This is a genomic window from Lentzea californiensis, from assembly GCF_024648825.1.
Lineage (GTDB): Bacteria > Actinomycetota > Actinomycetes > Mycobacteriales > Pseudonocardiaceae > Lentzea > Lentzea californiensis.
On sequence record NZ_JANBBE010000021.1, the window covers coordinates 1 to 54,050 of the forward strand.

General features: G+C 70.8%; 64 protein-coding genes and 1 pseudogene (1 of these 65 running past the window's edge). 35 read left to right on the forward strand and 30 right to left on the reverse strand.

Annotated features, from left to right (window positions below; genetic code table 11):
• From LX88_RS44805 to LX88_RS41480, 4 genes and pseudogenes are all read right to left on the reverse strand, one after another.
• Positions 1 to 260, reverse strand: a pseudogene (locus LX88_RS44805) (IS982 family transposase); the annotation flags it as partial.
• A gap of 61 nt (positions 261 to 321) precedes the next feature.
• Positions 322 to 684, reverse strand: a complete 363-nt coding sequence (locus LX88_RS41470; RefSeq protein ID WP_258953227.1) for a VOC family protein — start codon at positions 682 to 684, stop codon at positions 322 to 324.
• A 40-nt stretch (positions 685 to 724) separates the two neighbouring features.
• The gene (locus tag LX88_RS41475) at positions 725 to 1,438 is read right to left on the reverse strand and encodes a poly-gamma-glutamate hydrolase family protein (protein WP_258953228.1); all 714 of its coding nucleotides are present in this window, start codon (positions 1,436 to 1,438) and stop codon (positions 725 to 727) included.
• Positions 1,439 to 1,492: 54 nt separating this feature from the next.
• A complete protein-coding gene (locus tag LX88_RS41480; protein WP_258953229.1) occupies positions 1,493 to 1,924 on the reverse strand; it encodes an Hsp20/alpha crystallin family protein in 432 nt (143 codons plus the stop codon).
• Between the two features lie 104 nt (positions 1,925 to 2,028).
• Here LX88_RS41480 and LX88_RS41485 point away from each other — a divergent pair, with 104 nt between their 5' ends.
• On the forward strand, positions 2,029 to 2,580 hold the full coding sequence (locus tag LX88_RS41485; RefSeq protein WP_258953230.1) for an HSP18 transcriptional regulator: 552 nt from the start codon (positions 2,029 to 2,031) through the stop codon (positions 2,578 to 2,580).
• A 4-nt stretch (positions 2,581 to 2,584) separates the two neighbouring features.
• Here LX88_RS41485 and LX88_RS41490 read toward each other — a convergent pair whose 3' ends face one another.
• Both LX88_RS41490 and LX88_RS41495 read right to left on the reverse strand, forming a co-directional pair.
• Positions 2,585 to 3,433, reverse strand: a complete 849-nt coding sequence (locus LX88_RS41490; protein WP_258953231.1) for a S66 peptidase family protein — start codon at positions 3,431 to 3,433, stop codon at positions 2,585 to 2,587.
• Entirely contained in the window at positions 3,430 to 5,322 is a 1,893-nt protein-coding gene (locus tag LX88_RS41495) for a dipeptidyl-peptidase 5 (RefSeq protein ID WP_258953232.1), read from the reverse strand. Before LX88_RS41495 ends, LX88_RS41490 begins: the two co-directional genes overlap by 4 nt.
• A 78-nt stretch (positions 5,323 to 5,400) precedes the next feature.
• Between LX88_RS41495 and LX88_RS41500 the strand changes: the two genes are divergently transcribed.
• The 6 genes from LX88_RS41500 to LX88_RS41525 all read left to right on the forward strand — a co-directional run bounded on the left by LX88_RS41500 (position 5,401) and on the right by LX88_RS41525 (position 9,955).
• On the forward strand, positions 5,401 to 5,967 hold the full coding sequence (locus tag LX88_RS41500) for a DUF3090 domain-containing protein (protein ID WP_090062452.1): 567 nt from the start codon (positions 5,401 to 5,403) through the stop codon (positions 5,965 to 5,967).
• Between the two features lies 1 nt (position 5,968).
• On the forward strand, positions 5,969 to 6,754 hold the full coding sequence (locus tag LX88_RS41505) for an SCO1664 family protein (protein WP_090062453.1): 786 nt from the start codon (positions 5,969 to 5,971) through the stop codon (positions 6,752 to 6,754).
• 59 nt (positions 6,755 to 6,813) lie between these two features.
• Positions 6,814 to 7,848, forward strand: a complete 1,035-nt coding sequence (locus LX88_RS41510; RefSeq protein ID WP_258953233.1) for a S66 family peptidase — start codon at positions 6,814 to 6,816, stop codon at positions 7,846 to 7,848.
• 153 nt (positions 7,849 to 8,001) lie between these two features.
• Entirely contained in the window at positions 8,002 to 8,430 is a 429-nt protein-coding gene (locus LX88_RS41515) for a hypothetical protein (RefSeq protein ID WP_258953234.1), read from the forward strand.
• Positions 8,431 to 8,435: 5 nt separating this feature from the next.
• Complete coding sequence (locus tag LX88_RS41520) at positions 8,436 to 9,137, forward strand: aminoglycoside phosphotransferase family protein (protein ID WP_258953235.1); 702 nt, start codon at positions 8,436 to 8,438, stop codon at positions 9,135 to 9,137.
• An 11-nt stretch (positions 9,138 to 9,148) separates the two neighbouring features.
• Entirely contained in the window at positions 9,149 to 9,955 is an 807-nt protein-coding gene (locus LX88_RS41525) for a DUF3097 domain-containing protein (protein WP_258953236.1), read from the forward strand.
• A 7-nt stretch (positions 9,956 to 9,962) separates the two neighbouring features.
• On the opposite strand, the gene LX88_RS41530 is transcribed toward LX88_RS41525, so the two are convergent.
• Positions 9,963 to 10,385 carry a DUF3592 domain-containing protein gene (locus tag LX88_RS41530; protein WP_258953237.1) on the reverse strand — a complete coding sequence of 141 codons (423 nt, stop codon included), beginning with the start codon at positions 10,383 to 10,385 and terminating at the stop codon, positions 9,963 to 9,965.
• Between the two features lie 109 nt (positions 10,386 to 10,494).
• Between LX88_RS41530 and LX88_RS41535 the strand changes: the two genes are divergently transcribed.
• The 5 genes from LX88_RS41535 (at position 10,495) to LX88_RS41555 (ending at position 15,240) form a co-directional block, all read left to right on the forward strand.
• Complete coding sequence (locus tag LX88_RS41535) at positions 10,495 to 10,920, forward strand: NfeD family protein (RefSeq protein WP_258953238.1); 426 nt, start codon at positions 10,495 to 10,497, stop codon at positions 10,918 to 10,920.
• Between the two features lie 35 nt (positions 10,921 to 10,955).
• Positions 10,956 to 12,170, forward strand: a complete 1,215-nt coding sequence (locus LX88_RS41540) for an SPFH domain-containing protein (protein WP_258953327.1) — start codon at positions 10,956 to 10,958, stop codon at positions 12,168 to 12,170.
• Between the two features lie 182 nt (positions 12,171 to 12,352).
• Positions 12,353 to 12,775 carry a YciI family protein gene (locus LX88_RS41545; protein WP_258953239.1) on the forward strand — a complete coding sequence of 141 codons (423 nt, stop codon included), beginning with the start codon at positions 12,353 to 12,355 and terminating at the stop codon, positions 12,773 to 12,775.
• Positions 12,776 to 12,804: 29 nt separating this feature from the next.
• Positions 12,805 to 14,100, forward strand: a complete 1,296-nt coding sequence (locus tag LX88_RS41550) for an RNA polymerase sigma factor (protein WP_258953240.1) — start codon at positions 12,805 to 12,807, stop codon at positions 14,098 to 14,100.
• A 63-nt stretch (positions 14,101 to 14,163) separates the two neighbouring features.
• Entirely contained in the window at positions 14,164 to 15,240 is a 1,077-nt protein-coding gene (locus LX88_RS41555; protein ID WP_258953241.1) for a hypothetical protein, read from the forward strand.
• Positions 15,241 to 15,276: 36 nt separating this feature from the next.
• Here the strand turns inward: LX88_RS41555 and LX88_RS41560 are convergent, their stop codons facing one another.
• Positions 15,277 to 16,701, reverse strand: coding sequence for an amidase (locus LX88_RS41560; protein WP_258953242.1), 1,425 nt, complete (start codon positions 16,699 to 16,701; stop codon positions 15,277 to 15,279).
• A gap of 50 nt (positions 16,702 to 16,751) precedes the next feature.
• Here LX88_RS41560 and LX88_RS41565 point away from each other — a divergent pair, with 50 nt between their 5' ends.
• Positions 16,752 to 17,264: an NlpC/P60 family protein gene (locus LX88_RS41565; protein ID WP_258953243.1), complete on the forward strand. Its 513-nt coding sequence runs from the start codon at positions 16,752 to 16,754 to the stop codon at positions 17,262 to 17,264.
• 40 nt (positions 17,265 to 17,304) lie between these two features.
• Here LX88_RS41565 and LX88_RS41570 read toward each other — a convergent pair whose 3' ends face one another.
• Positions 17,305 to 17,808 carry a CGNR zinc finger domain-containing protein gene (locus LX88_RS41570; protein WP_258953244.1) on the reverse strand — a complete coding sequence of 168 codons (504 nt, stop codon included), beginning with the start codon at positions 17,806 to 17,808 and terminating at the stop codon, positions 17,305 to 17,307.
• 25 nt (positions 17,809 to 17,833) lie between these two features.
• On the opposite strand from LX88_RS41570, the gene LX88_RS41575 reads away from it, so the two are divergent.
• Positions 17,834 to 18,040 (forward strand): hypothetical protein, encoded by a 207-nt coding sequence (locus tag LX88_RS41575; protein WP_258953245.1) that lies wholly within the window; start codon positions 17,834 to 17,836, stop codon positions 18,038 to 18,040.
• Entirely contained in the window at positions 18,027 to 18,641 is a 615-nt protein-coding gene (locus LX88_RS41580; protein ID WP_258953246.1) for a TetR/AcrR family transcriptional regulator, read from the forward strand. The genes LX88_RS41575 and LX88_RS41580 overlap by 14 nt, the downstream gene beginning before the upstream one ends.
• On the opposite strand, the gene LX88_RS41585 is transcribed toward LX88_RS41580, so the two are convergent.
• The 3 genes from LX88_RS41585 to LX88_RS41595 all read right to left on the reverse strand — a co-directional run bounded on the left by LX88_RS41585 (position 18,595) and on the right by LX88_RS41595 (position 20,915).
• Positions 18,595 to 19,248 carry a hypothetical protein gene (locus tag LX88_RS41585; protein WP_258953247.1) on the reverse strand — a complete coding sequence of 218 codons (654 nt, stop codon included), beginning with the start codon at positions 19,246 to 19,248 and terminating at the stop codon, positions 18,595 to 18,597. The genes LX88_RS41580 and LX88_RS41585 overlap by 47 nt on opposite strands.
• A gap of 4 nt (positions 19,249 to 19,252) precedes the next feature.
• The gene (locus LX88_RS41590) at positions 19,253 to 19,780 is read right to left on the reverse strand and encodes a P-loop nucleotide/nucleoside kinase family protein (RefSeq protein WP_258953248.1); all 528 of its coding nucleotides are present in this window, start codon (positions 19,778 to 19,780) and stop codon (positions 19,253 to 19,255) included.
• A gap of 271 nt (positions 19,781 to 20,051) precedes the next feature.
• Positions 20,052 to 20,915 (reverse strand): ferredoxin family protein, encoded by an 864-nt coding sequence (locus LX88_RS41595; protein ID WP_258953249.1) that lies wholly within the window; start codon positions 20,913 to 20,915, stop codon positions 20,052 to 20,054.
• A 109-nt stretch (positions 20,916 to 21,024) separates the two neighbouring features.
• Between LX88_RS41595 and LX88_RS41600 the strand changes: the two genes are divergently transcribed.
• Positions 21,025 to 21,396 (forward strand): DoxX family protein, encoded by a 372-nt coding sequence (locus LX88_RS41600; RefSeq protein WP_258953250.1) that lies wholly within the window; start codon positions 21,025 to 21,027, stop codon positions 21,394 to 21,396.
• On the opposite strand, the gene LX88_RS41605 is transcribed toward LX88_RS41600, so the two are convergent.
• Both LX88_RS41605 and LX88_RS41610 read right to left on the reverse strand, forming a co-directional pair.
• Entirely contained in the window at positions 21,387 to 21,710 is a 324-nt protein-coding gene (locus LX88_RS41605) for a hypothetical protein (protein ID WP_258953251.1), read from the reverse strand. The two genes, LX88_RS41600 and LX88_RS41605, sit on opposite strands and share 10 nt — an antisense overlap.
• Complete coding sequence (locus LX88_RS41610; protein WP_258953252.1) at positions 21,707 to 22,294, reverse strand: PadR family transcriptional regulator; 588 nt, start codon at positions 22,292 to 22,294, stop codon at positions 21,707 to 21,709. The genes LX88_RS41605 and LX88_RS41610 overlap by 4 nt, the downstream gene beginning before the upstream one ends.
• A gap of 42 nt (positions 22,295 to 22,336) precedes the next feature.
• On the opposite strand from LX88_RS41610, the gene LX88_RS41615 reads away from it, so the two are divergent.
• Together LX88_RS41615 and LX88_RS41620 are read left to right on the forward strand one after the other, a co-directional pair.
• Positions 22,337 to 23,035, forward strand: a complete 699-nt coding sequence (locus tag LX88_RS41615; RefSeq protein WP_258953253.1) for an SDR family NAD(P)-dependent oxidoreductase — start codon at positions 22,337 to 22,339, stop codon at positions 23,033 to 23,035.
• Positions 23,036 to 23,092: 57 nt separating this feature from the next.
• Positions 23,093 to 23,722, forward strand: a complete 630-nt coding sequence (locus LX88_RS41620) for a class I SAM-dependent methyltransferase (protein WP_258953254.1) — start codon at positions 23,093 to 23,095, stop codon at positions 23,720 to 23,722.
• Between the two features lie 13 nt (positions 23,723 to 23,735).
• Here LX88_RS41620 and LX88_RS41625 read toward each other — a convergent pair whose 3' ends face one another.
• Genes LX88_RS41625 through LX88_RS41635 form a run of 3 tightly spaced genes read right to left on the reverse strand, consistent with a single transcriptional unit; the run spans position 23,736 to position 25,750 of the window.
• The gene (locus LX88_RS41625) at positions 23,736 to 24,098 is read right to left on the reverse strand and encodes a VOC family protein (protein ID WP_258953255.1); all 363 of its coding nucleotides are present in this window, start codon (positions 24,096 to 24,098) and stop codon (positions 23,736 to 23,738) included.
• Positions 24,099 to 24,107: 9 nt separating this feature from the next.
• Positions 24,108 to 24,857 carry a ZIP family metal transporter gene (locus LX88_RS41630; protein WP_258953256.1) on the reverse strand — a complete coding sequence of 250 codons (750 nt, stop codon included), beginning with the start codon at positions 24,855 to 24,857 and terminating at the stop codon, positions 24,108 to 24,110.
• Positions 24,858 to 24,859: 2 nt separating this feature from the next.
• Positions 24,860 to 25,750 (reverse strand): alpha/beta fold hydrolase, encoded by an 891-nt coding sequence (locus LX88_RS41635; protein ID WP_258953257.1) that lies wholly within the window; start codon positions 25,748 to 25,750, stop codon positions 24,860 to 24,862.
• A gap of 52 nt (positions 25,751 to 25,802) precedes the next feature.
• Here LX88_RS41635 and LX88_RS41640 point away from each other — a divergent pair, with 52 nt between their 5' ends.
• Both LX88_RS41640 and LX88_RS41645 read left to right on the forward strand, forming a co-directional pair.
• Complete coding sequence (locus LX88_RS41640; protein WP_258953258.1) at positions 25,803 to 26,747, forward strand: helix-turn-helix transcriptional regulator; 945 nt, start codon at positions 25,803 to 25,805, stop codon at positions 26,745 to 26,747.
• 2 nt (positions 26,748 to 26,749) lie between these two features.
• On the forward strand, positions 26,750 to 27,016 hold the full coding sequence (locus LX88_RS41645) for a lysophospholipid acyltransferase family protein (protein WP_258953259.1): 267 nt from the start codon (positions 26,750 to 26,752) through the stop codon (positions 27,014 to 27,016).
• Here the strand turns inward: LX88_RS41645 and LX88_RS41650 are convergent, their stop codons facing one another.
• A complete protein-coding gene (locus LX88_RS41650) occupies positions 27,017 to 27,568 on the reverse strand; it encodes a cadmium resistance transporter (protein WP_258953260.1) in 552 nt (183 codons plus the stop codon).
• Positions 27,569 to 27,663: 95 nt separating this feature from the next.
• Here LX88_RS41650 and LX88_RS41655 point away from each other — a divergent pair, with 95 nt between their 5' ends.
• Together LX88_RS41655 and LX88_RS41660 are read left to right on the forward strand one after the other, a co-directional pair.
• Complete coding sequence (locus LX88_RS41655; protein ID WP_258953261.1) at positions 27,664 to 28,530, forward strand: SDR family NAD(P)-dependent oxidoreductase; 867 nt, start codon at positions 27,664 to 27,666, stop codon at positions 28,528 to 28,530.
• A 10-nt stretch (positions 28,531 to 28,540) separates the two neighbouring features.
• The gene (locus tag LX88_RS41660) at positions 28,541 to 29,101 is read left to right on the forward strand and encodes a TetR/AcrR family transcriptional regulator (protein WP_258953262.1); all 561 of its coding nucleotides are present in this window, start codon (positions 28,541 to 28,543) and stop codon (positions 29,099 to 29,101) included.
• Here the strand turns inward: LX88_RS41660 and LX88_RS41665 are convergent.
• Genes LX88_RS41665 through LX88_RS41675 form a run of 3 tightly spaced genes read right to left on the reverse strand, consistent with a single transcriptional unit; the run spans position 29,090 to position 31,231 of the window.
• On the reverse strand, positions 29,090 to 29,884 hold the full coding sequence (locus tag LX88_RS41665) for an LLM class flavin-dependent oxidoreductase (protein WP_258953263.1): 795 nt from the start codon (positions 29,882 to 29,884) through the stop codon (positions 29,090 to 29,092). The genes LX88_RS41660 and LX88_RS41665 overlap by 12 nt on opposite strands.
• A gap of 36 nt (positions 29,885 to 29,920) precedes the next feature.
• Entirely contained in the window at positions 29,921 to 30,721 is an 801-nt protein-coding gene (locus LX88_RS41670) for an LLM class flavin-dependent oxidoreductase (protein ID WP_258953264.1), read from the reverse strand.
• Positions 30,722 to 30,736: 15 nt separating this feature from the next.
• Entirely contained in the window at positions 30,737 to 31,231 is a 495-nt protein-coding gene (locus LX88_RS41675) for a DinB family protein (protein ID WP_258953265.1), read from the reverse strand.
• Between the two features lie 768 nt (positions 31,232 to 31,999).
• Here LX88_RS41675 and LX88_RS41680 point away from each other — a divergent pair.
• From LX88_RS41680 to LX88_RS41700, 6 genes are all read left to right on the forward strand, one after another.
• Positions 32,000 to 32,977, forward strand: a complete 978-nt coding sequence (locus LX88_RS41680; protein WP_258953266.1) for a tyrosine-type recombinase/integrase — start codon at positions 32,000 to 32,002, stop codon at positions 32,975 to 32,977.
• Positions 32,978 to 33,106: 129 nt separating this feature from the next.
• Complete coding sequence (ku, locus tag LX88_RS41685) at positions 33,107 to 33,928, forward strand: non-homologous end joining protein Ku (protein WP_258953267.1); 822 nt, start codon at positions 33,107 to 33,109, stop codon at positions 33,926 to 33,928.
• Positions 33,929 to 35,371 carry a non-homologous end-joining DNA ligase gene (gene ligD, locus LX88_RS41690; protein WP_258953268.1) on the forward strand — a complete coding sequence of 481 codons (1,443 nt, stop codon included), beginning with the start codon at positions 33,929 to 33,931 and terminating at the stop codon, positions 35,369 to 35,371. It abuts the gene before it with no gap.
• Between the two features lie 7 nt (positions 35,372 to 35,378).
• Positions 35,379 to 36,233: a non-homologous end-joining DNA ligase gene (gene ligD, locus LX88_RS41695; RefSeq protein ID WP_258953269.1), complete on the forward strand. Its 855-nt coding sequence runs from the start codon at positions 35,379 to 35,381 to the stop codon at positions 36,231 to 36,233.
• Complete coding sequence (locus LX88_RS44105) at positions 36,233 to 36,616, forward strand: GrpB family protein (RefSeq protein ID WP_307792109.1); 384 nt, start codon at positions 36,233 to 36,235, stop codon at positions 36,614 to 36,616. The genes ligD (LX88_RS41695) and LX88_RS44105 overlap by 1 nt, the downstream gene beginning before the upstream one ends.
• Complete coding sequence (locus tag LX88_RS41700) at positions 36,523 to 36,819, forward strand: GrpB family protein (protein ID WP_258953270.1); 297 nt, start codon at positions 36,523 to 36,525, stop codon at positions 36,817 to 36,819. The genes LX88_RS44105 and LX88_RS41700 overlap by 94 nt, the downstream gene beginning before the upstream one ends.
• On the opposite strand, the gene LX88_RS41705 is transcribed toward LX88_RS41700, so the two are convergent.
• The gene (locus LX88_RS41705; RefSeq protein WP_258953271.1) at positions 36,797 to 37,768 is read right to left on the reverse strand and encodes a GlxA family transcriptional regulator; all 972 of its coding nucleotides are present in this window, start codon (positions 37,766 to 37,768) and stop codon (positions 36,797 to 36,799) included. The two genes, LX88_RS41700 and LX88_RS41705, sit on opposite strands and share 23 nt — an antisense overlap.
• Positions 37,769 to 37,821: 53 nt before the next feature.
• Between LX88_RS41705 and LX88_RS41710 the strand changes: the two genes are divergently transcribed.
• Positions 37,822 to 38,208: a cupin domain-containing protein gene (locus tag LX88_RS41710; protein ID WP_258953272.1), complete on the forward strand. Its 387-nt coding sequence runs from the start codon at positions 37,822 to 37,824 to the stop codon at positions 38,206 to 38,208.
• 27 nt (positions 38,209 to 38,235) lie between these two features.
• Here the strand turns inward: LX88_RS41710 and LX88_RS41715 are convergent, their stop codons facing one another.
• Complete coding sequence (locus LX88_RS41715) at positions 38,236 to 40,353, reverse strand: choice-of-anchor P family protein (protein WP_258953273.1); 2,118 nt, start codon at positions 40,351 to 40,353, stop codon at positions 38,236 to 38,238.
• Between the two features lie 160 nt (positions 40,354 to 40,513).
• Here LX88_RS41715 and LX88_RS41720 point away from each other — a divergent pair, with 160 nt between their 5' ends.
• Genes LX88_RS41720 through LX88_RS41730 form a run of 3 tightly spaced genes read left to right on the forward strand, consistent with a single transcriptional unit; the run spans position 40,514 to position 43,970 of the window.
• Positions 40,514 to 43,246, forward strand: a complete 2,733-nt coding sequence (locus LX88_RS41720; protein WP_258953274.1) for an AfsR/SARP family transcriptional regulator — start codon at positions 40,514 to 40,516, stop codon at positions 43,244 to 43,246.
• 34 nt (positions 43,247 to 43,280) lie between these two features.
• Positions 43,281 to 43,712 carry a hypothetical protein gene (locus LX88_RS41725; RefSeq protein ID WP_258953275.1) on the forward strand — a complete coding sequence of 144 codons (432 nt, stop codon included), beginning with the start codon at positions 43,281 to 43,283 and terminating at the stop codon, positions 43,710 to 43,712.
• A 33-nt stretch (positions 43,713 to 43,745) separates the two neighbouring features.
• Complete coding sequence (locus LX88_RS41730) at positions 43,746 to 43,970, forward strand: DNA-directed RNA polymerase I subunit RPA34 (protein ID WP_258953276.1); 225 nt, start codon at positions 43,746 to 43,748, stop codon at positions 43,968 to 43,970.
• Here LX88_RS41730 and nikE read toward each other — a convergent pair.
• Genes nikE through LX88_RS41750 form a run of 4 tightly spaced genes read right to left on the reverse strand, consistent with a single transcriptional unit; the run spans position 43,931 to position 48,983 of the window.
• A complete protein-coding gene (gene nikE / locus LX88_RS41735; RefSeq protein ID WP_258953277.1) occupies positions 43,931 to 45,463 on the reverse strand; it encodes a nickel ABC transporter ATP-binding protein NikE in 1,533 nt (510 codons plus the stop codon). The genes LX88_RS41730 and nikE overlap by 40 nt on opposite strands.
• On the reverse strand, positions 45,460 to 46,278 hold the full coding sequence (locus LX88_RS41740) for an ABC transporter permease (protein ID WP_258953278.1): 819 nt from the start codon (positions 46,276 to 46,278) through the stop codon (positions 45,460 to 45,462). Before LX88_RS41740 ends, nikE begins: the two co-directional genes overlap by 4 nt.
• Positions 46,275 to 47,225, reverse strand: a complete 951-nt coding sequence (locus LX88_RS41745) for an ABC transporter permease (protein ID WP_258953279.1) — start codon at positions 47,223 to 47,225, stop codon at positions 46,275 to 46,277. The genes LX88_RS41740 and LX88_RS41745 overlap by 4 nt, the downstream gene beginning before the upstream one ends.
• Complete coding sequence (locus tag LX88_RS41750) at positions 47,226 to 48,983, reverse strand: ABC transporter substrate-binding protein (RefSeq protein WP_258953280.1); 1,758 nt, start codon at positions 48,981 to 48,983, stop codon at positions 47,226 to 47,228. It abuts the gene before it with no gap.
• Positions 48,984 to 49,027: 44 nt separating this feature from the next.
• Here LX88_RS41750 and LX88_RS41755 point away from each other — a divergent pair, with 44 nt between their 5' ends.
• Entirely contained in the window at positions 49,028 to 49,855 is an 828-nt protein-coding gene (locus LX88_RS41755) for a M55 family metallopeptidase (protein WP_258953281.1), read from the forward strand.
• 79 nt (positions 49,856 to 49,934) lie between these two features.
• Positions 49,935 to 51,221, forward strand: coding sequence for a M20/M25/M40 family metallo-hydrolase (locus LX88_RS41760; protein WP_258953282.1), 1,287 nt, complete (start codon positions 49,935 to 49,937; stop codon positions 51,219 to 51,221).
• On the opposite strand, the gene LX88_RS41765 is transcribed toward LX88_RS41760, so the two are convergent.
• The 3 genes from LX88_RS41765 to LX88_RS41775 form a co-directional block, all read right to left on the reverse strand.
• Positions 51,198 to 51,698 (reverse strand): pyridoxamine 5'-phosphate oxidase family protein, encoded by a 501-nt coding sequence (locus tag LX88_RS41765; RefSeq protein ID WP_258953328.1) that lies wholly within the window; start codon positions 51,696 to 51,698, stop codon positions 51,198 to 51,200. The genes LX88_RS41760 and LX88_RS41765 overlap by 24 nt on opposite strands.
• 62 nt (positions 51,699 to 51,760) lie before the next feature.
• Positions 51,761 to 52,336, reverse strand: coding sequence for a pyridoxamine 5'-phosphate oxidase family protein (locus tag LX88_RS41770; protein WP_258953283.1), 576 nt, complete (start codon positions 52,334 to 52,336; stop codon positions 51,761 to 51,763).
• Positions 52,329 to 53,255, reverse strand: coding sequence for a helix-turn-helix transcriptional regulator (locus tag LX88_RS41775; RefSeq protein ID WP_258953284.1), 927 nt, complete (start codon positions 53,253 to 53,255; stop codon positions 52,329 to 52,331). Before LX88_RS41775 ends, LX88_RS41770 begins: the two co-directional genes overlap by 8 nt.
• Before the next feature lie 63 nt (positions 53,256 to 53,318).
• Here LX88_RS41775 and LX88_RS41780 point away from each other — a divergent pair, with 63 nt between their 5' ends.
• On the forward strand, positions 53,319 to 54,050 hold the 5' portion of the coding sequence (locus LX88_RS41780; RefSeq protein ID WP_258953285.1) for an epoxide hydrolase family protein. The gene runs 357 nt beyond the window's last position; only the first 732 of its 1,089 coding nucleotides appear in the window; it begins with the start codon at positions 53,319 to 53,321; its stop codon lies off the right edge, out of view.

The window sequence follows — 54,050 nt, forward strand, 5'->3', positions numbered from 1 at the left end:
AGCCGCTTGTTGTAACCCGACTGCTGAGGCAGGTACCGAAACAGGTGCCCCAGATGAGCGTGGGCGTAGCGCAGCCAGCGGGCTTCGGAGGTGTGGCCCAGCAGTGCCTGCATCACCGCGAGGGTGACCAGTTCGGCATCGGTCAGGCTGGGCACGATGCCGACCTTCGGCCGCCACGGCGCTAATCGAGGTTGCGCCCTGAGCAAGTCGTCGGTTCTGACGTAAAGTGCGGTCGCGAGGGTGTCAATGTCGGTCGTCACAACCCGTACATCGACACCCTCGCTTCGCGTCTCTAGACGCCTACCCCTTGGACTTACTCATCTAGTCCACGAACAGGCAGAACGGGTGCCCGTCGGGATCGATGAGCACCCGCACGGTGTCCTGCGGCTGGATCTCGGCGAGCACCGCCCCGCACTCCACCGCGTGCCGCACCGCGGCGTCGAGGTCGTCGACCCGCACGTCGAGGTGCTGCGACGCCGTCTGCTCACCCGCCACAGCCGGCCACACCGGCCGGCGGAAGTGCCGCTCGCGTTCGAAACCGAGCGAAAGCCCGCCCTCGACGCGCACCAGCGCCCAGCCGTCGTCCGCCGTCTCGACCGTGGCGCCGAGCAGCCGCGCGTAGAACGCGGCGAGCTCCCGGGGCTGCGACGTGCCGACCGTGACCGACGTGAGGGAGAGGCGCACGCCGCTCACGCTAGTGGTGTGGCCGTCAGTTGTTGAACGTTCAGTTGTTCAGCGCCTCGCGCGCGGCCACAGCCGCCCGGCAGGCGTGCACGAAGCCCCAGAACACCTCGGTCGTCGTGTGCCGCCGCGCCGGCCGCGTGTTCTCCTCGAACATCGCCGAACGCAGCGGAGTCGTCAGCTCCAGCTGCCCGCCCTGCCGCCCGCGGGTGCGGTTCGCGATGTTCGCCCGGTCGTAGCCGCCCAGCACCGGGTGGTCCACCGCGTCGATCGTGTGGAAGCCCGCCCGCCGCAGCCGCGTCAGCAGCTCCAGGCGCAGCAACGCGTCGCGGCCGCCGACGAGCACCGCCCGGTCGTGGTCCTCCAGGCCCGCCGCGGCCGCCGTGCAGCCGTGCAGGCCCAGCGCGTGCGAGGCACCCGACACCAGCTGCCGTGCCACCCGGTCGTCGCAGTTCGACGACGTGACGTGCAGCTCGTCGTTGGAGGTGGTGCGCAGGCCCTCGAACATCCAGTAGTCGTGGGTCTGCCCGATCGGCACCCGCGTGGAGGGGTGGTAGCCCGCGATGGCCAGGCACAGCTCCGAGGTGCCGACCTCGATGCCGCCGCCGTGCGGGGCGAGCACGACCGACGGGGTCCGGGGCCGGTGGCGCTTGAAGCGACGCCGGTAGTCCACCCGTTCCACCAGTCGGGGATCTGCGTACAGGCCGGAATTGGACGCGTAGACGTCCAGCGCCGTCCACTGGGGCTGCGGTCTCATGGCGGGCGGAAGCCTACCGGGCGTCACCCGGACGGCCGCCGCCCGCCGGGTGGGTCACGCGTCGATCTGCCGCCGCGAGTCCTCGCCCGCGGAGATCGCGATCCTGCGGGGCTTCGCGCGTTCCGCGACCGGGATCCGCAGCGTCAGCACACCCGCGTCGTACTGGGCGTCGATCCGGTCGGTGTCGAGCGCGTCGCCCAGGAACAGCTGCCGCGAGAACACGCCCAGCGGCCGTTCCGACACCTGCATCTCGACGTCTCCGCCCACCGGCCGGCGTTCCGCCTTCACCGTCAGCACGTTGCGCTCGACACTGAGCTCGATCGCGTCCGCCGCCACCCCGGGCAGGTCGAAGGACACCACGAACTCGTCGCCGTCGCGACAGGCGTCCATCGGCATCGCCGACGGCCGTGACCACGTGCCCGCGGCCCCCGCCACCTGCTGCGTCAGCCGGTCCAGCACGCGGAACGGGTCAGTGCGCATCAACATCTGACACCTCCAGTCATCACTCGTAGGACTGTCAATGCGCTGCCCTGCCGTTGTAGCATGTCGTCGAAACGATGACAACTATTCAGCGTCGTCGAGGGGATGACATGACGAACGACTATGAGGCGGTCCGGTCCGCAGCCGCCGCACCCGGCGACGCCACCGAGGTCCTCGCGGCGTTGATGCTGCTCAGGCAGCTGCGCGACGAACTGTCCGGCTGGGAACCCCAGCTCATCGAAGCCGCCCGCGCACTGGGCACGAGCTGGGCCGACCTCGCCCCGGCCCTCGGCGTCGCCAGCCGCCAGGCCGCCGAGAAGCGCTACCTGCGCGTGCGCCGCACCGGGGAGTCCGGCACCGGCGACGAACGCGTGCAGGCCGAACGCGACCGGCGCGCCGGCGACAAGGCCGTCGCCGCGTGGGCGCAGAAGAACGCCGGCGTGCTGCGCAGCCTGGCCGCCCAGGTCGGGCCGCACGACGCCGCGGTGCAGCAGGCGCTGGGCGGGCAGGACGTCACCGACCTGCTCGCACCGCTGGCGCAGGCCGGGCCCGGCCTGCGCGACGGGCAACCCGGCCTCGCCGACCGCATCGCCGACATCGGCCAGCGCACCGACCAGCTGCGCGCCGGCGCACGCCTGCAGCAGCGCCAGCCCCGCGACTGACGCCTCACACCAGCGTCAGCGACCGCGCACCGGCGTCGAGCACCGCCGGCACCCCCAGCGGCAACGACCACGAGCCCGCGCAGTGCCCGAACCCGAAATCACCCAGGACCGGCACCCCCAGCCCCGACAGCCGGTCCGCCAGCACCGCCGACACGTCACCGCAGTCCGTCCACGACCCCAGCACGATGCCCGACACCGGCTCGAACCAGCCCGCCCGCAGCAGCTGCGTCAGGATCCGGTCCAGCCGGTAGGGCTCCTCACCGACGTCCTCCAGCAACGCGATCGCCCCCGGCACCGGCGGCGCCCACCGCGGCCCGCCCACCGACGCCGCCAGCAACGCCGCGTTGCCGCCCGTGAGCACCCCGCGCGCCGTGCCCGCCACCACCGGCGTTCCCGCCGTCCACGACCGCGTGCCGGTGAACAGCACCTCGCGCAGCCGTGCCTGGGCCAGCGGGTCGTCGACGAAGTCCGAGGTGCCCGGCATCGGCCCGAACACCGTGGCCTGGCCCACCGCGTTGAGCTCGGCGTGCAGCACCGTCACGTCCGACGAGCCCACGAACACCCGCGGCGGCAGGTCCTTCCACGGCACCAGGTCCGTCATCCGCAGACACCCGTAACCGCCGCGCACGCAGAACACCGCCGCCACGTCCGAGCACCACGCCGACACGAACTCCGCCGCCCGCGCCTGATCCGACCCGGCCAGGTACGGCAACGACCACGGGCCCACCTCCGGCGTGACCACCCGCAGGCCCCACGACCGCAGCACCTCCGCGCCCGCGGCGATCCTCGAAGCCAGGGCCGGGCCGGCCGGTGACACCAGCGCGACCCGGTCCCCGGCGCACAGCGAACTCACTCCGACAGGTCCAGCACCGGCACACCCGCGGGCACGAACCCGAACGCCTGCCCGTAGAACGACAGCTCCGCCTCCAGCGCCGTCTTGATGTTCTCGGCCATGCGGAACCCGTGCTGCTCACCCTCGAACCGCAGGTACGCGTGCGGAATGCCCGACCCGGCCAGGTCCGCGGCGAAGCGGTCCGCCTGCTCCGGCGGGCAGATCTCGTCCTCCAGGCCCTGCAACAACAGCACCGGCCCCGACACCTGACGCGCCTTCGTCGACGGCGACCGGTCCCGATAGCGGTCCGCGGCCTCCGGCAGCGTCCCCACCAGGCCCTCGACGTAGCGCGACTCGAAGTCGTGCGTCTCGCCGCCCTGCGACGTCCACCCCGCCAGGTCCAGGATCGGGAACGCGACCATGCCGCACCGGTAGACGTCGGTCGACGTCAGCGACGCCGCCGACGTCCAGCCGCCCGCCGAACCGCCCCGGATCCCCAGCCGCTTCGGGTCCGCCGTGCCCTCCGCGGCCAGCTGCTGGGCGACGAACGCGCAGTCCTGCACGTCCACCACACCCCACTGCTCGCGCAGCCGCTCCCGGAACGCCCGGCCGTACCCGGTCGAGCCGCCGTAGTTCACCGCCACCACACCGATGCCGCGGCTGGTCAGATACGCGATGTCGCTGTCGAGCTTGGGCAGCGCACGCCCCGTCGGCCCGCCGTGCACGTGCACCACGTACGGCGGCAACTCGCCCTCGGGCCCCGCGAAGTGCGGGTTCGACGGCGCGTACACGTACGCCGGGATCTCCCCGAACATCCGCTCCACCGGCACCGGCAGGTACGCCGCCTCTGAGGAGGACACAGTCTCCGTGCCGGTCAGGTAGGTCAGCTCACCGTTGGACAGGTCCAGGCGCACCACGGCGAAGTCCGACGTCGGCCCCGCCGCCGCGCAGACCACCACTCCGTCGCGCACCGACAGGTCCGGCACCCACGTCGGCAGGTCGGTCTGCACGTCGGTCACCGTCGCGGACCGCTCGTCGAGCACCGCCAGCTGCCCCGAGCGCACCACCAGGTACCGGCCCGGCGACAGCGTCGCGAACCAGCGGTTGCCCAGCCGCCACATCGGCCCGCCCAGCTCCTCCTCGCACGGCGCCAGGTTCGTGCGCGTGCCGTCGGGGGAGACGCGGAACAGGTTCCACCAGCCGTCCGGGTCGGTCAGCGCCAGCAGCGAGTCGCCCTCCCACTCGAACTGGCACACCGCCTCCGTCGCCGACCCGGAGACGACCTCGTGGGTGTCCGAACCGACCTCGGCGACGCACAGCTCGGTGCCGTCCCACGGCATCTGCGGGTGGTTCCAGCCGATCCAGGCGAACCTCGTGCCGTCCGGGCTGATCTTCGGGCCGGTCATGAAGTGGTGCGAGGCGCCCAGCACCCGGACCTCACCCGCCTGGGTGATCGCCACCAGGTCGCGGCGCACGTCGGTGCGCGCGTCACCCGTGACGGTCTCCCGCACGCACCACACCTCACCGTCCGGGCCCGCCGACAGGTCGGAGTACCGCACCCCGTGATGGCGCTGCGGCGCCTCGGTCAGCGGCTTGGGCTCGGGGGAGTCCGGGTCGAACACGTACACGCGCTGGTCGTCCCAATGCGTGAACGCCACCCGGTCCGGCGCCAGCACCACGAACGGCCGGCCGCCGTACTCGTGCACCCGGTTGCGGGCGTTCCACGGAGCGGGCAGCACCTCCACACCGTCACGCACCAACGCCACCCTGCCACCCTCGGCAGGCCGGCTCTCCGCCCACCACACCTGCTCGCCGTGCAGGTCGGCCCACTGGAACCCACCGCCCGGTTTCGAGGTGTCGCCGGCGCTGATCGGCGAGGTCCAGGTCCCGTACGAAGCGATCTTCACCACAGCCCGACCCTATACGCGGAGTGTTTGGTGGGGGAGGACCTGCCGACGATCTCCGCGTGGCCTAGGGTCGTATCTGCCATGGCTCGTGTCATTCACGTATTCCGCGCACCCGACCGGTTCATCGCAGGAACCGTCGGGCAGCCCGGCGACCGCACCTTCTACCTGCAGGCCTCCGAGCAGAGCAGGTTGATCAGCGTCGCCCTGGAAAAGCAGCAGGTCCAGGTCCTCGCCGAGCGCATCGGCTCGTTGCTCGAGGAGGTGCATCGCCGCTTCGGCACCGACGTGCCCGAGGACGCCCCGCCCGACGACCTCGACACCCAGCCCCTCGACGTGCCCGTCGAGGAGGAGTTCCGCGTCGGCACCATGGGACTGGGCTGGGACGCCGAGTCCAAGGCGGTCGTCATCGAACTCCTCGCGGTCTCCGAGGAGGAGGTCGACGAGGCCGTCGTGCTCGACGACACCGAGGAAGGCCCCGACGCCGTGCGGGTCTTCCTGTCCCCCTCCGCCGCCCGCGCCTTCGCCGACCGCGCCGACCGCGTCGTCAACGCCGGCCGCAAACCCTGCCCGCTGTGCAACGAACCCCTCGACGCGGACGGCCACATCTGCCCCCGGCAGAACGGCTACCGCCGCACCGAAGAAGACTGACGTGGACACCTCCGCGGCCCTGCGGTTGCTCGAACACGGCCGCATCGAGGTAGAAGGCCGCCTCGTCGACGCCTCCAACGCCACCTTGTTCTGCAAGATCTCGCTGGACGGCGTCGACGCGCAGTGCGTCTACAAACCCGTGCGGGGCGAACGGCCGCTGTGGGACTTCCCCGACGGCACGCTCGCCGGCCGCGAGGTGGCCACCTACCTGATCTCCGCCGCGTCCTTCGGCGTCGTGCCGCCCACCGTCCTGCGCCCCGGCCCGTTCGGCAGCGGCATGGTCCAGCTGTGGATCGAGACCCGCGAAGAGGACGAACTCGTCGACATCATCGGCGTCGACGACGTCAAACCCGGCTGGATCCCCGTCTTCCACGCCCACGACCGCTTCGGCGACCCGGCCGTGCTCGTGCACGCCGACCACCCGCGCATCGCCGAGATGTCCGCCTTCGACGTCGTCGTCAACAACGCCGACCGCAAGGGCGGTCACGTCCTGCACGCGCTGGACGGCGCCGTGTACGGCGTCGACCACGGCATCTGCCTGCACACCGAACCCAAACTCCGCACCGTGCTGTGGGGCTGGGCCCGCGAACCCCTGCCCGACCACGTCGTCGAGTCGCTGCGCCGCCTGAGGTCCGAACTCGACGGCACCCTGGGCGAGTCGCTGCACGAGCACCTCACGCGCGCCGAGGTCCGCGCCGTGGGCGAACGCGTCGACAAACTGCTCGCCGCCGGGGTGTACCCCGAACCGTCCGGCGACTGGCCCGCCATCCCCTGGCCCGCGTTCTAGCCCACCCGCACGCGATATCGCGGTGATCCGCTCGCGCGGCGTCGCTACGCTCGGCGTCCATGCAGTTGATCAACCCGGCCAAACCCCGCCCCGGCGACCGCGTCGCGATCGTCTCCCCGGCCTCCGGCCTCGCGGGCCTGTTCCCGCAGCCCCACGAACTGGGCCTGCGGCGTCTCGAACAGGACTTCGGGCTCATCGCGGTCGAGTACCCGGCAACCCGCAAGATGGGTTCGACCCCGCGGGAACGGGCGGAAGACCTGCACACCGCGTTCGCCGACCCCGGCATCAAGGCCGTGATCGCCACGATCGGCGGCGACGACCAGATCACCGTCCTGCCGCACCTGGACGAGGAGCTGATCAGGGCCAACCCCAAGCCGTTCTTCGGGCACAGCGACAACACCAACCTGCTGACCTGGCTCGCCAACCGCGGCATCACCGGCTTCTGCGGCGGCGGCGTCATGGTCCAGTTCGGGCGGCCCGGCGCGATGCACCCGGCCACGCGGGAATCACTGAAAGCCGCGCTGTTCACGCCGGGTGAGTACCGGCTGGCCGAGACCACCGCCTACGGCGACAAGGAAAGCCCCTGGGACGACCCGCGCACCTTCGACACCGAACCCGTCCTCGAACCCAGTGGCGGCTGGATCTGGCACCGGCCCCACACCGCGGTGCGAGGCCGGTCGTGGGGCGGCAACCTGGAGATCCTGTCGTGGCTGATGATGGCCGGCCGGGAGATCAACGCCCCCGAGCACTACGACGGCACCGTGCTGTTCTTCGAGACCAGCGAGGAGATGCCGTCCGCGACCGAGGTCTACCGGATCCTGCGCAACATGGGGGAGCGCGGGCTGCTGCGCCGGTTCGCCGCCGTGCTCGTCGGACGCGCCAAAGCCTGGTCGTTCACCGACCAGGACACCGGCCGCGCCGCCTACACCACCGCGCAGCGCGAAGCGGTCCTGCGGGCGTTCGCGCAGTACGCGCCCAGCACGATGATCGTGTTCGACGTCGACTTCGGCCACACCGACCCGCAGCTCGTCATCCCCGTGGGCGGCACCGTCGAGGTCAACGGCCCGGACCGCACGATCACCGTCACCTACTGACGGTCGCGGTCATCGGCGAACTATTCGTTGCCCATTCACATTCTTCCAATTGAGACACTGCTGGGGTTTGACGGGACATCATCGTGCCCCTATGTTCTGGGAGGCGTTCTGACCTGCGCAAACATTCAAATATGAATGCGGGACACGGGTGACATGACCTATTTCGAACGAATCGTCGTGGTCGGTACCGCCGAACTCGGCGCCTGGGCGGCGACGTGCCTGGCGCGCCGGTTCGGGCCCGTTCACCTGATCGGACCCGGCGCCGAGACGCTGACCGACATCGGCGTCCGCCGCTACCCGCACGCGGTCGTGCGCGACCTCGACCTCGACACGCCCGCCGTCATCGTCGACAACGACGGCGGGCGGCTGCAGCGCCTGGTGTGCGACCGGCTGCTCATCGCCGGGTGGCCCGTGCCGTTGCTGCCGGTCAACCGGTGGGTCGTCGACGGCAAGGTCGTCGTCGCCGGCGACGGGGCGGACCTGCGGCTGCTCTCGACGTGCTTCGACGCCAACGGGCTGTGGCGCCCGGCGCTCGCGGACTACCAGATCCGCCGCCAATCGGGAGCGAACTCGCTAATCTGAGTTGAGTGATCGATGACGAGGACAGAACCCGGCTGATCCGGCGTTTCGGCACCGGCGTGACCGGGTGGATCGACGCCCTGCCCGACCTGGTCGCCACGCTCACCGCCCGCTGGGGCCTCACCCTGCTGCACCACGTGCCCGGCGGCACCGGCGCCACGTTCCTGTGCACCGACGCCGTCCTCAAACTCACCCCCGAGCACGACATCGCCGTGCACGAGGCACGAGCCTTGAACGCCTGGGCACACACGCCCGCCGTCGTCGACCTCCTCGACGCCGACCTCACCCGCGGCGCGCTGCTGCTGGCGCGGATCCGGCCCGGCACCCCCGCCACCGACCCCGCCACGGTCGTGCCGCACCTGCACGAGGCGAAACCGGCGGGGTTCCCGCCTCTCAAAGCCCGCGTCGACTTCCTGTTCGAGACCGTGCTCACCCGCCGCACCGGCACCTACTACGCCACCGAGCACCACCGCGCCCGCAAACTCGCCGCCGACAACGTCAAAGCGGTGCTGCTGCACGGCGACATGCACCCCGGCAACGTCCTGCAGGGCCCGGCCGGACCGGTCGCGATCGACCCGCGGGCCTGCGTCGGCGACCCGGCCGTCGACTGGCTCGACTTCGTGCACGGCGGATACGACCTGCACGGCGCCGACGTCGATCTCGACCGCGTCCACGAGTGGCTCACCGCCTTCAAACCGTTCTACGGCTAACCTTGCGAGCCGTGCGTTCCCACGACTACGGCCGCGACGTCCTCTCGACCCGCAAGCGCAAGAAGGTCCCCGAGATCGCGGCCGAACCCGGCCTCGTCGTCGAGGACCCCGCCAGCGGCTTCTGCGGAGCCGTCGTGAAGTTCGAGTACGGCCACGTCGTCCTGGAGGACCGCCACGGCCGCCACCGGCTGTTCCCGCTCAACCCCGCCGGGTTCCTCCTCGACGGCCAGCCCGTCACCCTGGTCAAGCCCGCACCGCAGCCGCCCAAGCCGAAGATCACCGCGTCCGGCTCGGTCAAGGTCGAAGGCCTGCGCGCGCAGACCGCCAAGGCCAGCCGCATCTGGGTCGAGGGCAAGCACGACGCCGAGCTCGTCGAACGCGTCTGGGGCCACGACCTGCGCGTCGAGGGCATCGTCGTGGAACCGCTGCACGGCGTCGACGAGCTCCCGCAGCGCATCGCGGAGTTCGGCACCGCCGCGCACCGCCGCCTGGGCGTGCTGGTCGACCACCTCGTCGCGAACTCCAAGGAACAGCGCGTCGTCGAGCAGATCCGCGACGACAACGTGCTCGTCACCGGTCACCCCTACGTCGACATCTGGCAGGCCGTGAAGCCCCAGGCCGTCAAGATCAAGGCGTGGCCGGTCGTGCCGCGCGGCGTCGACTGGAAGACCGGGGTGTGCGCGCAGCTGGGGTGGGGCGAGACGTGGGAGGGCTGGCAGCGCGTCCTGGGCGCGGTGTCCAGCTACCGCGACATCGAGTCCGACCTGCTCGGCGCCGTGGAGCGGCTCATCGACTTCGTCACCGTCCCCCAGGACTGAGCGCGCTTCACGCGGAGCGGCGCTGGGAAGCCCAGGCGAGGACGTTCATGCCGAGCGCGCCCAGCGCCACGACGCCCAGCATCACGCCCAGCACCCAGAACGCCTGGTCGTTGTCGGCCAGCGCGGAGTCCACGACCCGGCCGTCGCGCAGGTCGTAGCGCACGGCCACACGGGTGCCGGGCTGGTGCGCGGACCCGTTCTCCGACAGCGTCTCGACCTGCTTGGAGCCGTCGGGCAGCGAGTACTCGACCTTCAGCGACACGCTCTTGCCGGACTTCAGCCGCTCCAGCACCGTCGCCTCGGTGCCGGCCCACGACCGCTGCTCGGCGGCGGACTGCAGCACGATCACCAGGCCCACGACCGCGACGGCGAGCACGAGTCCGGAGACCAACCGTCCCGACCTCGAGCGCACCTTCAACGCCTTCGCCATCACGCCTCCTTCGCCGGAATCATCTCCCGTTGATCGATTTCGTTACGGTCCGGGGCCCAGCACGGTGAATCCCGGACCCGGCCGGTCCCCGTTGGTGTATGTATGGGCCATGGCCGCCCTGATCTGGCTGATCGTCGGGATACTGCTCGTCGTCGCCGAGGTTCTCTCCGGTGACTTCGTGCTGGTCATGCTCGGTGCCGCCGCACTGGCCGCGGCAGGCGCGTCCGCACTGGGTGCCGCCGACCTGGTCAGCGTGCTCGTCTTCGCGGCGTCGTCGGTGGGCCTGATCGTCGCGGCCCGGCCGCTGCTCAAGAAGCGGCTGCAGCTCGGCTCCGGCATCCGGATGCACCACGAGGCGCTGCTGGGCGGCAGGGCCGTCGCGGTGACGCAGGTGACCGAGCACGGCGGGCAGGTCAAGATCGGCGGCGACACCTGGAGCGCGCGCACCCTCGACGGGTCCGTGGTCGAAGAAGGCGAAGCCGTCACCGTTGTCGAGATCTCGGGCGCCGTCGCCGTGGTGATAGCCGCGGTGTGAGCGCCCGCAGGAGGGTGTGAACCGAGTTGGACCCGATCACCGCTGTGATCGCCGCCGTCATCGCGATCTTCGTGCTGACCATCGCCGTCAAATCCGTGCTGGTCATCCCGCAGGCGCAGGCCGCCGTCATCGAACGCCTCGGCCGCTACCGCAACACCGCGGCACCCGGCCTGAACATCATGGTCCCCTTCATCGACAAGGTGCGGGCCCGCATCGATCTGCGCGAGCAGGTCGTGTCGTTCCCGCCCCAGCCGGTGATCACCCAGGACAACCTGACCGTGTCCATCGACACCGTCGTGTACTTCCAGGTCACCGAACCGCGCTCCGCGGTGTACGAGATCTCCAACTACATCGTCGGTGTCGAGCAGCTCACCATCACGACGCTGCGCAACCTCGTCGGCGGCATGAGCCTCGAGGAGACCCTGACCTCGCGTGACCACATCAACGGTCAGCTGCGCGGGGTGCTCGACGAGGCGACCGGACGCTGGGGCCTGCGCGTGGCCCGCGTCGAGCTCAAGTCCATCGACCCGCCGCCCTCCATCCAGGACTCGATGGAGAAGCAGATGCGCGCCGACCGCGAGAAGCGCGCCATGATCCTCACCGCCGAGGGCCAGCGCGAGTCGTCGATCAAGACCGCGGAAGGCCAGAAGCAGTCGCAGATCCTCGCCGCCGAGGGCGGCAAGCAGGCCGCGATCCTGTCCGCGGAGGGTGAGCGGCAGTCGCAGATCCTGCGGGCGCAGGGTGAACGCGCCGCCCGCTACCTGCAGGCGCAGGGCCAGGCCAAGGCCATCGAGAAGGTGTTCGCCGCGATCAAGGCCGGCAAGCCCACGCCGGAGGTGCTGGCCTACCAGTACCTGCAGACGCTGCCGCAGATGGCCCAGGGCGACGCGAACAAGGTCTGGATGATCCCGTCCGACTACGGCAAGGCCCTCGAAGGGTTCGCCCGCATGCTCGGCGCCCCCGGCGACGACGGCGTGTTCCGCTACGAGCCGCCCGCCGCCGAGGAGGGTGAGACCTCACGCCCGGAGGACGAGGACGAGTCGGTCGCCGCCTGGTTCGACCTCAAGTCCGACCCGAAGGTCGCCGAGGCCGTCGCCGCCGCGGAGGCGGTGGCACGCCAGGAGGTGCCCGGTCCGCTCAGCGGCATGCCGCGCCCGGTCGCCGGCACCTCGCCGCTGCCGGAACTGGCCGGGTCCGACTTCGAGACCGAGCAGCCCCGGTCGCTGCACCAGCCGGGCGACCAGGTCTGACCGAACGGCACACCGAGCGGCCCGTCCCGATCACCGGGGTGGGCCGCTCAGTCGTCTCACCAGCGCGAACAGAAATTTCCAAGAAAATTCCGGGTCGCGTGTCGATCGAACACCCCGCCCGTTCGACCTGGGCGTGAAAGGGTCCACAACGGACCCGCACGAACCTACTGGGAGACACCGAAATGAAGTTCATGCTGATCTGGCGCGTGACCTCCGACGAGGCCTGGGGCAACCTCGGTGAGATCGACTTCGACCAGATGCTCGAGACCGTCGGCAAGTTCAACGAGGAGCTGATCGAGGCCGGGGTCCTGATCGCCGCCGAAGGTCTCGCCCCCGCCGAGGAGGGCGTGGTCGTCGACTTCTCCTCCGAGCCGCCCGTGGTCACCGACGGCCCCTACGGCGAGACCAAGGAGCTGTTCAACGGCTTCTACCTGATCAACGTCCCGACCATCCAGGACGCCGTCGAGTGGGCCAAGCGCACGCCGATGACCGCGGCCGGGTTCAAGACCGAGATCCGCCGCGTCCCCTCGATCGACGAGTTCCCGCAGGACAACGAGTGGATCAAGAAGGAACGGGCCTGGCGCGAGTCCACCGGCCAGCTCTGAGCTCACACGGTTGATCTAGTTTGGGCAGCATGAGCGACCCCACGGGACGCAAGGCCGTAGCCGCGGTGTGGCGCATCGACTCCGCGAGGATCATCGGTGCGCTCACCCGCTACACCGGCGACTTCGCGCTGGCCGAGGACCTGGCGCAGGAGGCACTGGCCGAGGCGCTGGTGACCTGGCCGCGCGAGGGCGTGCCGAACAACCCGGCGGGCTGGCTGCTCACCGTGGGCCGGCGGCGCGCGATCGACGCGTTCCGCCGCCGCAGCGCCCGCGACGAGAAGTACGCCGCGATGGCGCACCACCTGCCCGAGGGCGGTGCGCTGACCGGCGCCGATCCCGGGCCCGCGCCCGACGACGTGCTGTGGGACCCGGACCAGATCGACGACGACACCCTCGCGCTGATGTTCACCTCGTGTCACCCGGTGCTGTCGCGGGAGGCCGGGGTGGCGCTGACGCTGCGGGTGATCGGTGGTCTGACCAGCGACGAGATCGCGCGGGCGTTCCTGGTGCCCACGGCGACCGTGCAGGCCCGCATCACCCGCGCGAAGAAGACCCTCGGTGCGGCCGGTGTGCCGTTCGAGGTGCCGCCGGTGGCCGAGCGCCCGGCGCGGCTGGCCCAGGTCCTCAGCGTCGTCTACCTGATCTTCACCGAGGGCTCGTCGGCCAGTTCCGGCGACGAGGTCATCCGCTTCGACCTGGCCGGGGAGGCGCAGCGGCTCGCGCGGATCCTGTCGCGGCTGATGCCGGAGGAACCCGAGGTCCACAGCCTGCTCGCACTGCTCGAGCTCACCGCCGCCCGCTTCCCCGCCCGCCGCGGCCCCGACGGCGAGACCGTGCTGCTCGAGGACCAGGACCGGCGCCGCTGGGACCGCTCCGCCATCGCCCGCGGCCGTGCCGCGCTCGCGAAGGCCTCCGACGCCGGCCGCGGGTACGGCTACTACGGGCTGCAGGCCGCGATCGGCGAGTGCCACGCGCTGGCGTCCTCGGTCGAGGACACGAACTGGGGCCGCATCGTCGCCCTCTACGACGGCCTGGGCCGCCTCGCCCCGTCGCCGGTCGTGGACCTCAACCGGGCCGTCGCCGTCTCGATGGCCCAGGGGCCCGCCGCCGCCCTGCCGATCGTCGACGCGCTGGCGTCGGCCGAGGCGTTCAAGGACTCCCACCAGCTACCGGGCGTGCGCGGGGAGTTGCTGCGCCGCCTGGGCCGTCTCGACGAGGCCCGCGCCGAGCTCGAGCAGGCGATTCGACTGTGCGGCAACGAACGCGAACGGGCCGTGCTGACGCGGAAGCTGGCGGAACTGTCCCCATCTGACCACCGAGGGTGAACCTTAAATCCGATAGGGCGACATCGGTAGCACTCGACCGGGTGACGCGGGAATGATGTTGTGATGGACTCGCTGCCCGACACCGTGGCCTCCGCGCTCGTCGAGGCCGACAGCGAGACCACCGGCTGGCCGGCCCGCTGGCAGGCGCTGACCGCCGTGTCGGTCGAGCTGCAGTCGCAGCTGGTCACCGATCCCGGCCCGCGGCTGGTCGCGTTGATCGAACAGATCGTCACCCAGCTCGCCGACGGGGTCGCCACCAGCCGACGCCACCGCGTCGAACTGGCCGAGCTGGCCCACCGGGTGCTGGGCATCCACGCCCGCGCGTGCGCCGAGACCGGCTCCGACCCGCGGCGGCTGGCCGACTGGCTGCTCGACCTGCAGCTGCAGCACCCCGACGCGCCCGACGTCAGCCTCGCCGCCTACGCCGGCGCCCTCGACGACGAGGGCTTGGCCCGCTACCGGGAGCGGGCGGTGGCGTTGTTCGAGCCGCTGCCGGTGATCGGGTTCGGCGAGACGGGCCGTTACGACCGCGCCCGCTGGGCGTTGCTGCGCGTGATGGAGGAGCTCGCCGAGTACACCGAGGACGTCGACCTGCAGCTGCTCGTGCTGGGAAAGGACCTCTCCTCGGGCTGGCACTACCTGCAGGTCGCGACCGTGCTGCGCGACAACGGCCGCTCGGACGAGGCGCTGGAGTGGGTGGAACGCGGGCTGCGCGCCGTGGGCGGGCGGGGTGCCGCCTTGCGGTTGATCGACCTCGCGGTGGAGGAGCACCTGCGCCGGGGCGCGCCGCAGCGGGCCCTGGAGGTGTGCCGACAGGCGTTCTTCGCGCGGCCCAACCTCGACGTGTACCTCAAGATCCGGGCGCTGGTCGTGCACACCGACGAGTGGCCGCCGCTGCGCGCGGAGCTGGTGCGGCACCTGGTGCAGGACGGCAGCCGCCTCGCGGTGGAGGTGTACCGGCGCATCGTGGAGGTCGAGCTCGCCCGGCGCGGCATCGAGGAGCAGGACCTGGTGATGGACCTGCTGGAACAACTACGCGGCCTGCAGCCCGACGCGTTCGCCGACTACCTGGACCACATCAAGTCGCGGCACGTGGCCGACCGGGAACTGCTCGACGAGTTGTCCAAGCGCGGATTCTGACCATTCCCGGTTCGGATAGTCCGTTCTCGTAATATCCTAGTTCGCATGATCGAGTCCGGAGGGGACCCGGTCCGCCCACGGCCGGGCGCGCTCCAGCTGGGCGGACACCGACAGCAGCGTGCACTCGTCGTGCTGGCGGCCCACGAGCTGCACCGCCAGGGGCAGGCCCGCCGACGTTCGGCCGGCCGGAACCGAGGCGGCGGGGTTGCCGACGATGTTCCACAGCGGCAGGAACGTCGTGTAGTGCGCGGCCGCGAGCAGTGCTGTGACGACGTTGCGGCCGTCCCACTCGCCCACGCGGATCGGCGGGCGGGTCAGCGCCGGGGTGAGCAGCACGTCGATCGAGGCGAACACCCGGTTCGCGTACGCGGTGAGCGCCGCGTCGTCCTTGGCCGCCCACCGCGCGACACCGCGCGGCACGCGCCGGCCCAGTTCGCTGACCGCTCGGGTGCGGGGCTCGACCAGGTCCGGCAACTCCATGCCCGTGCGCGCCAGGTAGGCGTTGTGCACGTAGCGGGCGGCGAACTGCGTGGAGGCGGTGACGTCGCGCATCGGCGGATCGAGCCGCACGACGTCGTGGCCGAGGTCGGTGAGCAGCGCGGCGGTGTCCTGCACGACGTCGCGGACCTCGTCGGCGACCGGGATGCCCGGACCCCACGGCCGCAGCGACACCCCGATCCGCAGCCGGCCCGGATCCGTGCGCGCGGCCTGGGTGAAGCTGGTACGCGGCGGATGTGCGGCGTGCGCGTCACCGGGGGTGGCGCCGTGGATCTGGTCGGCGACCAGAGCCCAGTCCGCCACCGTGCGGGTGATCGGCCCCGCCACGACCAGACCGCCCAGCATCTGCGGTTCCGGCGAGAGCGAGACGCGACCGCGCTGGGGCTTGAGCCCGAACAGGCCGGTCATGGCGGCGGGGATGCGGATCGACCCGGCGCCGTCGGTGCCGATCGCGGCCGCCGCCAGTCCCGCCGCCACGGCCGCGGCCGACCCGCCGCTGGACCCGCCGGGGGAGTGCGCGAGCGACCACGGGTTGCGCGTCGGCCCCGCCCAGGAGCTCTCGGTGAAAGGCCACAGGCCCAGCTCCGGCATGCGGGTGCGGCCGATGATCACCGCCCCGGCCGCGCGCAGCCGCGTGACGATCGCGGAGTCCGCCGGCTGCGGGGTGCGCGCGGCGTTCGTGCCCTTGGTGGTGGGCAGGCCCGCCACCGCGATGTCCTCCTTGACCGCGATCGGCACTCCCAGCAGCGGCAGGTCCTCGCCCGCCGACCTGCGTTCGTCGGCCCGCTCCGCCTCGGCGAGGGCCTGCTCGGCGAAGACCAGCCGGAACGCGTTGAGCCGCGGGTCGATGCGCTCGATGCGGCGCAGGTGCTCGGCGAGCAGGTCGCGGGCGGTCACCTCACCGGACCGCACGGCCTGGGCCTGCCTGGCCACCCCGGCGAAACACAGCTCCGTCAGCTCCATGAACCGACCCTAAGCGCCCGCAGCTGATCTACGGAATGGGAGAAGCGCACATGAGAGTCCTCGCGATCACGGCCGCCGCACTCGTCGCCCTAGCCACCCTGGTGGCCCCGGCCCACGCGGCCGGGGCACCGATCTACCGCTACGAGATCATCGACCGCGCCAACAGCTGGCTGACGGCCAACAACGGCGTCCGGGTGCCCTACGACCAGAACCGCAAGTGGACCGACGGCTACCGCATGGACTGCTCCGGCTACGCCTCGATGGCCGCCCGGCTCGACAAGGTCCCGGACGCGCCCAACACCCAGGCGCTCGTCACCACCACCTGGACCTCGCCGATCTCGATGAGCCAGCTCACGCGCGGCGACCTGGTCATCGACGCGATCGGGGACGGCAACAGCCGCCACGTCGTCATCTTCGACCGGTGGACCGACTCGACCAGGACCCGCTACTTCGCCTACGAGCAGCGCGGCGGCTGGGGCACCGACTGGCGCAGCCACACCTACGGCCTGGAGGCGAACTCCGAGTACAAGGCGCGGCGCCTGAACAACGTCATCGACAAGTGAGCCCACCGGGCCCCGCCGGTCGGGGGCGCGTCGGCGCGGTTCACGCCGGCTGGGCCCGGCTGCGGTGGTTCGCCACGGCGACGCGGTTGGCGCACTTGGTCGAGCAGAACCGCCGCCGGCCGTTGCGACTGGTGTCCACGAACACCGTGTCGCAGCCGTCGCGGCCGCACGAGCCGATGCGCCCCGCGTCCTCGCAGAACAACGCCGCCATGCCCGCCGCCGTGTACGCCTTGAGCCGCACGTCGGTCGGCGCGTCCTCACGGGCGTAGTGCAGGTGCGGGGCGCGTCCGTCGTGCGTGGAGATGTAGTGCATGGTGGAGGACTGGGCCAGCAGCTCGTTGAGCAGCTCGACCGTGGGCGCGCGGAACGCGCTGCGCAGCCGTTCGATCCAGTCTCGTACGTCACGTTCCTGCCGTGCGTCCAGGGAGCCCAGGGGCTTGTAGTCCGACGCTTTCAGCACGTCGAGCAGGTGCGTGGCCGGGTCGGCGTTGACCAGCGTCGCGGCCAGTTCGGCGGCCGCCCCGCCGTAAGGGTTGAAATGCACTAGACCATGACATCAGGCTTGGCTCATGATCGCCACCTGCCCCGCCTGCCACTGGCCCGCCACCTCCGCCGTGTCCTGCCACGGCACCGTCGCCTACGTCCGCTGCGTCTGCGGCCTGTTCCTCGTGCTCGAACGCGGCGTCGTCACCGCGACCGCGGGGACCAGCACGTTCGCCCCGATCCACCACACCCGTGGTGATCTTGCTAGTGTCCCGGACCGTGAGCCGTCGTGAGCTTCTGTGCGACACCGCGATCCAGATCCTCGCGGTGGAAGGCGGCCGCGGCCTGACCCACCGGGCGATCGACCGCGAGGCCGGCGTCCCCATCGGCACCACCAAGAACTACTTCCCGACCCGCGAGGCCGTCCTCACCGCCTGCGCCGCCCGCATGACCTCGCTGCACCGCGCCGCCGTGCAACGCCTGCGCGAGACGACCCCGCCCGACATCAGCGCCACCGACGTCGCCGAGCTCTACCCGGCCCTGCTGCGCCGCGCGGTCGCCGACGACCCGACGCAGATGCTCGCGATGGTCGAGCTCTACCTGGAGGCGGTCCGCCGTCCCGGTGTGCGCGAGGCGCTCTCGGGCATGGTCCTCGCCAACGCCGAAGCCGCCGCCGCGCTGCAACAGGCCGCCGGGCTGCCCTCGACGGTGCGCGACACGGGCCTGCTCGACGCCTACTTCCTCGGGGTGGCGATCTCGCTGCTCGCACTGCCGGCGGAGACGCTGCGGACCGTCGGCCTGGACGACCCGTACGCGCTGGGCATCGGCGTGTTCTCCGCGACCGCGCCTAGCGCCGGCCCGTCACCAGAACGGCGATCAGCAGGGTCAGGCTGATCACCGCCGGGATCGCGAGCGCCACCGCGGGCCGGGCCAGCTTGAAGGGATCGCCGCTCAGCTGCGCGACGACCGCCCAGGTCGCGACACCGCCGCACACGAGCGCGACACCGCCCAGGCCGGCCGCCCCGCGCCTCTTGTGCCTCCTGCGCACCGGCTCCCGCCGAGCGTCCAGGCAGCGCGTGGTCAGTGCCGTGACGATGGCGGGACTGTTCTCGGTGAGCCCGCTGATGTGCAGCAGCTGCCCGTCGTTGAACCGGATCATGCAGCCGGCCTTGGAGTGCCCGGCGTGCTCGGCGACGTCGAGTGCCCGCACCTGGTCCCACGCCCAGGACTGCCGCACGCCGCCGAGAACGTGGACGATGCCGTCCTCGTGGAGCTCGATCTCCTCGGGCGGGCCCTGTTTGACCAGCAGGACGGCCGCGGCACCGGTGTAGAACAGCAACGGCATGACGGCGAAGATCAGCCCGCGCTCGGCGCCGCCGAGGTCGATCACGAACGACAGGGCCAGCATCGCGGCGCTCACGAGCGCGACGACCGCCGTGACGAGGCCCAGGACGCGCCGCCGGTCGCCGGCGACGGAGTGCGTGCTCAGCAGGGGACCCATTCGATCAACCTAGTTGGTGCGCCAACGCCGCCGTGAGCGTCGCGTAGGTCTGTTCGACGTCACCGCCGGCCTCGATCACGGTGACGTGAGGGGTCAGGTAGGCGGTGATGCGGTCGTGGCTGCGCCGGATCACGTCCGCGCCGCCGAGTGCTTCGACGACGTGGTCGATGTGGTGCTCGCGCCGCCGGTAGCGGCCGACCGCGGTCTCGGGCGGGGCGAGCAGCACGAACTCGAGGTAGTCCGCACCCGCGGCTTGGGCCGCCGCGGCGAACTTGTCGCGTTCGCTGTGCCGCATGATCAGCTGCGGCATCACGACGTCGTGGCCCGAGGCCAGGTGGGTGGCCGCCATGGCCAGGACGAGCGGGCGGACCAGGTTGACCGTGCCGTAGAAGTCCTCGCGCCAGCCGCCGACGAGCCGGACGATCTCGTCGGCGTCGAGGTCGAGCGTTCCGGGGTGGTCGGCGGCGTAGCGGGCGGCGATCGTGGACTTGCCGACGCCGGTGGGGCCGTTGAGGTGGATCAGCCGAGGCACCGGCCCCAGGCTAGCGGTGCCGCCCGGCACCGTTCCGGGCCACACCACTAGTGTCCTGCGCCGGAAATTCGTCATCAAAGTATGAAGGTTGATGAGGGGAGCTTTCATCAACCTCAGGTTTGGGAAAGCTCCCCTCATCAACGTCGCGGGGCCTCAGCCACGCCGTCATCAACTGCACGCGGGGCGCTTTCGTGCGCTCCACGCGCACGAAAGCGCCCCGCGTGCGGCACAAACGGCAGGGACTTCAGCGGCGGACTTCCGGCGTAGGGCACTAGCGGTAGATCTTCGCCAGCTCGTCGATCGCCGTCGCCACCAGCGCGATCGCGATGTCCGGCGACTTGCCGCAGCTCGCGGGCCGCGGCGGCACGGGCTGCTCGGTCAGCGTCACCCGCCACTCCCGTCCGTCGGCGTGCCGCACGGTCGCGGAGTCCGCGGTCTCGGCCACGACGGTGAGCACGTCGCGGGGCTCGCTGATCTTCTCGCGCACCGCGACCTCGGCGACCTGCCCTCGCGGGGTGAAGCAGGAGCGGCCCCGGCAGCGGTCGGCGACGATGCCCTCGGTGACGACGCGCTGCGCCAACTGGTGGTCGAGTCGCCCGTACAGGTGACCGGTGGGCAGCAGCACGCCGGTGGGCGCGAAGCGGTGGCCGCCGGTGTGGGTGCATTCCCAGAGGTTCAGCGCGGTGGCGATCGGGCGGCCGTACAGGGCGCAGCAGACGTCGCGTTTGCTGTTCGTGCAGATCAGCAGCAGCGGGTCGCGGACCGGGGTGCCGAACGCGGTGGAGCGGCCCTCACCCAGGGCCTCGAAGTCGAGTTCGAGGGCTTCCTCCGGCGAGGCCAGGTCGGCCTGTTCCAGCCACGAGGCGCCGGGCTTCGCCGAGGCCAGGTACAGGCGGCGCCTCGCGGGGACGTGGTCGTCGGCGTGCCTGCCGGGGCGGCGGATCAGCAGGATGCGCACACCGGTGCCGGCGGCGCGGCGTTGCAGTTCGGCGCCCAGTTCGGGGTCGAGGTGGCTCTCGGTCAGGGCGTCACGGCCCCATGGGCCCGGCTGTTCCAGGCACAGCCACGCCGTCGCGGTCGCGGCCGTGCCGGCCAGCGGTTCGCCAGCGAAGCCGGAGAGTGTCGAGCACCTCATCTGCACACTCTATACGGCCGTTCGGGTGACGACTAAGGCGACCCTTAGTTGATCTGCGGATTCGATCATCGGTGGTTGTCTCCTCCGGGGCGGGGCTAGGTTCTCGTTCATGAACGTCGCGATGTGGATCGTGTCGGGTGTGCTGGCCGCCCTGTACCTGATGGCGGGCTTCACCAAGCTGGTCAAGACCAAACAGGACCTGCTGGCCGAGCCGAGGATGGCCTGGGCGGGGGATTTCACGTCCGGGCAGGTCAAGGGCATCGGCGCGGTCGAGGTGGCGGGCGCGATCGGGCTGGTGCTGCCGTGGCTGACCGGCGTCGCGCCCATCCTCACCCCGATCGCGGCGCTCGGCCTGGCCCTGGTGCAGGTGGGTGCCGCGATCACGCACATCCGCCGCGGTGAGAGCGCCACGGTGCCGATCAACCTCGTGTTGTGCGCGCTGGCCGTGTTCGTGGCGGTCGTGCGCTTCGGTCAGCTCTGAAGCCGCCGCACCCGTTCCCGCATCGACGCCTCCAGTTTCGCCCGGTAGCCGATGAACAGCCTGTTCGCCAGGTAGACCGCCCAGTTGCCCTGCCTGGCGATGTTGTAGACGCGGTGACGCACGAGCGCGCCCTCGGGGTGGAGGTGCAGCGAGTCCTCGCCGCGATACCACCAGTCGCCCCAGTAGGCGATCACGCCCTGCTCACGGTCCACGAGCCGATGCGGCCCGGACTCGCCGGCGTCGGCGAACATCCGCGCGCGCACGTCCTCCAACGGCGCGTGCACCACGCCGGTCACTTCGAACAGCAGTCTCATCGGTGCCTGTCCTCCCAGTCCTGGTAGCCGCCGACGGTGCCTTCGCGGGTGGCGGTGGCGAACCAGGCGAGCCAGGTGCGTTCGGCACGGAGCATGGCCATCCGGTAGTCGAGCTCGATCCACGCGAGCTGCGGCAGCCCCATGCCGGCGAGCTTCTCCAGCAGCACCGCCAGCGCGGCGAGCTGCTCGCCGACCGCGGCTTCACGCCGTGTCACGACCTGCAGCGCGTCGGCCGGGGGCAGCAGGCCGACCAGGGAGATGCCGGCCTCGAAGCGCGGGTACTCCCTGGCGGGCACGGCGATCAGCTCGCGCAGCCAGTCGTGCAACTCGGCCGTGCCCGCGGCGGTGACGGCGTAGACGGTGCGTTCGGGGCGGTTGCCGGCCTTCTGCACGGCGGAGGCGGTGATCAGCTCGTGCCGGTGCAGTGACTCCACCACCGTGTACAGCGAGCCGTAGTTGAGCTTGATGACCTTCTCCTGGTGGCGTTCCCGCATGGTCTGTGCCATCTCGTAGGGGTGCATGGGCCGTTCCGACAGCAGGGCCAGCACCGCGAGGGCCAGGGGGTTCGTGCGTTTGAACGTCATATCCGCTCCCGTATATCCGGCACCGAGTATAGGGTCTGCGGTATGACTACGGTGATCACCGGGGGAAGCCGGGGTATCGGTGCCGCGACCGCGCGCAGGCTCGTGCGGGACGGACATCGGGTCGTGATCAGCTACCGCCGAGCCGAGGACGAGGCACGTGTGCTGGAGAAGGAACTCGGGGTGCTCGCCGTGCGGGCCGACATGGCGGACGAGCACGACGTGGCGCGCCTGTTCGACGCGGCCGGCGACGACATCACCGGTGTGGTGAGCAACGCCGGCATCACCTCCCCGTCCGGTCCGCTGGCGGAGCTGCGCACCGAGGACCTGCGCCGCGTGGTGGACGTCAACCTGGTCGGCGCGATCTTCGTGGCCCGCGAGGCGGCAAGGCGGATGAGCGCCGGTTCGATCGTGAACGTCTCATCCGGTGCGGCGACGCTGGGCAGCCCGGGGGAGTACGTGCACTACGCCGCCACCAAGGCCGCCGTGGACGCGCTGACGATCGGCCTGGCCAAGGAGCTCGCGCCGCGCGGGATTCGGGTCAACTGCGTGCAGCCCGGCACGATCCGCACCGACATCCACCGCCTGTCCGGCGACCCCGGCCGCCCCGACCGCGTCGCCGCCCGCATCCCGCTGGGCCGCCCCGGTGAAGCCGATGAGATCGCGAACGCCATCGCGTGGCTGCTGTCGGACGAGGCCTCGTACACGACGGGCGCGATCCTGCGGGTGACCGGAGGCATGTGAACCTGTGGTCTTTCGCCTCTGCGAGCGGTGTTCGCACTGCCCGTAGGCTTCTCCGTCATGTCCGCGCCCACGCTCACCGACTTCGTGCTCGCCAACACGACACTGGCCCCCGTGCCGCTGGTGCCCGAGGTGCTGCTGCACAGCGCGGCCGAGGCGATGGACCTGTGGGAGCTGACCCACCACGACCAGCCGCCGTTCTGGGCGTTCCCGTGGGCGGGCGGCCAGGCCCTGGCACGGCACCTGCTCGACAACGCCGGCCTGGTGCGCGACAAGAAGGTCTTCGACCTGGCCTCGGGTTCCGGGCTGGTCGCGATCGCCGCGGCACTGGCCGGGGCGGACGTGGTGACCGCCAACGACATCGACCCGCTGGCACTGGCCGCGGTGCGGCTCAACGCCGCCGCCAACGGCGTCACGGTGCACGCCCTGGACGGTGATCAGCTCGACGGTGACGCGCACGGCGCCGACGTCGTGCTCGCCGGGGACGTGTTCTACGACGCGGAGATCACCGCGCTGGTGCTGCCGTTCCTGAGCAGGGCCGCGGCACGGGGCGCGGTGGTGCTGCTCGGGGACCCGGACCGCGCGCACCTGCCGCGCGACCGGTTCACCGCCCGCGCCCGCTACCAGGTGCCGGTACCGCTGACGCTGGAGAGCACCGAGACCCGCGCCGCCACGGTCTGGCGCGCCTAGTGCGGACCAGGGTCTAGCTGGTCACCAGGCAGAACGGATGCCCGGCCGGGTCGGCGTAGACGCGGAACCCGACGTGCTTGGACGAACCTTCGAGCAGCGTCGCGCCTAGGGCCAGTACGAGCGGCTCGGCGACGTCGAGGTCGGTGACCATGACGTCGAGGTGGATCTGCTGGGGGTGCTCCTGGCCGGGCCAGCGCGGCGGCGAGTAGTCCTCGACGCGCTGGAACGACAGGCGCCGGCCGTTCGCCGTGACGAGCGTGGACCAGTCGCCGTCGGAGTCGGTGATCTCACCACCGACGACCTGCCGGTAGAACCCGGCGAGCGCGCCGGGGTCCGGGCAGTCGATCACCACGTCGTAGAACTCACCGATCACCACCCCGGAAATCTAGCCCAGCCGCTCGACCACGAACGCGGTGAGGAACCCGGCGGTGGTGCACAGCCCGGTGTAGAGGCGGGCCCGCTCGTAGGCCTCGGGGATCATGGTGTCCGCGATCATCGCCAGGATCGCCCCCGCCGCGACCGCGGTGATCACGGCGATGAGTTGCGGCGACGCGCCGTCGAGCAGCAGGTTGCCCAAAGCTGCGGACAGCCCGCTCGCCACGGCGATCGCACCCCACACCCCGAACACGTAACCGGGACCGCGGCCGGCCTGTTTCATGCCGGCGACGCTGGAGAGCCCTTCGGGGACGTTCGAGATGACCACCGCCGCCAGCATCGCCACCCCGACCCCGCCGCCGCTGAGCAGCGACACACCCAGCACCACTGACTCGGGCACACCGTCGAGCAGCGCTCCCACGGCGATCGCCGTGCCGCTGCCCGCCTGGTCGTCCTCCGTCGGCTGGTCTCTGCTGCGCTTGCGGTGCCGCGCCCCGCGTCTGGCGAGCAGCAGGTTCGCCAGCACGTAGCCGACGGCGCCGCCGAGGAACCCGGCGGAGGTGGCGAGCAGGCCACCGGTCTTCTCCGCCTCGTCCATCAGCTCGAACGCCGCCGCCGCGGTCAGCACCCCGGCGCCGAACGCCATCACGACGGCCACGACGTCGCGGGGCACGCGCAGGAACCAGGCGACGAGCGCGCCCACCACGAGCGCGCCGCCACCGGCCAGTCCCCAGATCCCCGCCTCGATCCACTGCGGCATGGCTACATCTTGGCGAAGAACACCCTCAGGTCGCTCGCCGGCAGCGCGGGCGAGTCGTGCCCGGAGTAGTGCCCGCCGGTCTCGAACTCCGACCAGTGCACGAGGTTGTGGTGGTCGCGTTCGGCGAAGCGGCGGATGGTCTGGAAGTCGTCGGGGAAGATCGCGACGCCCATCGGCACCGTCGTCGGCTCGCTCGGCTGGTCCTCGCGGTGCGCGTCCTCGTAGTACAGCCTCGCGCTGGAGCCCGCGGTGGCGGTGAACCAGTAGATCGCCACGTTCGCGAGCAGGAAGTCCTTCGTCACGGCCGGTTCGCCCATCAGCTGCATCGTCCACGCGAGCTGGCCGACGGGGGAGTCCGCGAGCGCGAACGCCACGTTCTGCGGCCGCGACTGCTGCAGCTTCGCGTAGCCGGACATGTTCTCCCAGAAGTACTGCAACACCCCGAGGCGGCGGAAGTCGTCCTCGGTCAGGCCCTCCATCTCGGCCGGGTCGCCCGAGGGGAACGAGAAGATCTGCGTGACGTGCACGCCCACGACGTGCTCGGGGTCGGCCCGCCCGACCTCCGGCGCGATGATCGCCCCCGCGTCGTTGCCGTGCACCCCGTACCGCCGGTAGCCCAGCCGCGCCATGAGCTCGGCGAACGCCGCGGCGATGCGCCCGGAGTGCCAGCCGGTCTCGGTGGTGGGCCCGGAGAACCCGAAGCCGGGGATGGACGGGATCACCAGGTGGTGGTCCTCGCGACCGGGCCATCTCCCGCACGTCCGCGACGTCGTCGCCGTAGCGCGCACCGGCCCCCGCACCTGGTCGGTCCACCGCGTCCGCACCAGACGAGCCCGCAACTCGTCGATGTCGGCGTCGTCGACCGCGACGGGGAATTCCCTGATCTCCGTCATAACCCGAAGCTAACGACGTTTGCGGCCAGCCTCTGTCCTAAAGTCTGCGTCCATGTTGGAAACCTCGGCGCGCCTGCTGCGCCTGCTCGGCCTGCTGCAGTCACGTCGCGACTGGCAGGGCAGCGAACTCGCGGACGAACTGCGGATCAGCCCCCGCACCGTCCGCCGCGACGTCGACCGCCTGCGCGAGCTGGGCTACCCGGTCAACGCCACCACCGGCTCGTTCGGCGGCTACCGCCTCGGCGCCGGCGCCGAGCTCCCACCCCTGCTGCTCGACGACAACGAGGCCGTCGCCGTCGCCGCCGCCCTGCGCACCAACGCCGTCACCGGCCTCGAAGAGGTCTCCCTGCGCGCCCTGCTGAAACTGGAACAGGTCCTCCCATCCCGCCTGCGCCACCGCGTCTCTGCCCTCGAACAGGTCGAATCCGTCCCACGCGACTCCCCGGCCCCCGCCCTGGACCCGGAACTGCTCACCGTCCTCGCCGCGGCCTGCCGCGACAGCGACACCCTGCGCTTCGACTACCAGGCCCACGACGGCACCGCGACCCGCCGCCGCGTGGAACCCCACCGCCTCGTCAACTGGGGCCGCCGCTGGTACCTCGTCGCCTGGGACGCCGGCAAACAGGACTGGCGCAGCTTCCGGGTAGACCGCATCACCCCGCCCCAGCCCCCGCACGGCCCGCGCTTCACCCCGCGAGACCTCGACGCCACCACCTACGTCGCCTCGCGCGTCACCCAAGCCGCCTGGCGCTTCCAGGCCCGAGTCCTCGTCCACGCCCCGGCCGACGCCGTCGCCGCCCGCATCCACGCCGCCATCGGCACCGTCGAAGCCGTCGACCCGGAGTCGTGCGTGCTCGTGACCGGCTCCGACTCCGTCGAAACGCTCGCCGTGTGGATCGGCATGCTCGGCTACGACTTCGAGGTCACCTCACCACCCGAGCTCGTGGCACACGTTCGCACCCTTGCGGCCCGCTACGCCCGCGCCGTACAAGACTGAGCATGGCCATCACCGGACGGGACATCGAGCACCTGCTCTACACCGACACACCCGACCCGATCATGGTCGTGCACAACGGGGAGACGGAGATCGTGGCCGCCGCCCGGCTGGGCGGCCGGACCGGCGCCGTCGTGGTGTGCTCGCGCAGCGAGGTCCTGAGGTGGGTGGGGGAGCGAGACCTCACCGAACAGGACCTCGCGACCCTGGCGCAGGCGCTGACGGTGGCCATTGAGGACCCAGCTCGGCAGCAGCCGCTCTGGCCCGCCTGATCAGCCCGAGAACAACACCAGAAGACCAATCGCGATCAGCACGACCGGCAGCGCGACGTGGCCCCACTTCGCGAGGGCCCGCGCCACCACCTGGCGTGACGCCAGGAACCGGCCCGCCCCGCACCACACGCCCACCAGCAGCAGGAACACCACGACGTAGACCCACAGCGAGTCCGTCACGGCGAAGACCGGCACGTAGACGCCGATGTTGTCGCCGCCGTTGGCAAGGGTCGCACCGGCCATCGCCAGCATGCCCGGCGCGGCGTCCGGCTCGTCCTCGTCGTCCGAGCCGCGCCACAGGCACCAGGCGGCCTTGAGGCCGAGCGCCAGGGGGATGAGACCCAGCCATGGGCGGAAGTGGGCGGGGAGCAGGGACGCGCCCAGCGCGCCGAGCACGGCCAGCGCCAGGATGGCGGCGAAGCCCAGGTACTGGGCCGTCACCACCTGCCAGGCCGCCTTCGCCCGCGCGAAGAACAGCGCGAGGAGCACCAGGTCGTCGACGTTCGTCACCGCGAACATGCCTGCCGCCTGGCCGATCACCCCGAGATCCACCGCGGCATTCTCACGCACACGAAACGGATGGCTCATCCACATCTGTGCTAGCGTCGGTGACGTAAGCGGATCAGCTATCCGGATTGGGGAATGTCATGGCACCCAGAGCAGTGGTCACCGCGGGAACCGGAGGCATCGGGCTGGAGACAGCCCTCGGACTCGCGCAAGCCGGCTACGCCGTCACCGTCGTCGGCCGCAACCCCGAACGCGGCGCACGAGCCGTCGAAAGGATCAACGCAGGGGGAGGGGAGCCGGCACGGTACCTGCGAGCCGACCTCGCCTCGCTCGACGAGGTACGCGCGCTCGCCGCACAGATCGCCGCGGAGGGCGAGCTGGCGGTGCTGGTCAACAACATCGGCGCCATGTTCCCCGACCACACCCGCATCGACGGCGTCGAAGCCACCTTCGTCGTCAACCACCTCTCGCCCTACCTGCTCACCGAATCCCTGCTCCCGGTGCTGACCGGCCGCGTCGTCAACGTGACCTCCGGCTCCATCACCACAGCCAGGAAGAACTTCGACGACGTCGAACCGCCCGGCGGCTACTACGGCTTCCACTGGTACGGACGCGCCAAGCTCGCGAACCTCGCCTACACCCTCGACCTCGCCCACCGGCAGACCACCGTCTCAGTGCTCGCCGCCGACCCCGGCGGCGCCGCCACCGACATGACCGACGGCACCCTGCGCACACCCAAAATCGTGTCACCAGGCCTGCGACTGCTCTGGCCACTCGTCCGCCGCACCTTCGAACGAGCCACCTCCGGACCCGCCTCCGCCGCCGCCCGCCCCTCGATCCTCGCCGCCACCGACCACACCCTCGCCTCCGGCACCGTCATCGGCCGCCACGTCACCCCGGTACGACCGAACCGCACCGCCGCCGACCCCCGCGTTCAGCAGGCCGTGCGCAGGCTCAGCGAGAGGCACGCACCACTCGTCCGCGTTCCGGATGGCGTATCCAATTAGTCTGGAGGACATGACGCCGCAGCGAAGGGACGCCGCCCGCAACTGGGAGCACATCCTCACCGTCGCCCGAGAACTCGTCGACGAAGGCACCCCGCTGCAACTCAACGACGTCGCCCGCCGCGCGGGACTCGGCGTCGGCACGGTCTACCGGCACTTCCCGACCACCGAAGCGCTCCTCGAGACCGTCGCCACGCCCTGTCTCGAAGCACTCGCCGGCTGCGGCGAACAAAGCCTCACCCACGACGACCCCTGGACCGCGTTCGCCGACTTCCTCACCAAGGTCGTCGAAAGCCAGGTCAGCGACCCCGCACTCGTCAAAGTCGCCGCCACCGCCCACGACGTGCTCCCACGCACCACCGAACTCAAAGCACAGATCCTCGACACCGGCGCCACACTGCTCGCCCGCGCCCGCGACGCCGGAGCCGTCCGCCCCGACGTCGACGACGCGGACCTCGTACCCCTCATGTGCGGCATCGCCTACGCCACCTACGTCCACAGCGCAGGCCCCGCAGACCGCCTCCCCACCGCACGCCGCTACCTCGACACGCTGCTCCGAGGCCTACACACCTGAACGCGGGGGACCAGCCGCCACGAACGCCCGCAACTCATCCAGCCCCTGAGCGCCACCATCGGTCAACATCCACGTCACACCGGCGCGCTCGTACTCGCCCGCCTCAGGTAACGCAGCGCCACCCCACAACACGACATCACCATCAGCCGGACCACCCGACGCCACGAAATCCGCCTTCAGGCGAGCCGCATCAGCGGGGGAGAGCACCACCAAGCCCTCAGGGCCGAACGTCGCCGGCACCACACCCGCCGCATGCTCCGCCGCACGGAACGGCGCCGACCGAGGCCAGATCCCACCCACCCAGATCGGCACCTCCACCGGCGCGAACCGCACACCCGACACGTCGAACAACGCACCGTGGTGCTCCACCTCCGCACCCGACAACAACGCCCGCAACAACTCCACCCCCTCCGACAACGCCCCAGCACGCGACGCACGCTCGCCGAAGGGGGAGAAGTCCTGCGGCACACCCGCACCCACCCCCAGCACCAACCGCCCACCCGACAACCGCTGCAGGGTCGACGCCTCCAACGCCACCTTCCACGGACGCCGACGCCCCAACGACGTCACCAACGGCCCCAGCGAAATCCGCGACGTCCGCGCCGCCACCGCACCCAACGTCACCCAGACATCCGAGACAACAGGCTCACCCGGCACCACCACGTGATCCCACAGGAAGAACCCGTCCCACCCCGCCGCCTCGGCCTCCACCGCGAGCGACACCAGCACGGACGGATCACCGAGCTCCGAACCGAACGAAGGAACATAAATCGCACAACGCATGACCCGAGTGTGGCAACCACCCCCGACAAGATCATCTCAACGCGGCGGACCAGCGGAAACGTACGAACGCAGCTCACCGAGCGACGCCTTCCACCCGTCCAGCAACAGCCACGTCGCCCCGGCGTCCTCGAACTCCGACACCCGCGCCGCCGACGGCCGCGCCCCACCACCCCAGATCGCCAGATCCCCATCAGCGGGCCCACCCGCCGCCACGAACTCCGCCTTCATCACCGCAGCCTGCTCAGCAGACGCCACCGCGAACCCACCCGACCCGTCCTGAATGATCGGGAACAACCCCGCCGCCCGCGCCACAGCCACGAACGGCACCTTCCGCGGCCAGATCCCCGACGTCCACACCGGCACCTCCACCGGCGCCAACCGCACCCCGGACACCTCGAACACAGCACCCCGATGCTCCACCGGCTCACCCGAGAGCAACTCCTGCACCAACTCCACGCCCTCGGTCAACCGCGCCGCACGCGACCGCGCATCCGACACCTCACCGAACGACGTGAAATCCCGAGGCACCCCCATCCCCACCCCGAGCACCAACCGCCCACCCGACAACCGCTGCAGGGTCGACGCCTCCACAGCGAGCTTCCACGGACGGCGCCGGGGGACAGGCGTGATCATCGGCCCCAACGTGATCCGCGACGTCCGCGCCGCCACCGTACCCAGCGTCACCCACGGATCAGCCACCAACGGCTCCGCCACCAGGTGGTCCCACATGAAGAACCCGTCCCACCCCGCCGCCTCGGCCTCCACGGCCAGCGACACCAACACGGACGGATCACCGTAGGACTCGCCATAACAAGGCACGTAGATCGCAAAACGCATGCGGGGGAGTCTGCCTCAGCGACCCTCACCGGTCGCGCCGTCGAGCTGCTCCCGCAAGATGTCCGCGTGCCCCGCATGCCGCGCGGTCTCCGTCACCACGTGCACCAACACGTTGAACAACATCACGTCCGGACGCGGCCACCACGGCACATGACCAGGGGAGTCCACCGCAAGAGAAGACACCGTCGCATCCGAATGCGCCCACACGCGCCGATAGCGACCCACAATCTCCTCACGCGACTCCGACTCGTCCGCCCGCATGTCCAGCCCACGCGCCGCCAAGTCGTCCCACCGGGGCAACGACTCAGGAAACGGCCGCCCGAACACCTCGCCGAAGTACCGCGACTCCCACAACGTCAGATGCTTCACCAGACCCAGCAGGTTCGTCCCCGAAGCCGTCAGCGGACGCCGTACGTCCTCATCGGACAGACCATCCAGCTTCCACAGCACCACCTCGCGCAACTCACGCAGATCACCGAGCAGGTACTCCTTGGCGAACTCATCGATCATGAGCGCGAACCCTGCCATCTATCGCCACGGTGACGTAAGGGCACAGGCGACAAGAGCGGCGGTCGCGGACATCGGCTGAGCCGCCGGCTCAGGAAGCCGGTCAGAGATCTGCGCACCCGAAGAAGCTACGGCGCCTGCAGGGCGCAGAAGCGCTGTGCGACGCCGGAGGACGCGCTCTGAGACGCACACGGCGCAGAGGACGACAGGAGAGCGTCTCAGGCGGCCCAGATCTCCGTTACTTGACATAATGTAGATTATCGGCGAAACGGCGACCTGCGAAGATCGCTTCAGAAGGGGCCGAAACGCCCGTGTTGGCGCGTCTGCAAGTCGCAACCAACGGGCAGGCCGGCTGCGCTTGCAGACGCCACAACATCAGATCCACGGCGATGCCGGAGCGCGGTCGACACCGACGTGTCGTCAGAGAGACGTACGTGGCGAGGCGCCATTACGCTCACGATCCCCGACAAGTGACGCCACCTGGTCCAGCGCCGTCCCGAGCCGAATCAGAACCCGGCGAAACGGACATTTCATGCATAATCGCCATTATCCAGCAAAGAACAGGTACTGAGACCCGCGCATTCACGCCGCCCGTGCACCAACCTCGCAGAAACCTTCCGGCGACGCGCTGCAACGCTGCCCCGCCACCGGATGACGATCCACGCCGCGCGCTGACCTGCGCTTGCGGAGTCCTCCGCCCTTCCTCGTGCACGAGGGTCGAGCAGCACTCCCCTCCCCTGTACCGCCGCCGTGTCCGGGATTGTCGGTGGTGTGCGGTACAAGATCCATATGCACGTGCTCGCCGCTCAGGACGCCTTCTTCCTCGCCCGCCGGACTCGCAAGGACTCGCCGCACACAACGGCGGCCTACCAGCGGGATCTGGCCGGCGTGAACACGCTCCTGGCCGAGACCCTCTCCTGTCCCGTCGAGGACCTGGTCGTCGCTCAGCTGACCGGTGCGAACCTGCGTGAGGCGTTCGGGGTGTTCGCGGACGGCCATGCCAAGAGTTCGGTGCTGCGGGCGTGGTCGACGTGGAACCAGTTCCTGACGTTCTGCGTGGCCGAGGACCTGATCGCCGGTAATCCGATGGGTGCGGTGGCTCGTCCCAAGACGCCTCCGCTGGTGCCGAAGCCGTTGCGGGGTGAGGACACGCCTGAGCAGTTGCTGACGGCCGCGGCGGAGGGGGCGCGCAAGGGGCGTGATCCGTGGCCGGAGCGGGATGTGCTGGTGATCGCGCTGGGGCTGGTGGCGGGGTTGCGCAGTGCCGAGATGCGGACGCTGACGCTGGCGAGCATCGTCGGGCGTGAGGGTGATCAGCGGTTGCACGTGCGGGGCAAGGGGAACCGGGATCGCAGTGTTCCGATCGAGCCGCCGATGGAGCGGATCGTGGACGCGTATCTGAAGAGTTGCCGGCAGCGGTTTCCTCAGGGGCGTTTTGACCGGGAGTCGGCGTTGTTGCGGGATCGGCACGGTGAGCCGATCGGGCGTGGTGGGCTGGAGTACCTGGTGAAGTCGTGTTTCCGGTGGGCGGGGTTGAACGACAGGGTGCCGACGGGGGCGAATCTGCACGCGTTGCGGCACACGTTCGCGACGCGGCTGGCGGAGGACGGGGCGTCGGCGAGCGAGATCATGGCGTTGCTGGGGCATGCGAGTCTGGCGACGAGTCAGAACTACATCGAGGCGACGGCGCGGGAGCGGCGGGCGGCGGTGGCGAGCAACAGGACGTATCGGGCGCTCAAGGACATCTAGCGGTGCTCCACTGTTGTGCGGGACGCTCGGTGGGGTCGTGTGGGCCGGGGGTCGCTCAGTTGCCGGATCGTTAGGCCGAGTGGGTGACCTGGTGGTGCGAAAACCGCATTTCAGGGGTACCCAATGAGAATGAGATCCGTGTGGCGTGGGGCCATCTCCTTCGGGTTGGTGACGATCGCCGTGCGCCTTTACTCGGCTGTCGAGGAGCACGACTTCCGTTTCAACCAGGTGCATCGTGCGGACGGTGGGCGCATCAAGTACAAGCGCGTCTGTTCGGTGTGCGGTGAAGAGGTGGAGTACTCGGAGATCACCAAGGGCTATGAGCTGGACGACGGCCGGATGGTGATCATGGAGAACGAGGACTTCGAGAAGTTGCCGGTGAAGACCGACAAGTCGATCGACGTGCTGGAGTTCGTGCCGGTGGAGGAGATCGATCCGATCTACTTCCAGAAGACGTACTACCTGGAGCCGGACAAGGCGGCGGCGCGGCCTTATGTGTTGTTGCGGGATGCCCTCGTCAAGACGGGTCAGCTGGCGGTCGTGAAGATCACGATCCGGCAGAAGGAGACGCTGGCGACGATCCGGGCGCGTGATGACGTGCTGGTGATGCACACGATGTTGTGGCCGGACGAGATCCGCAAGGCGGAGTTCGACTTCCTGGACTCCGACGTGGAGGTGCGGCCGCAGGAGTTGAAGATGGCGACGTCGCTGGTGGAGTCGATGGCGGGTGACTTCGATCCGGACACGTTCACCGACGACTACCGGGACGCGCTGGAGAAGGTGATCGCGGCGAAGGCGGAGGGTGCGGAGTTGCCCGAGCAGCCGGAGGCCGAGGAGAAGGGCGATGTCATCGATCTGATGACGGCTCTGGAGCGCAGTGTGGAGAAGGCGAAGGCGGGGCGGAAGGGCGAGAAGAAGGCGCCGCCGAAGAAGAAGGCCTCGTCGGCGTAGATGGCCGGGCTCGACGAGTACCGGCGCAAGAGGGATCCGGCGAGGACGCCGGAGCCCGTTCCGAGTGCGGACGTGTTGCCGAAGGGTGACAACGACACGTTCGTGATCCAGGAGCACCACGCGAGCAGCCTGCATTGGGATGTGCGGCTGGAGCGTGACGGGGTTTTGGTGTCGTGGGCGGTGCCGAAGGGTTTGCCGCCGACGACGGATGTGGTGCGGCTGGCTGTGCACACCGAGGACCATCCGCTGGAGTACGCGCAGTTCTCCGGGGAGATCCCGAAGGGTGAGTACGGCGGCGGTGAGATGTTCATCTGGGATCGCGGCCGCTATGAGACGGTGAAGTGGTCGGACCGCGAGGTCGATGTGATCTTGCACGGTGGCCGGGTGCGGGGTCAGTTCGTGTTCTTCCGTTCGGGCAAGGACGGGAAGAACTGGATGATGAAGCGCCGGCACGCTCCGGCGCGGCCGGACTGGCAGGTGTTGCCCGAGCAGCTGAAGCCGATGCTCGCTGTTCCGGGGCCTCTCCCCCACGACGATGATGATCAGTGGGCTTATGAGTTCAAGTGGGATGGCGTCCGGGCGGTTCTGAGGGTCGAGGGCGGGCGTGTTCAGGCGTGGTCGCGGGTCGGCAACGACATCACGGTCGCTTATCCGGAGTTGCAGGGCGTGGGTGAGCAGCTGGGGTCGACGGAGGCGCTGCTGGACGGGGAGATCGTCGCGTTGCAGGACGGCCGGCCGAGTTTCAGCGCGTTGCAGAACCGGATGCACGTGACGAAGTCGGAGGCGGCTCGCCGGGCGGCGCGGCAGTATCCGGCGACGTTGTTGTTGTTCGACCTTCTGCACCTGGACGGCAGTTCCACGATGCAGCTGCCTTTCCATCAGCGTCGTGAGTTGCTCAGGGGTCTCGAGCTGCGGGGTCCGCACTGGCTGACTCCCCCGTCCTACGACGAGGACGGGGCGTCGGTGCTGGCGGCGAGTCGTGAGCAGGGGTTGGAGGGTGTGGTCGCGAAGCGGCTGGATTCGCCTTATCAGCCGGGGACGCGGTCGCCGGTGTGGCGCAAGATCACGGACCTGCTGGCGCAGGAGGTGGTGATCGGTGGCTGGCGGATGGGTGAGGGCAAGCGTGCCGGGGTGATCGGCGCGTTGTTGCTGGGTATTCCGCAGGACGGCGGGCTGGCGTTCGCGGGGTCGGTGGGCACGGGGTTCGGCGATGCGGAGCTGGCGGTGCTGACGCCGCGGTTGAAGGCGTTGGCGCGCAAGAGGTCGCCGTTCGTGACGGAGATGCCGCGGGAGCGGTCGAGGGGCGCGAGGTGGGTGGAGCCGGAGCTGGTGGCTGAGGTGGTGTTCCGGCAGTGGACGCCGGACGGGCGGATGCGGTTTCCGGCGTGGCGCGGGTTGCGGCCGGACAAGACGCCGGAGGAGGTGCGTCGGGTTGTCGGGTGACGCGACTGTGCGTGTCGAGGACCGGGTGTTGAAGCTGACGAACCTGGAGAAGGTGTTGTATCCGGGGTTCGGGTTCACCAAGGGTGAGGTGATCGATTACTACACCCGGATCGCGCCGGTGCTGCTGCCCCATCTGAAGGACCGTCCGGTGACGTTGAAGCGCTTCCCGAACGGGGTGGACGGGAAGTGGTTCTTCGAGAAGAACGCGGCGGAGCACCGTCCGGAGTGGGTGCGGACGATGCGGCTGGACTCGCCGGGGAGTTCGAAGGGCAACGAGACCGTCAACTACGTGATGGTGGACGAGTTGGCGACGCTGGTGTGGCTGGCGAACCTGGCGGCGCTGGAGTTGCACGTGCCGCAGTGGACGGTGGGGCCGCGGGGTGGGAAGCGGGATCCTGATCTGCTGGTGTTCGACCTGGATCCGGGTGCGCCGGCGACGCTGGTGGAGTGTTGCCGGGTGGCGGAGCTGGTGCGGGTGGTGCTGGACGACGACGGTGTGGACTGCTGGGCGAAGACGTCGGGCAACAAGGGGATGCAGGTGTACGCCCATGCCCCGGCGAAGGACACGTCGGAGTACGCGAAGGCGGTGGCGCAGCGGCTGGCGCAGGAGCATCCGAAGCTGATCGTGTCGACGATGGCGAAGGCGCAGCGCACCGGGAAGGTGTTCATCGACTGGTCGCAGAACAATCCGGCGAAGACGACGGTGGCGCCGTATTCGTTGCGGGCCCGGGAGCGGCCGGCGGTGTCGACGCCGGTGACGTGGGACGAGGTCGAGGACTGCGAGGTCGTGGAGGATCTGCTGTTCATCGCGGACGAGGTGCTGGAGCGGGTCGCGAGCGCGGGTGACCTGTTCGGGAGTTGATGTCCTGTCGACTGCCTAGCTGGGGGTTTGCCGTGGATGTCGAGCTCGCCGAACGAGAGCGTGCGCGGGTGCTGGCGGTGTTGCCGGGTGCGGAGTGGGAGCACGTGGGGGCGGCGTCGGTGGTCGAGCTGGTGCTGGTGGTGGACGACTCCGCGGATGAGGCGTCGTACGTGCCTGCGTTGGAGGCCGCGGGGTATCGGGTGTCGGTGCGGGAGGCCTGGCACGAGCACCGGGTGTTGACGCGGCCGGGCGTCGAGGCGCACGTGTATCCACGTGGGTGCGCCGTGGTGTGCCGGCGTTGGTGCAGGCGGGCTACTACCTGCTGTTGCGGGAGCCGGGCTGGTTCGAGCACAGGGTGCTCAAGGGCACGGTGCCGAACGTGAACATGCACGTCTTCTCCCCCAGGTGTGAGGAGGTCGATCGGATGCTGGCGTTCCGGGATCGGCTGCGGTCGCACGACGCGGATCGGGAGGAGTACGAGCGGGTGAAGCGGGAGCTGGCGGTGCGGACGTGGGAGCGGGTGCAGGACTACGCGGACGCGAAGACGCGGGTGGTGCGGCGGATCACTCTGCGGGCGCTGGGCTGAAGCGGCGCCGGTAGTCCGACGGGGTGAGGCCGGTTTCGCGGCGCATCAGGGCGCGCAGGTTGGCGGCGGTGCCGAGGCCGGTGCGGCGGGCGACGACGTCGAAGCGCCTCTCCCCCAGTTCGATGAGCCGGCACGCGAGGGTGACGCGTTCCGCGGTGAGCCAGGCGAGCGGTGTGGTGCCGAGTTGGGCCTGGAAGCGGCGGTGCAGGGTGGCCGGGCTGACGGCGGCGCGGGCGGCCAGCGAAGTCACGGTGAGCGGGGTGTCGAGGTGGTGCTGGGCCCAGGCGAGGACGGGGGCGAGTGACTCGTCGGGCAGGTCGGGTACGGGGCGTTCGACGAACTGGCGCTGGCCTCCGTCGCGGTGGGCGGCGAAGACGAGGCGGCGGCTGACGGAGCTGGCGATCTCGGCGCCGTGGTCGCGGCGGACGAGGTGCAGGCCGAGGTCGAGGGCGGCGGCGCTGCCGGCGGAGGTGAGGATGTCGCCGTCGTCGACGAACAGGACGTCGGGTTCGAGGTGCACCGCGGGGAAGCGGGTGCGGAAGTCGTCGGCCCACTGCCAGTGGGCGGTGGCGCGGCGGCCGTCGAGGACGCCGGCTTCGGCGAGGGTGAAGGCGCCGCTGCAGAACCCGACGAGGCGTGCGCCGCGGGTGTGGGCGCGGCGGATGGCGTCGAGGACCTCGGGGCGTCTGGGTGCGTCGACGTTGGGGCGGTTGGGGACGATGAGGGTGTCGGCGGTGTCGGCGGCGCCGAGGTCCGCGACGCCGGTGAGGGTGAAGAAGCCGTCGCGCATCGCCGTGTGCGGTTCGGGTGAGCAGAGGCGGAAGTCGTAGAGGTGGCCGCCGATCTCGGGGCGGTGCAGGCCGAAGACCTCGGTGGCGCAGCCGAGTTCGAACGGGTTGGAGTTCTCGTCGACGATGACGACGACGCGGTGCGAGGATTCTTGCGGCATGTGCGATTCCTAGCACTCACGCCCGGTCGGTGTCACAGGCCAGGCTCATCGGCATGAACCCCATCGCCCTGGACGACGCCCTGGCCTCGTTCGACGCTCTGTGGAGCCCGCGGATCGTCACCCGTGTCAACGACTACGACGTGCGCGTCACGAAGGTGCGGGGTGAGCACGTCTGGCACGTGCACGACGACACCGACGAGTTCTTCCTCGTCCTGGACGGTGAGCTGCGCATCGGGCTGCGGGAAGCAGGCGGCGAGCGCACGGTCGTGCTGCCCCAGGGCTCGGTGTTCACCGTGCCGAGGGGGACGTTCCACAAGCCGTCGTCCCCGGACGGTGCGCGGATCCTGCTGTTCGAGCCCTCCGGGACCTCGACGGTCGGCGACCGGCACGACGAGGTCCCGGAGCACGTGGACGCGACCACCGGCCACGAACTGGGCTGACGCCACCGGGGCGTCAGCCCAGCGAGGTCAGCCCAGGCGGCAGGCCGACAGGATGATCTCCTGGCCGAGCAGTGTGCGGACCCGGACGGCGTTCTGGATCAGCTGGCCGTTCGGTCCGGTCGCGGTCTCGTTGAGGTGCACGGTCGCGACACCGGGGATGCCGACGGTGGCGGGGCCGGTGCCGATGGGCTGGCCGTTGAGGGTGCCCACCTTCGACGAGCCGGTGACGCCGTTGGCGTCGCTCTCACACTTGGCCTCGATGGCGTTGAGCTTGATCACCCCACCGAGCAGTGACGCTCCCTCCACCCGTGCGGAGGCCACGGTGCGGCCGGTGTTCGCGTCGAGGGTGCAGTCGGCGTGCAGGGCGTTCACCGACGCCAGGCCTAGGACGTTGACCGCGGTGACGGTCTTGTCCTCGTTGGGCGGGCACTGGGCGTGCGGGGTCTTGGCGACGGTGATCAGGCCGGTGGCGCCCAGTGCCCACGCCTCGCCGCGCAGGTAGACGACGACCTTCGCGACCGCGGTGGCGGCGGCGCCGTCATCGTCGGTCACGGTGACCAGGACGTTGTGCGCGCCCAGGGCGGTGAACGTGCGTGAGCCGGTGCAGGTGCCGCTGCCGGCGCCCTGGGCGACGGTGCCGTTCACGACCGGGGAACCGTCGTCGAAGTTGAACGTGCAGGTGTGCTTGTCGTTGGTGGCGATGTCGGTGAACGGCGCGGTGAAGCTGACCGTCGTGCCACGGGTGACGAGCGTCTTGTCCGCGTTCAGCGTGGCCTGCGGGGCGACGTTGGACAGCGTGAGCGTGGTGGTGGCGACGACGGGCGGGTTGAGGCCGTCGTTCGCGGTCAGCTTGAGTTCCCACACGCCGTCATCGGTGCACTTGACCGTCGTGGTCTGCGCGGCGGCGTCGCCGAACGAGCAGGTCGCGCCCGCGTCCACCCCGGACTGCGGGGTCGCGGTCCACGCCGTGCCCAGCGACGGGCCGTCGGGGTCGGTCACCAGGCCGGCCAGGCCGACGTCGGTGCCTTCCTGGCCCGCGTACGGGCCGCCGGGCTTGACCACGGGCGGGGCGTTGACCTCGACCGTGACGCACTCGGTCACGTCACCGGCTCCGCCGCCGTCGGTGCCGCGTGCGGTGACGCACAGCTGGTGGGTGCCCGGGGCCAGTGCCGGGGTGTCGACGGTGTAGTCGACGGTCGCGGGGCCGTCCTGCGGGAGGGCCGGTGTGATGGAGGTGATCGGGAGGTCCGCGCCGCCGTCGACCTTCAGCGTCAGCTGCGTGAGCTTGGAGGCGATGACACCGGGCACGACGTCGGGCAGCTGGGAGACGTCCGGGACCTCGGTGCAGGTGCCGCCGGTGGTCTCGGCGATCTTGCGCAGCGAGTCCGGGCCGATGTCGCAGCCGGAGCCGTCGGACACGGCGAAGGTGAAGATCTTGATGCCCGCGTTGACGGCCTGCTGCAGGGCGGCGTCCACGGAGCCGCTGCCGGCGCCGTCGGACAGGAACACCATCAGTTTGCGCTGCTGCGGGGCCACGACGGCCGAGGCGAGGCCCGCGTTCAGGCCTCCGGCGAAGTTGGTGCCGGTGGGGACGTTGTGGTTGGTGAACAGGTTGACGCCGCCGATGCGGGCGCTGCTCAGTGCCTCGACGACGTCGGTGGTGCCGTTGCCGTTGGCGTCGTCGGCGGGTGCGACGACCTTCTGCTCGCCCGCTGCCGGGCTGACGTCGACGGTCGCGCCGGACGAGCCGAACACCGCGCCGCCGGCGCTGCCGACGACGGTGTTCGCGACCGCGGCCTTCGCGTGCAGGGCCTCGACGGCGGCGACCTCGCAGTCGAGGACCGTGTTGAGCTGGCCGTCGCCGTTCTGGTCGCCACCGCAGCCCGCGGCCACGCCGGCGGCGGTGGAGCCGGACACGTCCACGACGTAGGTCAGCGCGGTGTCGACGACCGCGGCACCGGTACCGATGGTGGCCTTGCCGGTGACGGTGACCGGTCCCGGTACGACGACGGCGTTGTTCGCCGGGGCGGTGATGGTGACGCCGATGCTGGTGCCGCCGGGCAGGTTGCCGGTGGCCGCGTGCGCAGGGATGGCGAGTGCCACGGTGGCCGCTAGGGCGGCACCGACCGTGATGCTGGGTCTCATGCTTCTCCGCTCGATGGTGTGGTCCCCGACCGAACGGAAGGAGACCGCACGGGGCGGCGCGGATACGCCCGGTCACCGGAATGCATCGATAGTCGACCTATTCAGAGCAGTGCCGGGTTCGGGCCTCGTAGGTCCCCCGGCTCGGGAACAATCAGCTCCTGTGAGGTTCGGGGTGCTCGGTGCGGTGCTGGTCGACGGTGTGGAGGTCGCGGCGCCGCGGCAGCGTGCGCTGCTGGCGATGCTCGTGCTCGGCGCTGGGCGGATCGTGGGGCACGACCAGCTGATCGGCGGCTTGTACGCCGCCCCTCCCGCCGGGGCGGCCAACGCCCTGCAGTCGCAGATCTCGCGGTTGCGCCGCGCGGTGCCGGGGCTGGTGGTCGAGCACCACCCGGCGGGCTACCGGCTGCTCGCCGCGGCGTCCGAGGTGGATCACCTGCACTGCGCCGAGCTGCTCGCCGCCGGACGGGCCGCGCAAGCGCTCGAGTTGTGGCGCGGACCGGCGCTGGCGGACGTCGACGCGCCGTTCGTGCAGGTGGCACGGCAGCACCTGACCGAAGTGCTCATCACCTGCACTCTGTCCGGCGGGACCACCGCACAGCTGCGGGACCTGCTCGCACAGCACCCGTTGCGGGAAGACCTGCGGGCGGCACTGATGCGGTCGCTGCACCACGACGGCCACCAGAGCGAGGCGCTGGAGGTGTTCGCGCGAGGCCGGGAACTGCTGGCCGGCGAGCTCGGCGTCGATCCCTCCCCCGCGCTCGCCGCCGCGCACCTGGAGGTGCTGCGGGCCCGGGCACCGCACCGGGGCGTGCCCGCGCAGCTCACCAGCTTCGTGGGCCGCGACGAGGACCTGCGGCGGGTGTCGAAGTGGCTGCGCGACAACCGGCTCGTCACGCTCATCGGCCCCGGCGGCACCGGCAAGACGCGGCTCGCCGTCGAGGTCGCGCACCGCGAACCGGGCGAGGTGGCGTTCGTCGACCTCAGCGCCACCACCGACGTCGCCCGCGCCCTGCTCGACGGCCTCGGGGTGCGCGAGGCCGGGTTGCTGGCGGCGGGACCGGTCGGGGTCGAGGACCGGCTGCGGGCGGCGCTCGCGGCACGCGACGTCGTGCTGGTCGTGGACAACTGCGAACACGTCGTCGACGACGCCGCCCGCGTGCTCGGCGCCGTCCTGTCCTCGTGCCCGGGCGTGCGGGTGCTGGCCACCAGCCGGGAACCGCTCGGCATCACCGGTGAGACGCTGAGCCCGGTCGCCGCGCTGGACGATGACGCCGCCACCCGGCTGTTCCTGGACCGGGCGCAGGCCGTGAAACCCGGCTTCCGCGCCGACCTGGATGTGGTCGCCGAGGTGTGCAGCAGGCTGGACGGGATCGCGCTGGCGATCGAGCTCGCCGCCGCCCGCGTCCGCACCCTGCCGCTGACCGAGATCACCGCGCGCCTGGACGACCGGTTCCGGTTGCTGTCGAAGGGAAGCCGTACCGCGGCGCCTCGCCACCGCACGCTGCACGCCGTCGTGGAGTGGAGCTGGGACCTGCTCACCGGCGCCGAACGCGACCTCGCCGCCCGCTTCACCGTGTTCTCCGGCGGCGCCCGTCTCGACGCCGTCACCGCGGTGTGCGAGTCCGATGTGGACACGCTGACGTCGTTGGCGGACAAGTCACTCGTCGAGGTCGTCGACGACCGCTACCGGATGCTCGACACCATCCGCGCGTTCTGCGCCGCCCACGCCCCGGACCTCGCAGCACAGCACGCGCGCTGGTTCCTGCGCGAGGCGCAACAGGCCGAACCGCACCTGCGCGCCCACGGCCAGATCCAGTGGCTCGCCCGGCTCGCCGCCGAGCACGACAACCTCGTCGCCGCCGTCACCTGGGCCACCCGCCACAACGTGCCCCTCGCACTGGAACTCGTCGCGGCGCTCGCCACCTACTACTGGTTCCGCGGTCTGCGCACCGAGGCCGCCCAGCAGGCCGACGCCGTGCTGCACGCGTGCGGCGAGACCCCGCCGCACGGCCGCGAGCAGGAGTACGCGCTGTGCCTGCTGATCGCCTGGCCCGTCGCGACCGGCGACCAGAGCGCCCGCGTCCGCCAGGCCGACGCGCTGATGGAAGGGCTCCTCGACCCGCCGCGCTACCCGATCATGACCATGATGTGGGGCATGGCGCTGGGCGCGCCGGACGGCGACTCCGAGGTGTGGCACCGCCGCAACCGGCTGCTCGGCGCCGACCCGTGGAGCGCCGCGCTCGCGTTGGTCGGCGACGGTCTCGTGGCACGCATGGCGGGCGATCCGGTGACGGGCGCCGACCTGCTCGTGCGAGCCGCGGAGGCGTTCACGCGGGTCGGTGACCGCTGGGGCGCGGCACTGGCGTTCAACCAGCTCGGCGAGATCGCCCTGACGCGAGGCGACGCCGCGGGCGCCCTGGCCCACGTCGAACGGGGCCGAAGCCTGCTCGACGAGCTCGGCGCCACCGAGGACACCGCCGAAGCCGTCATCGGCCGCGCCCAGGCCACCCTGCTCGCCGGCGACCTCGACACCGCACGCACCGACTTCACCCTCGCGCTCACCCTCGCCCGGCGTGCCGGAGCACTCGTGGTGCAGGCCGGAGCCCACCTGGGGCTGGCCGGCGTCGCTCGCGTCGCCGGTGACCACGCGACCGCCCGGCAGGAGTGCGACCGGGCGTGGGAGCGGTGTCCCGGCGGCTGGTACGGGCCCGACCAGATGCGCTGCCACATCGCCCTGGAACGAGGCCGCGTCGCGAAGGCCGAAGGCGATCCCGTCGAGGCCCGCCGGCACTTCGAGGAGGCACTGCGCCGGGCCGAGGGGCAGCGCGACCTCGTAACCGAGACCGCCGTGCGCGCGGAACTCGACGCCCTGCCCGTGACCTGCGCGACCTGATCCGCCGCCACCACAGCCACGCCGGCAGCCCGCGGTGCGCGACGAACGTCCACAGGTCGTCCTCGGCCACCTCGTCGGGGTGGCGGCGCAGCACCTCCAGGCACTCCCGCGACACCACCCCGTGGATGCGGGCCACGTGCGCCAGCGCCGTCGCGCCCTGGCGGCGGACCTCGAGGCGGTTGTGGTCCAGCGCGCGGGCCACCCGCCGCGACGCCACCAGCGGGTCCGGGTGCGACAGGGCCAGGCCGATCACCGCCACCCCGACCATGTCCTCACCCCGGTCGAACGCCGCGTCGACCTCCTCCGGGCGGGCGATGCCCATCAGCGCCGAGTAGTCGTGCCAGTTCACGCCCTCACCGCGCGTCGCCCGGTCCAGCAGGAACCGCTGCCTGCCGTCGGAGCGTTCCCCGGTGTGCTCGAAGTCCGCGGCCAGGTACCGCCACACCGCGGCGGTGTCGGCCCGTGAGGTCGAGGCCAGGATCCGGCACAGCTCCAGCACGTGCTCCGGATCGCTCGCCTGCGCGAGCTCACCCAGGACGCCGGGCGGGCGGCCCAGGTCCTGCCACGCCAGCCGCGCCAGCGCCGGCACCTCGTGCACCGCCACCCAGCCGTCGGCGCCGCCCCGCCCGATCTCGGCAGGCGTCAGCGCGGCCCGGTGCCGGGCGTGTTCGAGCGGGATCACGCTCAGACCTGCGGCACCGCGCGCAGCAGGGCGCGCGTGTAGTCGTGAGACGGGGTGAGGAGGACTTGTTCCACTGAGCCTTGTTCCACGATTTTCCCCTGATGCATCACCGCGACCCGGTCGGCGATCTGCCACGCCAGCCCTAGGTCGTGCGTGATGATCAATGAAGCAAGGCCCAGTTCCCGGCGCAACCGGAGCAGCAGCGCCACGATCTCGCCTCGCACCGAGGCGTCCAGGGACGCGACGGGCTCGTCGGCCACCAGCAGACGGGGCCGCAGCACCAGCGCCCCGGCGATCACCACCCGCTGCTGCTGACCCCCGGACAGCTCGTGCGGCAGCGACTCCAGGTACAGGCTCGCCGGACGCAGCTCAGCGCGTTCCACAGCGGCCGTGACCTGCGCTTCCTGGTCGTCGGCCAGGCCGTGCACGCGCAGTCCCTCGGCGACCGCGTCGAACACCGTGTGCCGCGGGTTGAGCGCGCTGGACGGATCTTGCAGCACCAGCTGCACCTGCCGCCGGAAGGCCTTGAGCGCCTTGCCCGAGCGGGCCACCTCCGCGCCGTCGAAGATCACCCGACCGGAGGACGGCTTCCGCAGCCCCATTATGGTACGAGCCAGTGTCGTTTTGCCGGAGCCGGACTGGCCGACCAGTGCCACGATCTCGCCCCGCCCGATCGTCAGGTCCACCCCGTCGACCGCGCGGGTGCGCCCGTAGTCGACCACCAGATCCCGCACCTGCAGCAACGGCTCCGGTGCCGGTGCGGGATCGGCCCAGCGGTGCGCCGGATCGCCGATCACCGGGAACGCCGCCGTCAGCGCCGCGGTGTGCGGGTGCCGCGGGTTCGCGATCACCTCACGGGTGCGGCCGCGTTCGACCAGCTCACCGCGATGCATCACCGCGAGGTCGTCACAGGTCTCGGCGAGCACCGACAGGTCGTGGCTGATCATCAGCAACCCGAGGTCCTGCTCGGCCACCAGGCGTTTGAGCACCGCCAGCACCTGAGCCTGCACCACCACGTCCAGTGCGGTCGTCGGCTCGTCCGCGATCACCAGGCGCGGCCCGCACGCCAGCGCCATCGCGATCATCACCCGCTGCCGCTGCCCGCCCGAGAGCTCGTGCGGGTACGCCCGCGCCTTCTCCCGCGGCAGCTCCACCTGCTCCAGCAGCTCGGTCACACTGCCCCGGGTGCCGTGCAGCCGCATCGGCTCGGCGATCTGGTCACCGACGCGGCGCACGGGGTTGAGCGAGTGCATCGCGCCCTGGAACACGATCGACGCCGACGCCCACCGCACCGCCCGCAGCCGGCCCCACGACATCGTCCGCACGTCGTCGCCGTCGAGCAGGATCTCGCCCTCGACGCGCGCGGTCCTGGGCAGCAGCCGCAGCACCGACATCGCCACGGTCGACTTGCCCGACCCCGACTCACCGGCCAGCCCGAGCGTCTGACCCGGCGCGAGCGTCAGGTCCACCTCGCTCACGACGCGTTTCGGTCCGTAGTGGACGGAGAGGTTCTTCAACTCCAGCACCGGGTTCACCTCTTCGGCGTCACAACGGCTTCGAGCGCCCGCCCGACGAGCGTGAACGCCAGCACCACGACCACGATCGCCAGCCCCGGCGGCAGCAGGTACCACCACGCCTGCTGAGGCACCGCCCCGTGCAGCTGGGCCTGGTGCAGCATCGCGCCCCACGAGATCCGCGTCGGATCCCCCAGCCCCAGGAACGCCAGCGTCGACTCGGCCACGATCGCCGACGCCACCGCCAGCGTCGCGTTGACCAGCACCAGCGGCACCACCGACGGCACCACGTGCCGTGCGATGACATGGCCGTGGCCGCCGCCGAGCGCCCGTGCGCGTTCCACGAACGGCCGGGCCTCGATCGTCAGCGTCTGCGCCCGCACCATCCGTGCCGTCGACGGCCAGCTCGTCAGACCGATCGCCAGCACGATCGTGCCCAGCCCGCGCGGCAGCACCGTCGACAGCGCGATCGCCAGCACCAGCGCCGGCAGCACCAGGAAGAAGTCCGTGACCCGCAGCAACGTCCCCGCCAGCAGACCACCGAAGTGACCGCTCACGATCCCGACGAGCGTGCCGATGCCGACCGACAGGACCGCCGCCGTCAGCCCGACGAACAACGACGTCCCCGTGCCCTGCGCCATCAGCAACGCCACCGACCGCCCCGTGTGGTCGGTGCCCAGCCAATGCCCGGCGCCGGGCGGCTGCCACGCCTGCGCCGTCACCCGCGTGACGTCCAGCGAGTCCGCGTCGATCAGCAGCGGCGCGACCAGCGCCACCAGCGCCGCCACCGCGAGGACCCCGGCGCCCGCCAGGCCCGTCCTGCCCATCCTGTTCATACGACCTTCACCCGTGGATCCAGGACCCCGTGCAGCAGGTCGGCCAGCAGGTTCATCACCACGACCGCGCCCGCCGTCACCACCAGCAACCCCTGCAGCAGGAAGTAGTCCGGCCCGGTCAGCGCGTCGTAGAACAACAGCCCCAGACCCGGCCAGGAGAACACCGTCTCCGTCGTGATCGCCCCGGCCACCACCAGCCCGAAGCGCAGGAACACCAGCGTGATCGCCGGCAGCACCGCGTTCGGCACGGCGTGGCGGCGCCGCACCAGGTCGTCGCGCAGACCCTTGGCGCGCGCCGTCGTCAGGTAGGGGGCGTGCATCTCCTCCAGCAACGACGACCGCATCACCAGCGCGTACTCCGCGCACACCACCGCGACCAGCGTCACCGACGGCAGCACCAGGTGGTGGCCCACGTCCAGGGCCTGCGAGACGAAGTCCGGCGCCGTGTCGGTGTCGCGCATGCCCCGCGACGGGAACAGGTCTCCCGTCACCATCATCAGCAGCATGCCCAGCCAGAACGTCGGCACCGCCCACAACGTCAGCGACACCCCCGTCGTGACCTTGTCGAACACCGAGTCCCGGCGCCACGCCGCCCGCACCCCCAGCCACAGCCCCAGCAGCACCGCGATCAGCGTCGCCGTGCCCACCAGCAGCAGCGTCGGCCCCAGCCGTTCCAGGATGACGTCGGAGACCGGGCGGCGGAACGTGAACGACGTGCCCAGGTCACCCTGCAGCAGCGAGGTGAAGTAGCTCCAGAACTGCTCGTGCAGCGGACGGTCCAGGCCGAACTGCGCGCGCAGCTCGGCCTGCATCGCCGCCGTGCTCGGACGACCGCGCGTCATCGAGACCACCGGGTCGCCGGGCACCACCCGGAACAGGAAGAAGCCCAGCACCGCCACCATCAGCAAGCTGAGCGCGGCACCACCGAACCGACCGGCCAGCCGCACTTACTCGCGCTCCCCTGCCGTCGCCCTGCGCCGCCGCGCCAGCACCACGAACGCCGCCACCAGCGCCGCGACCACCCCGCCGGCCACGGCGAACCCGGTCCAGCCCGAGCTCGCGGCCTGCGCGGTGCGCTGCGCGGGCTCGGCGCCGTAGTAACCCCACATGCCGTTCTGCGCCATGATCACGCCACCCTGCGCGGGCTGCGTGGTGAACCGCGCGAAGTGGTCGGACCGGTAGCCCTCCAGCGCGTTCTCGTAGGCCAGCACCACGGCGGGCACCTGGTCGTAGAAGCGGGCCTGCATCTGCTTCACGATCTCGACGCGCCTGGCCTCGTCGAACTCCGAGAGCTGCTGGGCGTAGAGCCGGTCGTAGGTCTCGTCGCAGAAGTAGGTGTCGGTGGTACCGCCCTTGCCGTCGGCGCCCGGCCGTTGCGCGCAGGTGTGCAGGCTCAGCACGAAGTCCGGGTCGATGTTCGTCGACCAGCCCGAGAACGCCAGGTCGTAGGTGGCGGCGGTGGTGGACTCGTTGAGCTGGTTGTCCGACACCAGCCGCACGTCGAGCGGGACGCCGATGTCGCTCATCGACCGCTTGAGGTACTCGCTGGCCTGCTCGTCGTAGGCCCGTCCCGCGCGGCCGATCAGCCGCAACGGGAAACGGGTGCCGTCGGCCTTGCGCGGATACCCGGCGGCGTCGAGCGCCGCGCCGGCCGCGGCCGGGTCGAACGTGCGCGCCTCTGCCGCGGAGGGCTGCCAGTGGTACTTGCCGAACACCGGCGGCACGAGGCCGGCGCCCTTCTCCGCGTAGCCGAGGTTCACCCGCGCCACCAGGGCGTCGAGGTCGATGGCCTGCGCGAGGGCACGGCGCACCCGCACGTCGCGCAGCACCGGGCTGCCGTCGCCGATCAGCTCACCGGTGCGGGTCTGCGCGCCGGGGTTGATCATCAGCTCGGTGAAGCGGCGGCCCATCGCCTTGTTGCGGGTGACACCGGCCTTGCCCTGCAGCGAGTCGAACTGCGCCGGGGCCATCCGGTTGACCAGGTCGATCTCGCCCTTGGCCAGCGCCTGCACCGCGGCATCGGAGTTCTGGAAGTACACGAAGTGCAGCTCGTCGTACTTCGGCGCGCCGCGCCAGTAGGTCCTGTTGGCCTGGAGCTTGATGAACTGCCCCGGCACGTGCTCGGACAGCACGAACGGCCCGGAACCCACGACCGGCATCTGGTCGTTGGCGTAGTCCTTGATGCTGCCGACCTTCGACCACACGTGCTCGGGCACGATCGGCACGTCCAGCGCCAGCATCGTCACCTGAGGCGTCTTGGTCCTGATGACCACCGTCCGGTCGTCCGGTGCGGTGACCTCGGCGAAGTTGGTGACGAAGCTGCCGTTCGCGGTCCTGGCCACCTCGTCGGTCAGCATCAGGTTGTAGGTGAAGGCGACGTCGCGGGCCGTGATCGGCACACCGTCGGACCACTTCTTGCCCTCGGGGACCGTGAACGTCCACGTCAGCCTGTCGGGTGAGGGTTGCCACCTGTTCGCCAGGCCCTCGGTCACCGACTGGTCCTGCGCGGTGTACGCGGTCAGGTAGTCGTACATCAACCGGCCGATCTCGGTGCTCGACTGGAACACCGCGAGGAACGGGTTCATCGAGTCGATCTGCTGCACGATCGCGACCTTCAGGACCACCGGCTGCTGCGCCGATGCCGGAGGCGCCGAAAGCCCCAAAGTCGTTGCTATGGCAAGCAACGCGCACAACTTCACCCGCACGAAAACCCCTCTTCCCCAGCAGCCCACCGCTAACTTACCGAGATGTGCGGATCATGATCTCGGCGGACATGGAAGGCGCCACCGGAGTCACCTGGACCGGGGACGTCGTCCCCGGCACCGAGCAGTGGCAACGGTTCCGGCGCATGTTCACGGCGGACGTCAACGCCTGCGTCACCGGCCTCGTCGCGGGCGGAGCGGAGCAGGTGGTCGTCAACGAGGCCCATTCCTCGCAACGCAACCTCCTGCTCGAAGACCTCCACGCGTCGGCGCGCCTGCTCACCGGCCGGCACAAGCCGCTGTCGATGATGCAAGGTATCGACTCCGATGTGGACGGAGTGGTGTTTCTCGGCTACCACACCGCCGCGGGCACCCGAGGCGTCCTCGCACACACCTACCTGGAGAACTCCATCACCGGCGTGTGGCTCGACGGCGTGCTCGCCTCCGAAGGCCGACTCAACGCCGCCCTGGCCGCCGAGTACGGCGTTCCCGTGCTGCTCGTGACCGGTGACGACCTCACGTGCTCCGACGCCGCGTCCTACGCGGGTTCGGCGTGGACCGTGGCCGTCAAGGAGTGCGTGTCGCGGTACGCGGCCGTGTGCCTGCCACCCGCCGTCACTTCTTCACACATCACAGAAGCGGCCACCGCCGCGATGGCCTCGGCAGGGCGTTGCGCCGGGGTCGTGGCGCCGCACCGGATAGAGGTCGAGTTCGACGCCTCGCACCTGGCCGACGCCGCCGCGATCGTGCCGACCGTGGACCTGATCGGGGTGCGCCGCGTCGGGTTCGACGCCGCGTCGATGACGGAGGCGATGAAGGCGTTCAAGGTCGTCACGCACATCGCGGCCGCCGCCATCGAGGACGTCTACGGGTGACCGGTCACACCGGTGTGCTCCACCGATCGGCACAGGGCCGTCACAATTCCACACCAGGACGCCGGATACGGTGGCATTCATGCCGCTGGACGTCGCGCAGGTGTGCGCGCAGCTCATCCGCTTCGACACGACCAACCGCGGGGGCGGCGACTCCGCCGGCGAGCGGGAGGCCGCCGAGCACGTCGCTGCCCTGCTGCAGGACAACGGGGTGCAGCCGATGCTGCTCGAACCGGCCCCGAGGCGCACCAACGTCCTCGCACGCATACCGGGCACCGACCCGTCGCTGCCCGCCGTGCTGGTCCAGTGCCACCTCGACGTCGTGCCCGCGGACCCGGCCGAATGGAGCTTCGACCCGTTCGCCGGGGAGATCCGCGACGGTTTCGTGCACGGGCGGGGCGCGGTCGACATGAAGGACATGGCCGCGATGACGCTGGCCGTGATCAACCGCTGGCACACCGAGGGCCGCCGTCCACGCCGTGACGTCGTGCTGGCGTTCGTGGCCGACGAGGAGGACCAGGGCGCCTACGGGGCGCATTGGCTCGTGGAGCACCACGCCGCCTACTTCGCAGGCGTGCAGGCGGCGATCAGCGAGTCCGGGGCGTTCTCCTACGACGTCGACGGTGTGCGGCTCTACCCGATCGGCACGGCCGAGCGCGGCACGTCGCACATGAAGCTCACCGCCACCGGCCGCGCCGGGCACGGGTCACGGCGCAACGACCAGAACGCGGTGACGGCGCTGGCCACCACCCTGGCGCGGATCGCGGCGCATGAGCACCCCGTGCGGCTCACCCCGACCGTCGAGGCGTTCCTCGTCGGCGCCGGCAAGGCACTGGGCGTGGAGGTCGACCTCGACGACGTCGGCGGCACGCTGGCCCGGCTCGGTCCCGCCGCGAAACTCGCCGAGAACACCGTGCGCTGCTCGACCACGCCGACCATGCTGCAGGCCGGGTACAAGGTCAACGTCATCCCCGGCACCGCCACCGCCCAGCTCGACGTCCGCACCCTGCCCGGCACCGTCGACGAGCTCGTCGCCACCATCGACTCGCTGCTGCCGCCCGGCGTGACCCGGGAGTTCCTCGAGCACCAGCCGCCCGTCGAGGCCCCCATCGACACACCGTGGTTCACCGCGATGGCCGACGCCCTGCGCGACGAGGACCCGGCTGCGGCCGTCGTGCCCTATTGCCTGGGCGGCGGCACCGACGCCAAGGCGTTCAGCCGGCTGGGCATCCACAACTACGGCTTCTCGCCGTTGCGGCTGCCCGCGGACTTCGACTACCGGGCCATGGCGCACGGCGTGGACGAACGCGTCCCCGTCGAGGGCCTGGAGTTCGGTGTGCGCGTCCTAGACCGCTTCCTGTCGCGCTGACCGCCGCTCGACGAGCTCCTGCACCGCGCTGGGCAGCGTCGTCTCGAAGTCGATCAGCTTCGCCCACGTCGGCGTCACCACGATCCGCACCATGCCGTCGTAGAGCGACCGCACCTCGCGCTCCCACTCCACCCGCTGCTCCGCGCTCATCCCGTAGCTGCCGTTCATCTGCAGGTACTCCTGCGGGATGCCGTCGACCTCGTCCAGCTCCACCGTGCCGCGGATCAGCAGGACCTTCGGCGGGTGCACCTCGGTGTCGATCGTCAGCGCCACCACCGGGTTCGCCCGCAGCGCGTGCAGCTTCGGCGCGTTCGTCGAGGTGCACAGCACGACCTGCTCACCGTTCCACGTGTGCGCGATCGGCACCGCGCGCGGCGTGCCGTCCTTCGCCACGTACGCCATCCTGAGCATGTCGCGGTGCAGCAGCTCCTTGCTGTACGGACGGTTGAGGACCTCGGTGATCTCGCTCTGCGTCATCGTCGTCATGGCCGGGGGACGAAGCCGTGACAACGTTCTCGACATCCCCGCCGAAGATTCTTCTAGCGGGGTGGCAGCGGCAGCTCCATGGCGGGCAGGCCGTCGATGCTCGCGTTGTTGTAGGGCTTCTTGTTCGTGTACTCGCGGAACTCCTCGTCGCTCTTGCGGCCGAAGTAGTCCGCGTGCAGCTCCCGTTCCGAGCGGTAGTCCATGAACGGCACCGCGAACCCGCACGTGTCGCTGATCAGCTCCGCCGTCACCACGATGACCGCACGCAACGCCGGCCCGTCCGCCTCCCCGAACCCCGCCACCAGCTCGGCGAAGCGCGGATCGTCGCGGAACACCGGCTCACCGCGGCCGTGCACGCGCACGATGTTCGGCGGCCCTTCGAACGCGCACCACATCAACGTGACGCGACCGTTCTCCCGCAGGTGCGCGATCGTCTCGGCGTGGCTGCCACCGAAGTCCAGGTAGGCCAGCGTGCGGTCGTCGAGGATCCGCAGCGTGCCCTGCCGGCCCTTGGGCGAGAGGTTGACGTGCCCGTCACCCGCCAGCGGGGCGGTGGCCACGAAGAACACCTTCTGGTTCTCGATGAACTCCTGCAGCCGCGGCTCGATCCGCTCGTATTCCTTACCCATGCTCAGCAGTATTGATCGCTTCGCGGAACCTGTCAGCCACCTTTCCCAGGTGCTGAACCAGCTCCGGCGGCCCGTCGACGGAGAACCCGCACCCCAGCATGCCCAGATACACGGCCAGCATCTCCACCGTGTCCGCGCCCGCCGTCAACCGGCACGACGACTCACCCGTCGCCTCCACCAGCGCCGCCGGGACCTTCGCCGCCACCTCCGCGGCCGGCGCGTGCACCGTCACCGTCGCCCGGAACCGCCACGCCGCCGTCGCCAGCCCCTTCGCCAGGTGGGCCTCCAGATCCGGCAGCTCACGCGGGGAGAACCGCGGGCCGGTCGGCACGCGCGGGCGCACGCGGTCGGCCCGGAACGTGCGCCAGTCCTGCCTGCCGAGGTCCCAGCCGACGAGGTACCAGCGGCCGCGCGCGTGCACGAGCCGGTACGGCTCCACCTCGCGCCGGTCCTGCTCACCGTCGAACTTCACGTAGTCGAACCGCAGGCGTTCGCGGGCCCGGCAGGCGTTGACGATCTGCACCGTCACCTCGGTGTCGAGCTCCTCGGCCGTGCCGACCGTGTACTCCTGCAACGCGCTCACGCGGTGCCGGAGCCTGCCCGGCAGGACCTGCTCCAGCTTGCGCAGCGCCCGGCCCGCCGTCTCGGAGTCCTGCGTGCTCAGGCTCAGCGCGACCGCCACCGCCTCGTCGTCGTCGAGCAGCAACGGTGGCAGCTTCGCCCCAGCGCCCAGCCGGTACCCGCCCGCCGCACCCGGCGTCGCGTGCACCGGATAGCCCAGGTTGCGCAGCCGGTCCACGTCCTTGCGGATGGTCCGCGTCGTCACGCCGAGCCGTTCGGCCAGGTCCGGGCCTGTCCAGTCGCGTGAGGCCTGCAGCAACGACAGCAGCCTCAGCAGCCGTGCCGATGTCTCCAACATGAGCACCATCCTGCCGCACAACGCGGAACGAACCGTTCCGCAATCACTTCTACCGTGATGGTCATGAACTCCTTCCGCGTCGACGTCCCCGAAGCCGACCTCGCCGACCTGCGCCACCGCCTCACGACGGCACGCTGGCCGGCCCAGGCAGGCACCGACGGGTGGACCAGGGGCGTGCCGGTGGCTGAGCTGCGCTCCCTGGCGGAGTACTGGGCAGACGGCTTCGACTGGCGCGCCGTCGAGGCCCGCCTCAACGCCTTCCCGCAGTTCATCGCCGAGATCGACGGCCAGCCGATCCACTTCGTGCACGTCCGCAGCGCCCGCGAGGACGCCCTGCCGCTGCTGCTGGTCCACGGCTGGCCCTCGACGTTCGCCGAGTACGCCGCCGTGATCGCCGACCTCGCGCGCGAGCACCACGTCGTCGTGCCGTCCATCCCCGGCTTCGGGTTCTCCACCCCGGTCACCGGCACCTGGGAGGTCTCCCGCACCGCCGCCGCGTTCGTCACCCTGATGGACTCCCTGGGCTACCGCCGCTACGGCATCCAGGCGGGCGACGTCGGCGCGGGCATCGCCGGCGCCATGAGCCGCCTGAGCCCGGCCGTGACCGCGATGCACGTCAACGGGCCCAGCTCACACCCGTTCGGCGGCCCGCTCCCGCTCGACGGCCTGAGCGGCACCGAGCTCACGCGCGCCCGGCGGTTCAACGACCTCGTCGCTACCGGCCTGGGCTACCTGCAGCTCATGTCCACCAAGCCCTGGACGATCGGCTACTCCCTCACCGACTCACCGGTCGGC

Coding starts and splice junctions, on each gene's coding strand:
- LX88_RS41475 (WP_258953228.1), bottom strand. CDS start 1,438: ATGAGACCGCAGCCCCAGTGGACGGCGCTGGACGTCTACGCGTCCAAT.
- LX88_RS41480 (WP_258953229.1), bottom strand. CDS start 1,924: ATGTTGATGCGCACTGACCCGTTCCGCGTGCTGGACCGGCTGACGCAG.
- LX88_RS41485 (WP_258953230.1), top strand. CDS start 2,029: ATGACGAACGACTATGAGGCGGTCCGGTCCGCAGCCGCCGCACCCGGC.
- LX88_RS41500 (WP_090062452.1), top strand. CDS start 5,401: ATGGCTCGTGTCATTCACGTATTCCGCGCACCCGACCGGTTCATCGCA.
- LX88_RS41510 (WP_258953233.1), top strand. CDS start 6,814: ATGCAGTTGATCAACCCGGCCAAACCCCGCCCCGGCGACCGCGTCGCG.
- LX88_RS41515 (WP_258953234.1), top strand. CDS start 8,002: ATGACCTATTTCGAACGAATCGTCGTGGTCGGTACCGCCGAACTCGGC.
- LX88_RS41530 (WP_258953237.1), bottom strand. CDS start 10,385: ATGGCGAAGGCGTTGAAGGTGCGCTCGAGGTCGGGACGGTTGGTCTCC.
- LX88_RS41535 (WP_258953238.1), top strand. CDS start 10,495: ATGGCCGCCCTGATCTGGCTGATCGTCGGGATACTGCTCGTCGTCGCC.
- LX88_RS41545 (WP_258953239.1), top strand. CDS start 12,353: ATGAAGTTCATGCTGATCTGGCGCGTGACCTCCGACGAGGCCTGGGGC.
- LX88_RS41550 (WP_258953240.1), top strand. CDS start 12,805: ATGAGCGACCCCACGGGACGCAAGGCCGTAGCCGCGGTGTGGCGCATC.
- LX88_RS41555 (WP_258953241.1), top strand. CDS start 14,164: ATGGACTCGCTGCCCGACACCGTGGCCTCCGCGCTCGTCGAGGCCGAC.
- LX88_RS41560 (WP_258953242.1), bottom strand. CDS start 16,701: ATGGAGCTGACGGAGCTGTGTTTCGCCGGGGTGGCCAGGCAGGCCCAG.
- LX88_RS41565 (WP_258953243.1), top strand. CDS start 16,752: ATGAGAGTCCTCGCGATCACGGCCGCCGCACTCGTCGCCCTAGCCACC.
- LX88_RS41575 (WP_258953245.1), top strand. CDS start 17,834: ATGATCGCCACCTGCCCCGCCTGCCACTGGCCCGCCACCTCCGCCGTG.
- LX88_RS41585 (WP_258953247.1), bottom strand. CDS start 19,248: ATGGGTCCCCTGCTGAGCACGCACTCCGTCGCCGGCGACCGGCGGCGC.
- LX88_RS41595 (WP_258953249.1), bottom strand. CDS start 20,915: ATGAGGTGCTCGACACTCTCCGGCTTCGCTGGCGAACCGCTGGCCGGC.
- LX88_RS41600 (WP_258953250.1), top strand. CDS start 21,025: ATGAACGTCGCGATGTGGATCGTGTCGGGTGTGCTGGCCGCCCTGTAC.
- LX88_RS41605 (WP_258953251.1), bottom strand. CDS start 21,710: ATGAGACTGCTGTTCGAAGTGACCGGCGTGGTGCACGCGCCGTTGGAG.
- LX88_RS41610 (WP_258953252.1), bottom strand. CDS start 22,294: ATGACGTTCAAACGCACGAACCCCCTGGCCCTCGCGGTGCTGGCCCTG.
- LX88_RS41615 (WP_258953253.1), top strand. CDS start 22,337: ATGACTACGGTGATCACCGGGGGAAGCCGGGGTATCGGTGCCGCGACC.
- LX88_RS41620 (WP_258953254.1), top strand. CDS start 23,093: ATGTCCGCGCCCACGCTCACCGACTTCGTGCTCGCCAACACGACACTG.
- LX88_RS41630 (WP_258953256.1), bottom strand. CDS start 24,857: ATGCCGCAGTGGATCGAGGCGGGGATCTGGGGACTGGCCGGTGGCGGC.
- LX88_RS41635 (WP_258953257.1), bottom strand. CDS start 25,750: ATGACGGAGATCAGGGAATTCCCCGTCGCGGTCGACGACGCCGACATC.
- LX88_RS41640 (WP_258953258.1), top strand. CDS start 25,803: ATGTTGGAAACCTCGGCGCGCCTGCTGCGCCTGCTCGGCCTGCTGCAG.
- LX88_RS41645 (WP_258953259.1), top strand. CDS start 26,750: ATGGCCATCACCGGACGGGACATCGAGCACCTGCTCTACACCGACACA.
- LX88_RS41655 (WP_258953261.1), top strand. CDS start 27,664: ATGGCACCCAGAGCAGTGGTCACCGCGGGAACCGGAGGCATCGGGCTG.
- LX88_RS41660 (WP_258953262.1), top strand. CDS start 28,541: ATGACGCCGCAGCGAAGGGACGCCGCCCGCAACTGGGAGCACATCCTC.
- LX88_RS41665 (WP_258953263.1), bottom strand. CDS start 29,884: ATGCGTTGTGCGATTTATGTTCCTTCGTTCGGTTCGGAGCTCGGTGAT.
- LX88_RS41670 (WP_258953264.1), bottom strand. CDS start 30,721: ATGCGTTTTGCGATCTACGTGCCTTGTTATGGCGAGTCCTACGGTGAT.
- LX88_RS41675 (WP_258953265.1), bottom strand. CDS start 31,231: ATGATCGATGAGTTCGCCAAGGAGTACCTGCTCGGTGATCTGCGTGAG.
- ku (WP_258953267.1), top strand. CDS start 33,107: ATGAGATCCGTGTGGCGTGGGGCCATCTCCTTCGGGTTGGTGACGATC.
- ligD (WP_258953268.1), top strand. CDS start 33,929: ATGGCCGGGCTCGACGAGTACCGGCGCAAGAGGGATCCGGCGAGGACG.
- LX88_RS44105 (WP_307792109.1), top strand. CDS start 36,233: ATGTCCTGTCGACTGCCTAGCTGGGGGTTTGCCGTGGATGTCGAGCTC.
- LX88_RS41705 (WP_258953271.1), bottom strand. CDS start 37,768: ATGCCGCAAGAATCCTCGCACCGCGTCGTCGTCATCGTCGACGAGAAC.
- LX88_RS41710 (WP_258953272.1), top strand. CDS start 37,822: ATGAACCCCATCGCCCTGGACGACGCCCTGGCCTCGTTCGACGCTCTG.
- LX88_RS41715 (WP_258953273.1), bottom strand. CDS start 40,353: ATGAGACCCAGCATCACGGTCGGTGCCGCCCTAGCGGCCACCGTGGCA.
- LX88_RS41740 (WP_258953278.1), bottom strand. CDS start 46,278: ATGAACAGGATGGGCAGGACGGGCCTGGCGGGCGCCGGGGTCCTCGCG.
- LX88_RS41760 (WP_258953282.1), top strand. CDS start 49,935: ATGCCGCTGGACGTCGCGCAGGTGTGCGCGCAGCTCATCCGCTTCGAC.
- LX88_RS41765 (WP_258953328.1), bottom strand. CDS start 51,698: ATGACGCAGAGCGAGATCACCGAGGTCCTCAACCGTCCGTACAGCAAG.
- LX88_RS41770 (WP_258953283.1), bottom strand. CDS start 52,336: ATGGGTAAGGAATACGAGCGGATCGAGCCGCGGCTGCAGGAGTTCATC.
- LX88_RS41775 (WP_258953284.1), bottom strand. CDS start 53,255: ATGTTGGAGACATCGGCACGGCTGCTGAGGCTGCTGTCGTTGCTGCAG.